Below are 57,671 nucleotides of genomic sequence, written 5' to 3' on the forward strand. Positions count from 1 at the left end.
TTAGCGGTCTGGACGGGACTCGAACCCGCGACCCCATGCGTGACAGGCATGTATTCTAACCAGCTGAACTACCAGACCTAAGAATTTTAATTGTTGTTAAAGATATTTAGCGGTCTGGACGGGACTCGAACCCGCGACCCCATGCGTGACAGGCATGTATTCTAACCAGCTGAACTACCAGACCTAAAATCTTTTAATCTTCTAAAGAACATACGTCTAACGTAGATTCGAACGGGCGACTCTTCCGATGAATCGGAATATTCTAACCAGCTGAACTACCAGACCTAAAATCTTTTTAATCTTCTAAAGAACATACGTCTAATGTAGACTCAAACGGGCGACTCTTCCGATGAATCGGAATATGCTAACCAGCTGAACTACCAGACTAAATTCTTTATTTTTACTATTTTTAAGAACGATGAAAAGACGATTCTTTTCTTTGTTTTTAGCGGTCTGGACGGGACTCGAACCCGCGACCCCATGCGTGACAGGCATGTATTCTAACCAGCTGAACTACCAGACCTAAACCCTTCTTGTGAGAAGGTGTGCAAATATAGCGCTTATTTATATAAATCCTAATTTTTTTTGAAAAAAACTTAGTTTGTAGCGCCCTCCTTCATCTTTTCCGCGTTTTCAGCAAACTGTAATGCATCTATAATCGGCTGTATATCACCGTCTAGAATTGTCGACAAATTGTAGGTAGTCAAGTTAATTCTATGCTCTGTAAATCTTCCTTGCGGATAGTTATAGGTACGGATTTTTGCGGAACGGTCACCTGAAGAAACCAAAGTCTTTCTTTTTGCAGCAATGTCGCCGTTCTTTTTATTCAGTTCTATCTCGTAAAGTTTCGTACGAAGCATCTCCATCGCCAATTCTCGGTTGGCCAATTGGGAACGTTCAACCTGACAGACAACAACGATTCCGGTAGGCTTGTGTGTCAATTGCACTTTTGTTTCTACTTTGTTCACGTTCTGACCACCGGCACCACCCGATCTGGAGGTATGCATTTCAATATCACCTGGGTTCAGCTCCACGTCCACTTCTTCAGCTTCCGGAAGGACGGCAACAGATGCAGCGGATGTATGTACCCGGCCTTGTGTCTCTGTATCCGGGACACGCTGTACGCGGTGTACTCCAGACTCGTATTTCAGTTGTCCATATACGTCTTCACCGATTACCTTTAAGATAACCTCTTTATACCCTCCGGATGTACCTTCCGTAACATCCATTACTTCGTTACGCCAGCCTTTGGTTTCAAAATAACGGGTGTACATGCGGTATAAATCTCCTGCAAATAGTGCTGCTTCATCACCACCGGTACCACCACGGATTTCAATAATCGCATTTTTGGAGTCCTCCGGATCTTTTGGAATTAGCATCAGACGAATTTCTTCCTCTTTCTCTTCACGCTGGACCAGTAGGATATCTTGTTCCTCCTTGGCCATTTCCCTTAGCTCCTGATCCTTCTCATTGACCAATATGTCCTTATTGGTGTCTATATTGCTGATTATGTTTTTGTAAATATGGTACTGTTCTACAATTTTTGATAGGTCTTTATATTCCTTGTTCAATTTTGCAAAACGCTTCATGTCATTAATGGTATCTGGATTGCTGAGTTCAGCTTCCACTTCTTGCCACCGTTCTTTAATCGCTTGTAGTTTTTCTAACATAGTTCTGTTTGATAAGTATTAACCACCAAGGGGCCAAATAGCTTAAAATAGCCCTTATATATCCTGTTTAAAGAGGATATCCCTCGGAGGGTTTTGCATCCAAAAGGTATTGCGTCCTTTTAGAGAGTGCAAAAATACTGAAAAATATGGTTTAAAAAGAAGGAATTATTAATGACTTGACACAACTTTCAGTCCTATTATAGAGGCGATTAAAGTGAAAATGAAGAATATTCTCCAAAACTCGGCAGGCTCTTTAAAGAAAATAATTCCCATTAATACCGTACCCACGGCCCCGATGCCCGTCCATACCGCATAAGCCGTGCCCAGAGGAAGGCTTTGTGTAGCTTTGATCAGCAATCCCATGCTTAAGAATAAACAGACTACAAATCCAGCATACCACAACATAGAAGCGCTGCCAGTAGCCTCTTTGGCCTTACCCAAGCAAGTCGTAAACCCTACTTCAAAGAGTCCGCCCAAGATTAAAAATATCCAGTTCATTTTTTTTGTGCAAAGGTGCTGGTTTCGCTACACATATTTTTTAATAATTGTTAAAAAAGTGAGCTCTTGAGTATACGGTTTTAGGCCATCGTTACTTGATCTCAGCTCTGATCCGCGAAAGCGTCACTTGGGTCACGCCCAAATAAGATGCAATATACCCCAGTTTGATGCGTTGCACAACGTTAGCCTCTTTGGTCAACAGATCACCGTAACGCTCTGCCGCCGTTTTAAAAAGCGTTTGCATCAAGCGCTGCTCGATTTTCAAAGTTTCTAATTCGGCAAGCTTTCTTCCCCAATTGGCAATAGGAAGCGATTGGTTGTAAAGTCGTTGTAGTTTTGAAACAGGAATCCGATATAAGACACAGTTTTCCAAGGTGTCTACAATTTCATAGCCAGGTGTGCCGTGTATATAGCTGTTCAGTGAAAGGATAGAATCTCCGGGAAAGCAAAAATCCAAAACCGCTTCTTTCTGTTCTTTTGGATAATAGATGCGGCAGATACCTTCGGTCAGGAAGTAAATATATTTGGCGGTTTTATCCTTGTCAATCAGGATATTGTTTTTCTCCAATTGGATCCGCTCCGTAATCCGGACCAATCGATCCAGTTCATCCGTGGGTAGCGCGTATATCTGTTGGATTGCTGCTACGAGTTCCATCGTTCCAGGTTAAGGCTGTGGCCGTCCCATACAGCGTAGGTATAATAATTGATCCATTCCCCCAAATTGATGATCTTAGAACCAGCTCCTATTTCAAGTTCATAAGGAAAGTGTCGATGACCAAAAACAAAATAGTCGTAGTGCTGTGTTTTTAGTGTCTCCTTTGCGTATTGGATAAGCCACTCTTTGTCTTCGCCCAAGAACTGCTCATCATTGCCATTGGAAATACGACTATGTTTGGACCATCTCTGCGCTATTCCTATACCCAGATTGGGATGTAGACGTGCAAAAAGCCATTGGCAGAACGAACTCCTAAATATTTTCTTCAGAATTTTGTATTTCCTGTCTCCAGGGCCCAGGCCATCCCCGTGGTGTACATAGCAGGCCTTGCCGTTTAGGTTCAGCACAAGTTCGTTGTCTACGATAGTAGCTCCGATTTCTTTTTTTAAATAGCCAAACATCCACATGTCGTGGTTGCCCTTAAAGAGCGTTATTTTAACGCCCAGATCAGCCAGCTCGGCCAGTTTGCCAAGAAATCGAATGTACCCTTTGGGAACGACAGTACGGTATTCGAACCAGAAATCAAATACATCTCCTACCAGATAAAGCTCGGAGGCATCCTGTTTGATATGGTCAAGCCATTTCACAATTTCTCTTTCCCGAAGCTCGGACTGTTCCCTAGGGTAAGAACCCAGGTGAAAATCGGAAGCGAAATATATTCTTTTAGCAATTTGCATGTTGGTGTAAAACTACCAAAATGCCCTGATTTTACAAACAGCTTTCCGGAGCAGCATGGCTGCTCCGGTCTGATCAGGTACTGTGAATTGCCTGTAAGACGATCTCCGAATAACCTATGAAAGTTTTAAAGCCAGAAATATTTCGTTAGTTTTGTTAGAAACAATGATCGATTATGACAAAAAATATTGGTTTTATGATGCTGTCCATGGCATTGGTAGCTTGTCAACAAAACAAAAAGATTGACCCCGTGAAAGATATTACACTACAACCGTATCCGGTCTCCGAAAAGGTCGACCAAAAGGATGATTTTTTTGGGATTACAGTAGAAGATCCTTATCGATGGCTTGAAGACGACATGTCCGATAAGACTAAGGCGTGGGTAGCGGCCGAGAATGAAGTAACACAGCATTACCTCAAACAGATCCCTTTTCGGGATGCCATCACACAGCGCTTGGAGAAATTATGGAATTATGAGAAATATTCAGCTCCATTTGTAGAAGGCGACTATACTTATTTTTATAAAAACGATGGTTTGCAAAATCAGTCCGTACTCTACCGTAAAAAAGGTGATGAGGGTACAGAGGAAGTCTTTTTGGATCCGAACAAGTTTTCTACAGATGGTACCACCTCGTTAGCTGATATCAACTTTAGTAAAGACGGATCGCTCGTGGCGTATCAGATATCCGAGGGGGGGTCGGATTGGCGCAAGGTCATTGTGTTACGTGCTGCAGACAAAAGTGTGGTAGGAGATACCTTGATCGATGTCAAGTTCAGTGGCCTCGCATGGCGCGGGAATGAAGGGTTCTACTACAGTTCCTATGACAAACCTAAATCGGGCTCTGCACTTTCAGCGATGACCGATCAGCATAAGCTTTATTTTCATAAACTGAATACCGCACAAGCCACGGATGAATTGGTATTTGGTGGCGAGAAGACACCACGACGCTATATCGGTGCAGGCTTGACCGAAGACGAGCGTTTTCTTGTAGTAACAGCGGCCAACACCACTTCAGGCAACGAGTTGTATGTCAAAGATCTCGCTGACACGACAGCGGATTTCGTTACCATTGTGGACAATTTCGAGAAAAATCATGCTGTCTTAGACAATGACGGCGATCGTTTGATTATTTATACGGAGCTGGGCGCACCCAATGGTAAGATCGTAGAAACAGTGCTTGCTGATCCGAAACCAGCGGGGTGGAAAGATCTGATCGCTGAGACTGAAAATGTGTTACGCCCTTCTATAGGAGGTGGTAAGATTTTTGCTTCTTATTTGAAAGATGCAACTTCATTGGTACAGCAGTATGATCGTGAGGGAAAATTGGAGCGTGAGATTACATTGCCTGGTGTAGGTACTGCCAGTGGATTCGCTGCCAAAAAAGCGGATAAATCCCTTTACTATAGCTTTACCTCTTATGTTAATCCCGGGACTATATACAGCTATGATATCGCTTCTGGAAAGTCTGCTGTCTATAAAAAATCGGCGATTCAATTTGATCCGTCCCAATACGAATCCAAGCAGGTGTTTTACACTTCTAAAGACGGAACTAAAGTACCTATGATCATCACGCACAAAAAAGGAGTCAAATTAGACGGTACCAACCCAACGTTGCTGTATGGCTATGGTGGGTTTAATATCAGCCTTACGCCATCATTCAGCACGGCGAATATTATTCTCTTGGAGCAAGGCGGCATATATGCTGTAGCAAACTTGAGAGGAGGAGGCGAATATGGGGGAAATTGGCATGTCGCCGGTACAAAAATGAAAAAGCAGAATGTTTTCGATGACTTTATCGCTGCCGGAGAATATCTTATCCATGAGAAGTATACCTCTTCTGAGAAGCTTGCTATTGCAGGAGGATCCAATGGAGGTCTATTGGTCGGAGCGTGTATGACCCAGCGACCTGAATTGTTTAAAGTGGCTTTTCCGGCCGTAGGGGTACTGGATATGTTGCGGTACCATAAGTTTACGGCTGGTGCAGGTTGGGCATTTGACTACGGGACGGCCGACGACAGCAAAGAGATGTTCGAGTATTTGTACAAATATTCTCCTTATCACGCGCTTAAAGCGAATACCGCTTATCCTGCAACTATGGTTATGACGGCAGATCACGACGACCGGGTGGTTCCGGCACACTCTTTCAAGTTTGCCGCACGTCTACAGGAGTATAATGTAGGAGACAATCCAGTATTGATCCGTATCGATACCAAGGCCGGACACGGTGCCGGTAAATCAACGGCTATGCAGATTGCTGAGCACGCGGACAAATGGGCATTTATGTTCCAAAATATGGGAATGAGCTATAGTGAAATTAAGTAATACCGATGGTTGATCATCTTATAAAACACATCAACAGTATCACCCCATTGTCGGCAGAGGAAGAAAGTATCGTTGTAGAACTGGTGCGTGAAAAGACATTGGCGCGGAAGCAATTTTTGCATCGTGCCGGTGAAATTGCCCAATATTCTGCTTTTGTGGTGGAGGGGTGTTTACGGTCTTATGCCGTTGATCGAAATGGCTTTGAACATATTTTGCAATTTGCTCCGGCGAATTGGTGGATATCAGATATGTATTCTTTTGTTAAAAGTCAGCCCAGCGAATTGAACATTGACGCCTTACTGGAAACGAAAGTTTTGTTGTTGAGCCGCTCTTGTCAAGTCAGTATTTTTGATCGTATTCCCAAACTGGAAAGATATTTTAGAATTCTAACGGAGAATGCATTGGCCGCGAGCAACCTTCGAACGATAAATTACCTGAGTCTTCCGGCCAAGGTCAGGTACGAGAAGTTTTGTACGATGTACCCTACGCTGATCAATACGATATCTCAAAAATCGGTGGCCTCTTATATAGGCATCACACCGGAGTTTCTCAGCAAGCTGAGAGGCGAATACTAGATTCGAAAATGGGCTGCCCTACTCCAAGGCAGCCCATTTTTTCAAGGGCACTCCCGATAATATGGGGATCGGTTCATATCTGTTGGGGATTCAATAACATTATGAAAGTTTTATTAATCTATATTAAGAATGGTGTGGCCTGTTACTGCGTATATTTGTAATACATAATAAAAGGAGGAAAAAATGGCACATACAGTTTTGTACAGATCCGATAGTCGGGGACATGCTGATCATGGTTGGTTAAAGAGTGCGCACACATTTAGCTTTGCAGGATATTATGATCCTGAACGCATTCATTTTGGTGCGCTCCGCGTGTTCAACGACGATTACGTAACTGGAGGCAACGGCTTCGGCCGACATCCGCATGATAACATGGAGATTATATCCATTCCATTGGAAGGCGAGCTGGCGCATCAGGATAGCATGGGCAACAGTGGTACGATACAGCCTGGCGAGATTCAGGTTATGAGCGCAGGAACGGGTATACAGCACAGCGAGTTTAATGCAAGCGAAACAGATCCCGTAAAATTTTTACAAATCTGGTTGTTTCCCAACCAACAGAATGTAGAACCTCGCTACGATCAGATCCGTTTAGATCCGGAAAATAGGAAAAATAGATTCCAACAGCTTGTCTCGCCTGATCCGAATGATGAAGGGGCTTGGATACATCAGGATGCGTGGTTTCATATGGTTGATTTAGATCAAGACAAAGAGGTCGAGTATGTATGGAAAGCAAAAGGCAATGGCGTCTTCTTATTTGTCCTGGAAGGAGCAATTGAAGTCGAAGGAAGTGTATTGTCCAGAAGAGATGCTATAGGTGTTACCGAGGCAGATCGTATGACAATACGTGCTACGAAGGGAAGTTCCTTATTGCTTATTGAAGTCCCTATGCTTTAAAGAGCCAAAAGATTTGATGTAGTGAAACAGAGGCTGTAAAAGCAGCCCCTGTTTTCGTAAAATGTCTTTTTTATAACATAGCATTAGTACAAATTTTATAAATTTAGCGCAACCGACAAACAATGCTTTTTCAATCTTGTTTCTGTTAGGAGAAGGAGGGATGACAGGAACCCACAGAAAGCATATGATGTTTATTTCTAAAAAAATAAAAAAATACTAATGAGAACAGGTCTATTGCTATTGTTTCTTGCCGTGTTGCACCTCAGCTTTACGAGAGCGGCTGCAGAAGGGCATAGCGTAGATTCATTACCGGCGTCGGCAATTGATTCCGTTGTATTTCCCCGGCCGTTATGGAAACCTATAGATTTGAAGATTCAAGATTTGTTGATCAGACCTCTTGATCCGAAGCGTCCCAAACACTTTTGGCGAGCCGGTACAGAGTGGTTCTTGACCCAGGCTTTTCCGGCAACCTTTAACCGTTTTATAACCAAAGATCCCTATTCCTATATCACGTTCAAGAATTTCATTCAGCATCAGCGACTAAGTGCTTGGGATTGGGATGATAATCAATTTACGACAAATCAGATCGACCATCCTTATCACGGTCAGCTGTACTTTAATGCCTTCCGAAGCAATGGATATAATTTTTACCAATCCAGTATAGCGACATTTGCAGGCTCTTATATCTGGGAGACGGCAGGGGAGACACAGCACCCTGCAATCAATGATCTGGTCAATACGACCTTTGGCGGAATTATTCTGGGGGAGATGACCCATCGGGTATCCCGTAACATCTTGGCCCGGAGTCGGCATGGGCATAATGTTGTGGGCAATGAGATCGTGGCACTATTGGTAAATCCGGTCAATAGTTTGAACCGTTTACTCGATGGCAAATGGGGTAAGCGTGTAGATGATTATTATCTGGTTGACTCTTCGGTGATCAGCGCAGAGATTGATGCCGGGTTTAGGCGTTTCGATGCTAAGGAAGGAGATTTTTTATCCAAGGGGAAAGATTCTTTTTATACCAGGTTACGCTTTAAGTACAGTAACGGTGAGCACAATTATAAGCGACCTTTTGATCAGTTTTCGGTCAATCTTGAAGTGGGGAGTGGTGACAGTACTTTTATCAATGCCGTCAATGTGCATGCGTTGTTGTACGGTGCCAAATTCTTCAAAACCAGGAAAGGAGATCATTTTGGAACCCTGAATGCTCATTATGATTTTTATAATAACGATGCTTTTTTCTATGGAGCACAGAGTTTAAACTATAACTGGCTGTCCGAGTTTACTTACAAAAAAAATAATAAGCTGAATCTAAGTTTGGGCGTAGGGGCTGTTCTTTTGGCAGCGGTGCCTGATCCCTATTTATTGTACGGTGCCAGTCGCAATTATAACTATGGATCAGGGGCCTCTTATCGTTTTAAAGGCGAGCTCAGTCTATTGAATCGATTGTTATTTACAACAGATTACAATGGTGGCGTTTTTTATACGATCAGCGGTACCCCATCTTATTACATCTTGCACGCAGGTACTGTCGAGGGCAGTTTGCGTGTTTTCAAACGATGGTCCATTAACCTACGATCAGGCTACTTCGCCCTTCAAGGCGAATTCAGAGACGAAAAGTATCCCGATTTTTATCGGGAATTCCCGTTTGGATCGGTCTCCATCGGCTATAATATCCGGTTTTAGGCCTGACGATATTGCATATGTTCCATCCTTTTCCCAAAAATGGAGATTTCGCGCTGCACGACAAATCCCATTTTCTCGTATAGCCGTTTGGCATTTGGATTGTCAAAATCGACAAGCAATCCCAAGACTTCTTGTTTTTTGTTGACAAACTCATCAATTACGTAGTTGATCAGTAGTTTGCCAATGCCTTTTCCTTGGGCCAAGGAACTTACCGCTATAGTATCCAGGTATATTTCCCCAGCCTGCGTTTCGTTGGCAACCTGGTAATCTATGGCGTAGCGGGTTTTGATATGCGCTAAAACCGGTTTGCGTAGCGCTTCGAGTTGTGCGCCCGGATACAGGCATATCTGTCCCAATATCCCTTCTTTATCTTCTGCTACGAAAATATACTGATAGGAGTACTGGTTGTCCTCCCGTTGTATAAGATCGCTAAGAAAACGTTTGCCTTCTTCGAAATCTTCTTTCCCAATAAACTGATATACGATTTCGGTCATCGCAAGTATCATCAGGCCTGCTATTTGCGAGGCATCTTCTTTATTTGCTTTACGGATCTGCATTTTTTTTGTTTTATTCTTCTATCTATAAAAAAAGGGCCAACATACCTGTTAGCCCTTCTCTTATGGTTAAGATTACTTATTTGTTATCTAATTTTTCAAACTTATCGTAATCTATTTTTTTCGATTTTGTCTTAACAGTAGTTTTCAAGTGATCAAAAACCTTAAGTGCTTTTACTTCTTCAAATAAGCGGTTTGCTTGCTCTCTATCCGATAGAAGCTGCATTGCAAACTGACCCAATTGCTCATCTGTAGGTTCTTCGTTGATGTTGTACATCTTGATTTGACCGTAGATACGCTCTTTTGCTAAGTCAACAACCTCGTCGTATTTAACTTCCAAGTTGTTTGCTGTAACGATTCTGTTCTCGATGATCGTCCATTTCAAGTTGCTCACGAAGTCTGCAAAACCTTCTTCGATTTCTTCCGCTGAAAGGTTAGGGTTAGTCGCCTGTAACCATCTTTTTAAGAAATCCTCTGGGAATTTAGCTTCTACTTTCTCCATACCAAAAGTGTACATATCGTTACGTAGCTTCTGCGCAGAGTTTTGCTTGAATAGGTTTTCTACTTCTTCTTTTACTTTTTCGTTGAATTGCTCTTCAGTAGTTACTTCACCTTCTGGGAACAATTTGTCGAAGAACTCCTGATTTAGATCAGCTTCTTCTAAACGGTTGATGTTCTGTACCGAAAGTTCGAATTTAGTTACATCAAGATTTTCAGCCTCTTCTTCGGTAATACCTAAGATACGAGCGATATCAGCAACTTTGAATGCTTTTTTAATATCGATTTTAACTGTATCGTCTTTTTTAAGACCTACTAAAGATTTTTTAATTTTAGCGTCTTCGATTACATCCGTACGTACAGATGTAGTTTTTTCGATACCGTCTTCTTTTTCTTGTTTTAATATCGCGTATAATACGTCACCTTCCTCCGAAACCTCTGGGTTAGTCATTTTACCGTAGCTGCGACGTAAGTTTTTAGTACGCTCGACTAATGTAGCATCATCAGCTTTGATATCATACTCAACAAACTCGGTCTCTGCTGTGAAAGGAATGTCAAAAATTGGAGCAAGACCAATCTCATAGTTGAAATTGAACGTGTCTTTGTAGTCCCAATTGTATTTGTTTTCATCTTCAGCATCTACTGGAAGAGGTTGTCCCAATACTTCAAGTTTCTCTTCTGTGATATAGGCTGAAATCTTTTCATTTACAACGCGGTTGATCTCATCAAATAAAATAGCTTTACCGTAAGTACGTCTAATATGACCTACAGGTACCATTCCAGGACGGAATCCTGGTAATTTCGCTTTCTTTGCTTGATCTTTAATCGCTTTGTCGACTGCAGGATTATAATCTTCTGGTGTTAAATCAACGCTGATTTTTGCGCTGATATCATCGATTTTCTGATGTGAAATGTTCATACTTTTCTTTAAGCGTTATTTTCGCATTATAAAAAAAATCCCCCCGATGTATTTTGGTCGGGAGGATATCAAGTGCGGAAGAAGGGACTCGAACCCCCACGCCTTGCGGCGCCAGATCCTAAGTCTGGTGCGGCTACCAATTACGCCACTTCCGCAGTTAGGATTTCTTTTGTGCTACAAAGATAGAACTCAAATCGATATTTGTCAAGCCTTTTTTAATAAAAAAAACATTTATAGTTCACTTTTGTCTATAAACACCTAATATTCAGTTTGATTATTTTTAACAAAAAATAGATGGTATAGTATAATATTAGTAAGGAAAGCCTCATTCCGCCTACGCGATGCTTTGTTCTTGTCTTTTTGACCCCAAAAAAAGACAAAAAAAATTTGTTGATATCAAATTTTGTATGTTACTTTGAATATCAAAGTACTTTTATGAGTCAACACGATTTAATTAAGGAGATAGGACAGATCAGGTCTCTCATGGAGCGTTCCTCGAAATTCATGTCTATAAGCGGTCTTTCTGGTATTCTTATCGGAAGCTATGCTTTAATAGGTGCTTTCTTTGGCTATGTTACGGTATATGGTGCGCGTACCGATTTTAGATACCGGGACAACTATATTACGGATTCGGGTATAATCGGTAAGTTGATTCTCATTGCGGCAGTAGTGTTGTTGGCATCTGTGCTTACGGCTTTTCTGATGGCCAGGCATAAGGCTAGAAAGAACAAGCAGACAATTTGGAATGCGACCAGCAAAGGATTGCTTATCGCAACGGCCATTCCTTTATTGACAGGAGGGGTGTTCTCGATGCTGTTAATATATAAAGGAGCATATGGTCTTATCGCTTCTTCCTTATTGATTTTTTATGGACTGGCATTGAGTGCAGCAAGTAGCTTTACTTTTAAGGAGGCCAGGTGGCTTGGTGTTATGGATATTTTATTGGGTTTACTCGCTTTGGCATTTCCAGGTTATGGCCTTTGGTTTTGGGCAACGGGATTTGGCCTATTGCATATTGTTTACGGAATTATAGTACATCAACGTTACGAGAAGTGAGTTTAGATCTATCCCTATACGATAAAGTGCTGGAAAATCGTGTCCGTTTGCAGATCATGAGTGTATTGGTCGCTAATGAACATTACGATTTTAATGCTTTAAAAGAACTCCTGCAGATTACAGATGGCAATCTCGCTTCTAATCTCAAGAGTCTGGAAAAGGAGGGATACCTTATTGTAGAGAAAAGTTTTGTGGATAGAAAACCCAATACCAAATATATCCGTACCGACAAAGGACAAAAAGCCTTTGAAAATCATTTGACAGCATTGGAAAATTTGATCAAGCAGCAGTATAAATAAATTTTTTTGCCTATCAACTTTGAAAAACAAAGTACTTTCTTTTAGAGGTGGTGTATAATACAGACTTAGCATACATTTTATAACATACGAATAACATTTAAATAGAATAACAATCATGGAAAATGAAATTAAAACTCCTCCGCAACTCCCTAATTCGAGTATGACCGTCTTTGAGCGAATCAGTAATTCCGTCATCTTGAAAATGTTTGTCATCTTCGTGCTGCTGCTGATTATGATGATTCCCATGTCTTTGGTCGATGATCTGGTCCGTGAGAGACGGGATCGTGAACAGCAGGTTTCTTCCGAAATTGCCGCTAAATGGGGGCGGGATCAGGTCATTGCCAGTCCGGTGTTGGCTGTTCCTTATGATTATGTAAATGAGGTAATTGAAAAGGATAGTAAGGGGAAAGAAGTTGTTGTACAACGTGTTGAACAGGATTGGATGTTTCTTCTGCCCAGTCACAGCCAAGTGCAGACCGATATTAAACCAGAGAATCTGAAAAGAGGCATTTATGAATCGGTTGTGTATAATTCAAATTTTACCATCAAAGGAAACTTCGCTGGTCTCGATATGAAATTGCTTCCTGTAGCGGCCGATAAAATGAGATGGTCAGAGGCACAATTGGTTTTTGGGATACAGGATGTAAAAGGGCTGTCGTCTGATCCTGAATTGGAATGGGCAGGTCAAAAAATGCCATTATCGATGGATCTAAGAAACTTTCAGTTGTTTAATAACAACATGGCTGCCAACCTGCCTTTGACCAAAGGAGAAGATACCAAGTTTGATTTTCAGATTCGCGTGAAGCTGAGAGGTTCCAAGTCAATCAACTTTTTGCCTTTGGCTAACCATACGTTGGTTCAGGCCAAGGGAAGTTGGGGAAATCCGAGTTTCAACGGAGCTTATCTGCCCGAAACCCGTGAAGTGACGGATAAAGAATTCAATGCATCATGGAATATCCCGAGCTTTGGAAGAAAACTGCCGCAGCAATGGTCTGGAGGAAATGACCGCGTGTACCGTTTTTCAGGTATGTCGCTTGCTGAGGCAAATTTTGATCATTATATAGAGACCACAGATGCTGCAGGTGTGGCCAGCGCGAATATAGAGGCAGCCACAGATATGGATATGGTACAGATCAACTTCCTTCCCGAGGTGAATAATTATCAAAAAACAACACGGGTAGCGAAGTATGGGATACTTGTTATTGTATTGACATTTGCATCACTGTTTTTTACCGAGATTATTAAAAAGCAACGCATTCACTTGATTCAGTATATTTTAATTGGCGCTGCGATGATCTTGTTTTACTCGTTGTTACTTGCCATCTCTGAACATTTAGGATTTAATATGGCCTATTTACTTGCCGCGCTTGCGACAATAGGTCTTATTGCCTCCTTCATTAGAATGATAACGAAGGATAATCGGACAGCCTTGTTGTTTACGGGGATCCTTGGTCTGTTTTATGGCTTTATTTTCGTGCTGATGCAATTGCGTGATTATTCCTTGATTGTTGGGACGGTCGGTGTATTTATTATTCTGGCTATACTTATGCGTATATCTACGAAGATTAACTGGTATCAGTTCGATAAGCAATGAAACTAGGTTCTGAAGGCATCAAGATGTATGTGACATACATCTTGATGCTATTTAAACGATTTTAGCGAAGGCTTGCTAGACGCAACCTGCATAAACAGAGTCTGACATTTCTCCCGTAAAAATGTTTAGTACTCCAAAATAGATGTGCAATTGTTCTATTTTATGGTAATGATTGGGCAGTTGCCATTCTAATTGGCCATCGTTCACCGTAGCTGCACCTTCATAAAGGCTAGCCTCGTTTTCGGTGTCATAGGCCAACAGTAGTAACTTGTAGTATCCATCGTATCGGTGCTGATGTCTCTCCCATGTTATCATTAATTTACATTGTTCACGGTGTAATGAAGTAACAATTGGCAGATCAAGATTTCCTCTAAAGATTAATGCCTTTTCTGGGTTGATATAAGGGATAGTATCTTCATCATAATCAATCGCATTTTTGAAGAAATAAGACTGTGCAGCTTGGAAAGCACCGATTCGACTCCCAGGAGGCGCTATGTTTTTGTAACCTAGCTTGATGATTTCTCCGATAGGGGATAAAAACTTAGATACCGCTTTCATACGGTTACGGTTGATAATTGTTAATTCAGTAGGTTTACGTTTGACATAGCGTGGAAGCGATCGGATTATTGCTTGACCATTTAGTTCATAGCCTACAACACTTCCTACTTTTCCAGAGAACGGGCCGTTGATACCACCTTTTAGTATTGCCATAATTTTTGTTTTTAGGAGTACCGCATACCGAGAAGGTTCGGAACATGTCCTGTACTAGTTTATAATTAATTATTACTAAATATACTGATTATTCTGATAATACAGAAATATGATAGAGATTATCTAGAGTATTACTAGTGATTTACCTCTATGAACCCTCTATAAAACCCCTATTTACCCCTTATAAAATCTCTATAATTTTATAAGGAATAACGAACTTGGTATCTATTTGGGGTTTAACTGAAAGGAAATACAGGTAAAACATATTGACCTAAGTTTATTTCTGAATAAATCATGTGTAATTACGCTTAAAAGGTTCATGTTTTTGTTAATATTTTTGCATTCGGGATTTGTTTCCGAAAAATTTATCGAAAATAAGCAGTGTGGCTGAATTCATTGATAATAAGCCTAAATTTGACTGTAACCCTAACAGTGCCTTAAATAAACAGGTAGACTGTATATGTAAACTCAGCGAAGTACAAATATGAAGAAAGCTAAAGTTTTTTCAATGTTTGCGTTTTTGTTCATCTCCGTAGGAACGAGTCAAGCGCAAAAAGTCAATTACGAATGGAAACAAGGCGAGGAAGGCGGATATTCGTATAAATATGTCTCCAACGATCCCACACATTCAAGGTTCTATACCTTAAAAAATGGTTTGACGGTTATTCTTAGTCCCAGTAAGAAAGAGCCGCGGATCCAAACTTATATCGCGACCAAAGCGGGAAGTAAAACAGATCCTAAAGATCATACAGGGTTAGCACATTATCTCGAGCACTTATTGTTTAAAGGTACAGATCGGTTTGGTTCTTTGGATTGGGCAAAGGAAAAGCCTTTGTTGGATAAGATTGATGGTCTCTATGAAGACTATAACTCCACAAAAGACGAGGCTAAGCGTAAGGCTATCTATAAAGAAATCGATGAAGTCTCTGGTGAAGCCGCTAAGTATGCGATTGCCAATGAATATGATAAACTCATGAGCAATATGGGGGCAGAGGGAACCAACGCTTTTACTTCGTTCGAGCAGACCGTTTATATTGAAGATATTCCCAACAACGTAGTCGACAAGTATCTTGCGGTACAGGCCGAACGTTTCAGAAGCCCAGTCTTTCGTTTGTTCCATACCGAACTAGAAGCTGTTTATGAAGAGAAAAACATCGGTTTGGATACGGACAACCGTAAGGCGATAGAGGCTATGTTCGAAGGGTTGTTCCCAACCAATAATTATGGACAACAAACGGTATTAGGCACCGTGGAACATCTTAAAAACCCTTCGTTGAAAGCTATTCGTGCATATTTTGACGCATATTATGTGCCCAATAACATGGGGGTCATCATGTCAGGAGATTTTGATCCTACAGCTATGATCAAGAAGGTGGATGCGGCGTTTGCTTATATGCAGCGCAAAGATGTACCTCCTTACAACTTTGCGCCCGAAAAACCGATTACAAGTCCCATCATTAAAGAGGTGAAGGGACCCAATTCAGAGTTTTTATTCTTAGGATTTAGATTTCCGGGAGCAGCTACCAAGGATGCTCAGATGCTTAATCTTTTAGGAAGCATATTGACCAACGGTTCTGCCGGATTGATCGATTTGGACTTGGTAAAATCACAGAAGTTATTAGGTGCAGGTGCTTTCCCTTATATCCTAAAAGACTATTCGATGTTGATCCTTCAGGGGAATCCGTCTCAGGGACAGTCTTTGGATCAGGTTAAAGAATTGCTATTGGCCGAATTGGCGAAACTGCGTAAAGGAGATTTCTCTGAGGGTTTGATTACTTCTATTGTCAATAATGAGCGCAAGTCCCAAATTGCACGAAATGATAGTTACCAAAGTAGAGCGGAAGAGTTAATGGGGGCCTTTACCTCCGAGTTGGATTGGGCTAATGAGTTGCGCAATACCGATTGGTTAGCTACGGTGACTAAAAAAGATATCGTTGATTTTGCCAACAAATATCTGAACGATCAAAACTATGTGGCTATTTACAAGCGTCAGGGAGTAGATGAGAATGTGGTGAAGGTCGTGAAACCGGAGATCACACCGGTAACTGTAAACCGGGAAGCGCAATCGGAGTTCTTGACGAAAGTTAATGCGATGCCTGAAGAGGAAATTAAACCGGTATGGTTGGATTACAGCAAAGATATTCAGAAGTCTTCCTCTCACGGCGTGGATGTTTTGGCCGTAGAAAATAAAGACAATGAATTGTTCAGTTTAGTATATCGCTTTCCTTTGGGATCATGGAATAATAGACTGTTGGGATTAGCCGCCGGATACTTGGAGTTTCTGGGAACTAAAGAGAAGAGTAGCGAGCAATTCAGTAAGGATTTTTATAAGTTAGCTTCTGATTTTTCTGTTTCTGCAGGTAATGAAGAAACGACTGTTTCTATAGCCGGACTGAATCGTAATTTTGAAGCTTCTGTAGCCTTGATACAAGATCTATTGAGAAATTGTGTGGTGGATCAATCTGCATTCGATGCTTATATCGGCCGGTTGAAAAAGTCGAGAGTGAATGCCAAGGAAAACAAAGATGCTATCATGAACGGTCTTAAAGCTTATGCAAAGTATGGTGCGAAAAATCCATTCAACTATACATTTACCGATGCAGAATTAGATCAGCTTAAGGCAGGGGATTTGGTGCAGGCATTGCATGACTTATCGAAGACCAAACATACCGTTCTTTATTTTGGCCCTAAGAAGGTGGCGCAGTTGACCGCTTCTTTGCCAGCGTTGAAGGTAGGTGCCGGAGCATTTGTGACTATTCCACAGGGTACATCGTTTAAAGAGTTGGCTACGACCGAAAATCAGGTGCTGTTTTCTAACTATAACATGAAGCAGGCCGATATCTTCTGGTTTAGAAATTCGGATACCTACAATGCGGCTTTAACCCCTACGGTGTCTTTATTCAATAGTTATTTCGGTGGCGGAATGGGAAGTATTGTTTTCCAGACGATCCGCGAGTCCAAAGCTTTAGCTTATTCGACGTATGCTTTTTACGGCGCTCCTTATAAGAAAGAAAATCATTATACGGTAGGTGCTTATGTAGGAACACAGTCCGACAAATTTATGGACGCTATAAAAGGTATGAATGAGCTTATCGACGTATTACCGGAATCTTCAAAATCTTTCGAGACGGCGAAGATCAGTTTAATGAAATCTATCGCTAGTGAACGGATAACTAATACAGCAATCTTGAATAGTTATCTGGCTGCTGAACGCTTGGGGAATCAGACGGATATCCGGAAGTCTGTTTATGAGAAGATACCGGCTCTTACCTTTGCTGATGTGAATGCGTTCCACAAGAAAGAATTTAGTAAAAAACCTTATATCTATTGTATCGTGGCTGACGAATCAGGTTTGAAAGCAGATGATCTGAAGAGCTTGGGTCAATTCAAGAAATTGACGTTGGCAGAAATATTTGGTTATTAAAATACATACAACTACCTAATCATATACCTCAATTCATGGATGTAAACGGGACGCTCAACTCAAGAGCGCCCCGTTTTTTTTATTGACACCAAAATTTTACAACATTTCATCGGAATGATATAAATGAAAACCTATCTTCGTTGCATAACTTTGTGGCTGTTGCTATGAGACAATTATTCGTCGTTTTAATATCGCTTCTGTATCTGCTGTTGTCTTCGGGCTTCACGCAGTTTTCGCATGAGTGTAAGGGAGCGGCGGTCAGGTTGGTTAGCTTAACCTCTTCGGCGGCAGTAGGAAATCAACCTTGTCCGATATGTCTTGGCAAAGAAAAGAACCTGAAGAAATCTAAAAAGGACTGTTGTAAGCATGCCAGTAAGACACTGAAAGTAGATGTATCTACATCGGGGAGTGGACATACTGACTTTGCCTTTAAGATATTTGCTCATGTATTTCCTGAACGGATGTTGGGCGCGCTGTTTGATAGGGGTGTCGAAGGAGATTTCCTGTTCAATGCACATTATTATTCTACCAAATTAGTCCCTTGGAGCAATCCACTTTATATTTTCTATTGCGTTTATAGAATTTAAACCCTCGTCTATCTTCATTTAAGTATCAATGCGGTTTCCCTTAGCGGAAGTCGTACTATTCCTTTTTTTTATTTTAAATGTATCGTATAGATGAATATCAAGTTCATAGCATCTATAGGTATGGTCATGGGATTCTCTGTAAGTAGTATTGCCCAGGTACTAGATCTTAAGAATGCGCTAAAACTGGCTGTTGATAATTATGATAAAATCAAAGCCAAGGAAGTCCTTGTTGAGGCTTCCGCACAATATACCGCTTATCAGCAAAAACAATATCTGCCAGATGTTACAGTGGCTGCTCAACAGAGTTATGGTACTATAAACGCACAAAATGGCCCTTTATATGCCTATGGTGGAATGGGCTCTGCAGCGACCTCTATGCCGCTGGCTGAACAAAATTGGAATGCCGCTTTTGGGTCGTTATATTTTGCTAATGTCAATTGGAACATATTTACTTTTGGCCGTCTAAAGAAGCAGGTTGACCTGGCTTTGTCCAAAGAACGCACTGCAGTGGCCGACGTTAATCAAGAGGTTTTTCAGCACCAGGTCAAAGTGGGGGCAACCTACCTCAATCTTTTGGCGAGTCAACGTATTAAATACATACAACAGAGAAATGCTGAACGGGCACAGGTTTTCTTTGAAATGACCAATACCCGTGCAAAGAGTGGATTGATTCCGGAAGTAGATGCTTCATTGGCGAAAGCAGAAGTGTCCAATGCCAAGTCGATGGAGATTAAATCCTTTGATAAGGAGTTGGAATTTTCCAAACAGTTGTCGGTATTGATAGGAGAGGATTTTCAGTTGTATAGGCTGGATAGTACCTACAGCACGGTAACACCCAAGTTAATGTTGGACAAGGGAATGAATTTTAATCTTGAAAATCATCCTTTCCTTGTTTGGCAACAGTCAAAAATAGCCGAAAGCAAAGAATCTGAACAGCTGTTTAGAGCCAATAGGAAACCAAACTTTTCGGGATTTGGCGTGATACAGGGACGTGGGTCCGGTTTTGACTGGAATTACGTACAGGATAATTCTGCTTATTCATCTTCTTATCACAAAGGAGTGGGGATCGATCGAGGCAATTTTTTATTGGGATTTTCGCTAACCTGGAATATAACCAATCTTTTTCGGTTTGATCATAAAGTCAGCGAACAGCGCTTGATGACACGCTCTTTACAGCATGATTATGACCGTATACAAAAAGACTTGGATGCACAGTCGATGCTCGCAAAAAAGCAAATCAACAATTCTTTTGAAAATTTTGAAGAGACGAAGATACAGCTTGCAGCTGCACAGTTAGCCTATAAGCAACACACGGCACTTTATGAGAATGGATTGACGACATTGGTGGATTTTACACAGGCACTGTACAGTCTGCATCGTGCGGAAATAGACTATGAGATCGCGCAGAATAACATGTGGCAAAGTTTATTGCTCTTGGCGGCAGCGTCCGGAGATCTTACGATATTCTTGGATGCCAGGATCAGATAAAAGTATATTAAAAGAAATAGATCCGCTGCTTAGCGGATCGTGAAGTAATTATTTGCATATGGATTTAATAAGATTTGCACTCCGGAAGCCTATAGCGGTTATCGTAATGGTACTGGGGTTACTATTCTTTGGGATTAAGGCAGCCCAAGAGGTTAAAGTAGATATTTTGCCGGAGATGGATCTACCAGTGGTATATGTGGCACATTCATTTAATGGATATACGCCGCAACAGATGGAAGGTTATTTTACGAAGATGTATGTCAACATGCTGTTGTTTACCAACGGTATTAAGAGTATCGAATCGAAGAATACACAGGGACTGACCCTGATGAAAGTTGTTTTTTATGAAGGAACGAATATGGGGGAGGCGCTGGCACAGATCAATGCTTTGTCAACGAGATCTCAGGTATTTCTGCCACCGGGAGCGCCACCCCCATTTATTATCCGATTTGACTCTTCGTCACAGCCCGTGGGACAGCTGGTCTTTCGTAGCCATACGAAAAATAACAATCAGCTTCAGGATATAGCTAATTTTAATGCAAGACCGTTTCTGATTGCTATTCCTGGACTGACAACAGCACCACCATTCGGTGGTAGTCCCCGTACGATAGAGATCAATATCGATCCGGTTAAATTGCGTGCTCATAACCTTTCGCCAGAACAGGTTGTCGAAGCGATCAGTAGAAATAATATTACCTCGCCTTCGGGCAATGTGTATATCGGTGATACCAATTATCTCACACCAACCAACAATACAGTCAAAACTGTAGAGGAATTGGGTGATGTGCCTTTATTTAAAGGTACGGTAGACAATGTGTATATCCGTGATATTGCAACAGTGAAGGATGGGGCAGATATTGCTACGGGATATGCGCTGATCGATGGAAAACGCTCCGTGTATATCAATATTGCAAAAGCTAGCAATGCTTCAACGCTTGACGTGGTGAATGCACTGAAGGAATCATTGCCTAAAATACAGCGTAATATGCCAGATGATGTCACAATCTCTTATGAGTTTGACCAATCTGTGTATATATCCAATGCCTTAAAGAGTTTGATTATCGAAGGGGTGCTTGGGGCGCTATTGACTGGCTTGATGGTTATGCTGTTTCTGAATGATCGACGTGGAGCGTTGATTGTTATTATGACAATTCCGATTTCCATTATATCAGGTGTTTTGTTTTTAAAGCTTTTCGGACAGACTATCAATATCATGTCGCTGTCTGGGCTGGCTCTGGCTATCGGGATTTTGGTCGACGAGAGTACGGTCACCATTGAAAATATACATCAGCATTTTGCTATGGGCAAAACCCGTGCACAGGCTATTTGGGGTGCTTGTAAAGAGATCGCTTTTCCGAAGTTGCTGATCATGCTTTGTATTCTTGCCGTATTTGCTCCTGCATTTATGATGACAGGTATTCCAGGATCTCTTTTTATGCCCCTGGCTTTAGCTATTGGCTTCTCAATGATAGTTTCTTTCTTGTTGTCACAGACTTTTGTGCCTATCATGGGAAATTGGATGATGAAGCATAGTCCTGCTACCTGCACGAATTCTTCATATAAAGAGGATTGGTTTGCACGTTTTAGAAAACAATTTGTGTCCTTGTTGACGCGGATGATGAAATTTAGGAAACCGATTGTGGTCGTCAGTATAGTTGGTGTTGGATTGGCGGTATTTGGAATGTACCATATCATAGGGAAAGATGTGTTGCCTACTGCAAATTCTAGGCAGTTCCAGGTCCGGATTAAGGCTGCTGAAGGAACGCGTATCGAAGTTACAGAGGCAAAGGTGAAAGGATTTTTAGATCATCTAGGAAATGTCGTAGGTAAGGATAACGTCGCTATTTCTTCCGTATTTATCGGTCAACACCCCTCTACTTTTGCGGTGAGTCCTATCTATCTTTATAATGCAGGTCCCCACGAGGCACTGATGCAGGTGGCTTTGAAAGAATTCAATGGTAATTCTGACGAGCTCAAGGATAAGCTACGGGCATATTACAAAGAGAAAATGCCGGACTTGCATATTTCTTTTGAACCTATCGAACTTACCGAGAAAATTTTGAGCCAAGGTGCTAATAATCCGATCGAGATACGGGTATCGGGAATGATGAAGAAGATGAACCGGATGTATGCCAATAAACTGTTGACGAAGTTAAAAGAAATCGAGTATATGCGTGATCAACAGGTGCCTCAATCGATGGATTATCCGGCTCTGCAGATCAATATTGATCGTACTCGTGCAGCACAATTGGGGCTGGATGCTCAGGATATTGCAAAATCGCTCGTGGCAGCAACTGCCTCTACAAGATATACAAACAAAAACTTTTGGGTCGGTGGTATGATGGGGATTGCTTATGACGTGCAGGTACAGACGCCGCAGCATATCCTGAACAGTAAGGAAGAGCTGGCAAATTTGCCTTTGTCTAAAAATGCGGAACGGCCTGTCTTGGGTGATGTAGCAACGATCATGCCTACAAAAGAACTGGGGGAGAGCTATAACCTGGGAACGATGGGCTATACCACAGTGACTGCTAATATCCATAAGACTGATCTAGAACGCGCTTCTAAAGATGTAACAGCTGCTATAGCTTCTCTAGGTGAACTACCTAAGGGGGTAAATATTGATGTTGCAGGTATGGCGCCGGTATTGGATGATACGTTGAAAAGCCTAGCTACAGGATTGTTGGTTGCCATCGTTGTGATCTTCTTAATGTTGTCTGCTACATTCCAATCATTCCGTGCTTCATTGGTCATCCTGACCACTGTTCCTTTTGTTATGGTGGGAGCTTTAATACTGTTGAATCTAACGGGGTCGACATTGAATCTACAGTCTTACATGGGATTGATTATGTCTGTCGGAGTATCTATTGCGAATGCTGTACTGTTGATCAGTAATGCAGAGAGTATACGTAAAAAGACCAATAATGCAGAAGAGGCAGGACTAGAAGCTGCCAAGTCGCGGATACGTCCCATTATCATGACGACATTGGCGATGGTTGCTGGTATGTTACCTATGGCTATTGGTTTTGGAGAGGGAGGTGATCAAGTGTCTCCTTTGGGAAGAGCTGTTATCGGAGGACTGATTTTTTCTACTTTCTCGGTCTTGATTATCCTTCCGTTGGTCTATGGATGGGTGCTGAAGAAGGCAAGTATTGTTAGTCCATCCTTGGATCCGGAAGATGAAGAAAGCGTTCATTTTAATCAGTCAACGAATTAAGGGTTTTAAAAAAAATAAGCATGAAATTATTAATATATACAGCTATTGCATTGGTGTTCATTTTCTCTGCCTGCAATAATGAAAAAAAGGAAGTTAAAGAAGAGAAAAAAGAAGAAGCTAAGGGAATGATGATGAACCCTTTTGAAACGGTCGTTATTGCGAAGAGCAATCCATTGGTAAAACTGCAATTAGCGGGTGAACTGATGCCAGATCAATATACGGAACTGTTTGCTAAAGTGAACAGTTACGTAAAAAGCATACGTGTGGATATTGGAGACAGAGTGTCTCAAGGTCAGATTTTAATGATTTTAGAAGCTCCAGAGATTCAGTCGCAGGTTGCTAGTGCAAAGGCCAAGTATGAAGCGCAACATGTGATTTATCTTTCTACGAAGTCGACCTATGACCGTATGTTGAATGCTGATAAAACGGAAGGGGCAATAGCAAAGGATGCTATCGATCAGATTACAGCACGCAAGCTGTCGGATGAAGCGCAACTGAATGCGGCTAAAGCTGCCTACGAAGAGATAAGAGATATTGATAACTATCTTGTAATCCGTTCCCCATTTTCGGGTACTATTACTGATCGGAATGTTGATTTGGGCGCCTATGTGGGGCCTATGGGGAAAACACCATTATTGGTGGTTCAGGATAATAGGAAGTTGCGTCTTAATCTTTCTATACCCGAGGCTAGTACACCTTACATCAAGAAAGGAGACACGATTCGATTCCATGTAAGGTCGCAACCTCAAACAACTCACGTGGCATTAGTCACGCGTAAGTCTGGAAGTTTGGACGCTAAGTTTCGAGCAGAAAAGATCGAAGCGGATTTTGCGAATGGTGGTAATGTCCTGAAACCATTTATGGTGGCTGAGACTGTGATCCCTTTACAGAATACGGTAGCTACATTCTTTGTGCCTAAAATGGCTGTTGTAGAAAGCGGTATGGGGGTGTATGTGATCCGAGTTGAAAATGGGAAAACAAAGAATGTGCCTGTCAGTAAAGGACGTATGATGCCGGATAAAGTAGAAGTGTTTGGGGAGCTCCATGAAGGAGATACTATTCTCAAGATGGCTACAGAAGAGATTTTGGAAGGGACATCAATCCCTGCTAAAGGGGAAATGAAGAAATCATAATAGTAAGAAGTTTTTAAACTGTTTTATATGTACAGATTATTTAAAACATGGGGTATCACAACAATAGTTGCGGTATCCCTGATAGCCTGCAACAATAGTGAAAAAAAAGTGCAGGATTCAGTGGTAACATCGGAGGAAGGAAATAAAATAAATACAAGTAAGAATCCCCTGAAAGGGAAGCAGGTGCCTCAGAATCTGGTGTGCATGGTGAATGATGCCTATATGGGGAAAGAACAAATTCTAGTCGAGCATGAGGGGAAAAAGTACTATGGATGCTGTAATATGTGTAAGGAAAAGATTCCAAAGGATGAGAAGTCCCGTATTGCGACGGATCCTTACTCTTTAGAGAAAGTGGATAAAGCGAATGCATTTATCGTTGTGGTCGGGGATAATGGAGAGGTTGCCTATTTTCAAAAGGAAGAAAATTATCACAAGTTTATCAGTGAAAGTTAGCATGTAAGTTTTTTAGTTGTTTATAGTTTTTTTATTTAGATGCCTTTTTAATCGCCTATGGCGAGATTAAGACCTTTGAAGTTTTACACCGTTCCGCGCTTTCAATCTCTAGGTAGTTTGTCAAAGCCTATCTTCCAGGTTTTAATTTTAAAGGCATCTTAATGACCTAAATTTTAAGAATGGTGTTGACGCCCGTTAACATTACTCTTCGGATATTTTCTTATCTTGCACTTTATACTCCTATCACCGAAGATAGGGTCAATTGTTTTTGATAGTTGACGAATGATAATGAAGTAATTGTATGTATATGAATAAGTTGTCTGTATTGGCTGCAGCTCTGCTGATTAGCGTGACTACTGTCGCGCAGAGAAAGCCGGAAGTTAAAATTGATAAATCGTTAATCACAACAAAAGTGCAAGAATCGCTTGGAAAGAAAAACATGACGGCCATGGATCTTTGGGAACTGGGCCGTGTGTCAGCAGAAGGATTGAGCCCTGATGGAAAGACCTTATTATATGGCGTGTCGTATTATTCGTTGAATGATAATAAATCGGAGAAGGATCTGTTTGCACTGTCTTTGGCAGACAAATCGGTGAAGCAGTTTACTGCGGAAGCAGGAGGCGAATCTGTTTTGAAGATAGAGGCCAATGGTGATGTCATCTATAGTTTTAAAGGACAGTTGTGGCGCAAGAATCTACATGGCGGCGCTGCGGTTCAGTTGACCGATGTAGAGGGCGGATTGGAGAATGTTAAGTTTTCTCCCGATGGTAAACATATCCTTTTTAGCAAAGCGGTATTGTTGAAAAATTACCACAGTGTGGATAAATACAAGGATCTTCCTAAATCGAATATCTATATCTATGATGATTTGGACTATAGACATTGGGACAGCTTTAATGATGGACGTTTTAACCATCCGTTTATAGCGAGCTATACGGACGGAAAGATTGGCGAAGCGCTGGATATTTTGAAGGATGAGCCTTATTATAGTCCTACGGCGCCTTTTGGTGGAGCAGAGGATTTTACCTGGAGTCCCGATGGGAAGTCGGTTCTCTATGTATGTAAAAAGAAGTTCGGAAAGGATTATGCGACAAGTACCAATACGGATATTTATGAATATGAGGTAGCCACAGGCAAAACGAAGAACCTTTCGGAGGGGATGCTGGGCTATGATACGAATCCTGTTTTCAGCCCTGATGGAAAACGCCTATCGTGGATGAGTATGAAAACTGACGGGTATGAGGCAGATAAGAATGATATTATTCTTGTCGATCCATCTACCTCGCAAAAGGTAAACCTGACGGCTCATTGGGATGGGACGGTAAATTCATTCGCTTGGAGTAAAGACAATAAGAAGATTTATTTTGTCGCTCCGACACGAGGTACGGTTCAGCTTTTTGCGATTCATGTTCCGGTAAATCTTAACGTACGTTCACTGCCTGTTATCGAACAGATCAGTGATGGGCAATTTGATATCACGGGTATTGTGGGTGAGTTGAAGGATGGCTTGGTGGTGACTTCTACAAAGATGACACAGGCGACAGAGATCTATCACTATGCTTTTAAATCGAAAAAGCTTGCCCCGTTAACCACTGTCAATGATGCTCATTATGCGCGATTAAATGAAACAAAAGTCGAAGGTCGGTTTACCAAGGCTTCGGATGGTGAAGACTTATTCTCATGGGTAATCTATCCACCTGACTTTGATCCGACGAAGAAATATCCAACTTTATTATTTTGTCAGGGGGGGCCACAATCGGCCACTACGCAGGGGTATTCGTTTCGTTGGAGTTTTCAGTTGATGGCGTCGCAAGGTTATATCGTTATCCTGCCGAATAGACGAGGTATGCCGGGATGGGGCGTGAAGTGGAACGAGGATATCTCCAAGGATTGGGGGGGACAAGCTATCCGTGATTACCTGTCTGCAATCGACGATTTTTCTAAAGAAAGCTATGTCGATAAGTCCCGTATTGGGGCTATAGGCGCTAGTTACGGTGGCTACTCGGTATTTATGCTGGCCGGCGTTCATGAGGGGCGTTTCAAGTCATTAATCTCCCACTGTGGTCTGTTTGATATGACCTCTTGGTATGGTACGACTGAGGAATTGTTTTTTGCGAATCATGACCTAGGGGGAGCGTACTGGGACAAGAAAAATGAAAAGACTTATACGGATTTTAACCCTATCAAGCATGTAGACAAATGGAATACGCCTATCTTGATATTCCAAGGAGGCAAGGATTATCGAGTGCCTATTGGACAAGGACTAGAGGCTTTCCAGGCGGCACAACTTAAAGGTGTGAAAAGTCGATTGGTGTATATGCCGGACGAAAATCACTGGGTGCTATCGGGGCATAATGCGCAGGTATGGCAACGGGAGTTTTTTGATTGGCTAAAAGAAACACTCTAATAAAAAAAACGGGATCCAATTTTGGATCCCGTTTTTTTTATATTGTACTGAACCATTTTTGGAATAAATGACCTACAACTGGAAGTTCTTTTTGGCTGCCATTGAAGGCCGAGATAAGTCCCATGATCCAAAGAATCAATAATGCTATACCTACTACCATTCCTATAATCGCGCCAGCCACAGGGATGTACCTAAATACTCCAGAAACTAGTCCTATAACCAGTAATCCTAGGTTTTGACGAATATGAAACTTCGCGAAGCTGTTGTTTTTGTCTTTGTTCATGACGAAAGCTGCGATTAGTCCGATTAATGTAATGTAGGAGATGATCGCTATGCTTTTTCCTTCTTCCACGGTGTTTTTTACTGGTGTGTTGTCCATTGTTATTAAGTTGTATTTGTTTTGAACAAAGGTAATGACAAAACCCGTGCCTTTTCGTCCCCGAAAACCGTGATATTTTTTTATTTCGTATCCTTCTTTCCAAAGATTGAAATTTTCAGGTATTTTCCAGGATTTGTTTTCAAATCATGAACGAGTTCATTGAGGTTTGCCGAAGCTTTATTCAGATTGTCATAGAGCTGATCATCATTCAGCAACAAACCAATGGAACCTTCACCTTTATTTATTTTTCCGGTAATAGCTTGTACGTCTTTCATGGCTTTATGGGCATTGTCAACAGTAGCTTTTATCTCGGTTTTGGAGAGGTCGTCTGAAAGATTGTCTAGGTTCCCTAAAATAGAGTTGATTTTCTCGTTGTTATTTTTAAAGTTATCGGTAATGGATTCTAGATTTTGCATGATCTTGGCTAAGCGTATACGCTCAGATCCCATAAGTCCTTCTACATCATTGGTAATCTTTTCCATATTGGTTAAGGATACCGATATACTACGTAGGCTCTTTTTGAAATCACGTTGGAATTCGTCATCCAAGGCTGTGTTTACAGCGCTCAATACCGAGTCTAGTTTGACAACGAGGTTTTCGATTTTTTTCTGTAAAGGCTCTACTTTTTCCATGAGGTTGGCCTGTACATCAGATTGCAAAGGATCGCCACTCCTAGCCATGGTGCTACTATTGCCAATATCAAAAACAATAACTTTACTGCCCAATATACTTTCGCTAACGATGCGTGCGATGGTATTGGAGGGAATATCATATTCGCTCTTAATTTTGAATTCAGTTCTTATTTTTCCATTGTCCATGAGTGACATTTTGGATACACGACCGATTTGATAGCCATTCACCATGACGGGCTTGGATGTTGCAAGACCATCCACGTTGTCGTAATCGGTATAAAACATGTTGTCTGAACTGAAAACGTCGTTTCCCCGTAAAAAGCTGTAACCGATAAATAATAAGGCAATTGCGATTGCCGTTAATGCACCTACTTTAGTTTCGTTTGATATTTTCAAAATACAATCATTTAAGGGTTTAGCTTATGCCTCAATATAAACAGTTTAAACATACAGAAATTCATTTTTATATCCAATTCGATGATTGTGATACAAAAGGAGCTTCATGTTTTATTAAACAATAAATAGAGCACAAATGTTTACTTTTCTGTGGATAATTTGTACTTTTTTATAGCCTGAAAGAGATTTTCTACTATTTCGGCCTGTCCTTCCTCAGAGAGCATGTAGCTCTCTTCTTCGGAATTGTTTATAAAACCGATTTCGGTCAATACGGCGGGCATGGAAGCACGAGCAAGAACGGCTAATCCCTGTTCTTTTACGCCACGGTCTACACGCTTTGAGGCGGTATACTCATGCTGTATGTAGGAAGCCAATCGTATACTGCGGTCGCGGTATTGTCTGCGCATTAATTTGAAGACGATATAACTGGAAGGGTCCTTCGGGTCGAAGCTCCCTAAGTCGCTGTTGTCGTCATCATGTAGCAACATATCCGCATTCTCCCGGATAGCTACATCTTGTTCGGACATACGGTGGAATCCCAGTACAAAGGTTTCAGTTCCAGAAGCTTTTGAAGTCCGTTGGCTCGTGGAGTTTGCATGTATAGAGAGGAAGATGTCTGCATTGTTTTTATTGGCTATTTCGGAGCGGGTTCGGAAAGGGATATCGACGTCTGTCGTACGTGTCATAATGACATTGATAGCCAGTTTGTTTTCCAACTCTATCTTTAATTTTTTTGAGATGTCCAGTACGAGGTTTTTTTCTAGCGATCTACGTCCTGCTGCTCCTGTGGCCGGTCCTCCATGACCCGGATCAATTACTATGGTAAAGGTCTTTTTGTTTTTTGTGGATGGAGGATCGTTAGTGGTCGCAGCGAATGAAACAGAGGTTGCTAATATAGTAGAAGTAAGTAAGGTGAAGCTTAGTTTTTTAACAATATTTAAAAATTTCATCGGCATTTTTTTTACATTTTTGTCCTAGCTGATTTATAACGAACTGACAAAGATAGTTGTTTAATTGTATATGATAAAAATAAGAACCTTTTATTAATGATTTTGACTACTTTTGCCAGTAATAGTTTATTTTTACGACTAAAATAATATCTCGTATTTCGACTTTGGAAACGCCTACTCGTCTTTTACTCCTATTGGTGTTCTTATTCTTAGGAACACATACAGTGTTCGCTCAAGTGGAAAGCACGAAATCTACAGCTATCAACACGCAAGATACGGTATTAAATGCCAATGATACAACAACAAATCACCTTAAGATAGCAAGCGGAAAAGATACAGTAGTTATGAAGGGGGAAAGTGGGCTGGAGACTGTCGTTACTATCGTGGCCAATGACTCTTCATGGAATGAGGTCAGCAAAAATATTATCCACTTGTATAAAGGAGCAAAAGTAAAGTACCAAGAGTTTGAACTTGCGGCCGACTATATCCGTCTGGATCGTAATACCAATATACTTTTCGCCAGTGGGATGATGGATCATAATGGTAAGTACGTGGGACGCCCAGTAGTCTTGTTTCCCAATGATACGCCAAAGGCGGTGGATTCGTTGCGCTATAATTACAAGTCGCAAGAGGGCAAGACTTTCGGAATTATGACGGAGGTCGATGGTGGTTTTATTCAGGCTCGGGTATTACGTAAAAATCTCTATGATGAGATGTCTATTTTTAAAGGCTTGTATAGTACCTGTGATCTTCCTGAGCCGCATACACACTTCGGTATACATATTACAAAAGGGTTGGTCACTGATAAACAGATTATAGCAGGGCCTTCGTATTTAGTGGTACAAAATATTCCTCTCAAGTTTATAGCCTTGCCTTTCGGTTTTTTTCCTAAACAGGATAAAAAATCTTCGGGTTTTTTATTTCCTTCTTTTGGAGACGATGTTGCTCGAGGTTTTGGTCTGCGCGATTTGGGTTGGTATCTTACGTTCAATGATTATTGGGATTCGGAACTTCGAGGAAGTTTTTACTCTAAAGGTTCATGGGACGCATCTGTGCGCACTAACTATATGGTGAACTACAAGTATAGTGGAGGCTTTAATATTCGTTACGCATCGACAAAGGTGGGGACAGAAGGAGCTAGTAACTATGGTAGTAATAAGGATTTTAACGTTACATGGAACCATACACAGCGTCAAGAGGCGAATCCGGGAACTTCTTTTTCGGCTTCGGTCAATTTTGGTACGGCTTCTTATTTTCAGAATACAGGCGCCAATAGTACCTATGATTATGATCAGTTGACTCGTAATAACATGTCATCGTCGATAAGTTACGGGAAGGTCTTTGCCGATGGAAAGGTCAACTTTACGTCCAGTTTGAGCCATAGACAGGATATGGCTTCGGGTAAAGTGGATTTGGAGTTACCTACTTTTGCGCTGAACGTGTCCACATTTAACCCGTTTGACTCCAAAGATCGTGTTGGTGAGCAGAAATGGTACCAACGGATTACGGTTGGTTATAGCTTGCAGGGAAGAAACTCGATTTCGACAGGAGATTCAATTCTTTTCAAAAAGGAAGCGCTGAAGCAATTTACAAACGGATTTCAACATAATATACCTGTAAGCTTGAGTTTGAACGCATTCAAATATTTCCAGTTTAATACATCAATGAACTATACGGAGCGTTGGTATTTACAGACTATTCGCAAAGGAGTGGATAATGAGCTTAACGGTTATGTCGATGTGCGGGATACGGTATCAGGGTTTAGAAGGGCTTACGATTATTCTTTTTCTAGTGGACTATCTACTAAAATATACGGTATGATGTCTCCCAAAATAGGGAAGATAGAGGCAGTACGTCACGTGGTCACACCTTCTGTCAACTTTAACTATAGACCCGATTTTTCGGATCCGAGATTTGGCTTCTACAAATCTTTTATCGATCAGAATGGTCGCCTGTCTGAGTACTCGATTTTTGATGGTGCTATTTTTGGAGGGCCATCTTCAGGACGTTCGATGGGTATTGGTTTTTCCGTAGATAATAATATTGAGGCTAAAGTCAGAACAGAGAATGATAGTACTGGCAAAGGCACTAAAAAAATTCCTATCCTGCAGGGCTTGACTTTTAGTGGGAACTATAACTTTGCTGCGGACTCGCTCAAGCTTTCAACGATCAGTTTTTCAGGTAGGACCTCGCTATTTAAGGAAAAGATCAATTTGAATTTCAACGGAACATTTGATCCCTATGAGTTGGATTATAGAGGTCAGCGGATCGACCGCTTCACTATAGAAAGTGGTAAGCTGGCACGATTAACGAATTTTGGACTTTCCTTTGACTATAGTTTTAATCCTGATGCTGCGAAAAGTAGGAGTGGAAATATTGACTCCATGCGTAACAGTATGCCCAATATGACAAAAGAACAATCGGAAGCTCTGTCCCGTATCAGTAGAGATCCTAATGCCTTTGTTGATTTTAACATCCCTTGGAATTTGGCGGGATCATTTAGTTTTCAGTATAATAAGGAATTTGATAGGGATCTACGGCGGGAAGTCGCTAAATATTCCGCTACAGTCCAAGTACATGGTGATGTAAACGTAACTCCGAAATGGAAGATACAGTTCAACTCGGGCTATGATTTCAAGCAGAAGGAGGTCTCTATGACACGTTTCTCCATCTATCGGGATCTGCACTGTTGGGATATGTCTGTGGGTTGGGTTCCATTTGGTCGTTATCAGAGTTATAATATTACGATCAGAGCTAAGGCTTCTGTATTACAGGATTTAAAATTGACAAAGCGGAATAGCCATTATACCTATTAAAATAAAGTTATAGCAGTGATACAGGTTATGTAAGCTATAAAAGGAGCCTAGGCCATGTGTATACTTCATATAACTTCATTACTTTATTATAATTATGGTAACTATGAAAGCTGAAATTATAACTATGGTAACTATGAAAGCTGAAATAATAACGATAGGTGATGAAATACTGCTTGGACAGGTAATCGATACAAACTCGGCCTGGCTAGGACAGCTTTTGGATTCCTTAAATATCGCTGTTCATCAGATTGTCTCTATATCAGACAACAAAGACGCGATATTACATGCCCTGACGGAAGCTGCTAAACGCTCGGATCTGATCCTTGTAACTGGCGGACTTGGCCCAACGAAGGACGATGTAACCAAAGAAGCTATTGCTTCTTTCTTTCAGACGACCTTGGTTAGGGATGAGGAGGTGTTGCGTCATGTTAAGTCGATTTTTGAAAAGTTTGGCAATGGCCGCGCAATGCCTGATATGAACTATGGGCAAGCGGATGTATTGGCCTGCTGTGATGTATTGTTCAATGATGTTGGTACTGCGCCGGGAATGTGGATCGAGCGAGATGGAAAATGTTTTGCTTTTTTGCCAGGTGTGCCTTTTGAAATGAAGTTTCTCATGGAAAAAAGAGTGGTGCCTAGATTGGCTGACTATCGTGCCAAGGTGTCCATATATCATGCTCATGTGGTGACTATGGGAATAGGCGAATCGTATTTAGCTGATCTTATTGGCGATATTGAGTCTGAATTGCCTGCGCATATTCATTTGGCCTATTTGCCGAAGTTGGGTACTGTACGTCTCCGCTTGACTGCTATGGGGCATGATGAGGCGGATGTCAAGAAAGAGACGGATGGTTTTGCGAGACAGATAGCGGTGCGTGTCGAGGACTATCTGGTGGCAGAAAAAGATGTCACGATCGAAGAGGCTGTTGTCGAACGATTTACCAAAGACAATATTCGGTTGGCAGTTGCGGAAAGTTGTACTGGAGGGCTCTTGGCGGGCTCGATTACTGCGGTGCCGGGCGCCAGTGCTATGTTCGATTGTGGTATCGTTGCTTATCATAACCGTATCAAGCAACAGGTGTTGGGAGTGGATGAAGAAGTTCTTGCCAGTTTTGGTGCGGTAAGCGAACAGACTGTTATCCAGATGGCAGAAGGTGTCAAGTCGTTAGGAGGGGCTGACTATGGTATTGCTACAAGTGGGATCGCTGGGCCGTCAGGAGGAACACCGGATAAGCCTGTGGGGACGGTTTGGATTGCGGTGAGTGGCCCTCACGAAACCGTGACTCAATTGTTCCATTTCAGAAATGACAGGCAGGTGAATATTGAACGTAGTATGGCACAGGCTTTGAATATGTTGTGGAAATTGTATAAGAAGGATAACTCTAAATGATGGAATATAATTTTACGTTGCTGTTTGTTCTAAATATTATATTTTGTTTTTAGGGATTTCATTCGTAATTCTTTAACTTAGTGCGATAAAACACAAAATAATTATGGGAATATTCAAATTGGTACTTCCAAAGATGGGAGAGAGTGTTTCTGAGGCGACTTTGACTAAATGGGTGAAGGCTGTTGGAGATCGGATTGATGAGGATGATACCGTGGTCGAAGTAGCTACCGACAAGGTTGACTCAGAAGTCCCCTCACCTGTTGAAGGTGTGCTAAAAGAAATTCTATTTGAGGAGGGACAGGTTGCCCAAGTCGGCGATGTGATTGCTTTATTGGAGGTTGAGGGTGCTGGTGATCCCGAAGAATCCTTTGCTGTAACGGCGCCCGTCGAAGATAAGGCTGTCGAAGATAGTAAAGATACCGTATCTATCCCGGGGTTAGATGTTCTGGAAGACTCGGCCGTAGCTACGCCAATGGTGGATGGAAACACTGATGAACGTTTTTATTCGCCATTAGTGAAAAGTATTGCCCAACAGGAAGGAATTGCACTTCAAGAGTTGGCGAGTATCCAAGGTTCGGGTTCTGACGGTAGAGTGACCAAACAAGATGTTCTAAATTATATACAGCGCAAATCAGACTCTCGGCCAAGCGGTACTGGTTCGGTCGCAGCCGCAGAGAAAAGTATCGATAAACCTGCGCCTGCTGCCCCTGTGCAGGTGGTGAAGGCATCCCATGGAGATGAAGTGATCGAGATGGACAGGATGAGACGTTTGATTGCGGATCATATGGTCAATAGTATCCGTACGTCGCCACATGTGTTTTCGGTGGTCGAAGCGGATGTCACTAATTTGGTGAATTGGAGAAATAAGGTGAAGGATAGCTTTAAGAAAAGGGAGGGCGAGAATATTACTTTTACCCCTTTGATCATTGAAGCGATTACCAAGGCTTTGAAGGACTTCCCTATGATTAATGTATCTGTTGATGGACATAACATTATTAAAAGGAAGCATATTAATATAGGTATGGCGGCGGCTCTGCCTTCTGGAAATTTGATTGTTCCGGTCATTAAAGATGCGGATCAGCTCAGTTTGGTCGGTTTGAGCAAATCTGTCAATGATTTAGCTCAGCGTGCGCGCGGTAATCAGCTGAAGCCGGATGATACGCAAGGTGGAACATTTACATTTACCAATATTGGTGCTTTTGGCAATATTTTCGGTATGCCTATTATCAATCAACCACAGGCAGCGATATTGGCTGTCGGTACGATTACTAAGAAACCGGCTGTACTGGAAACACCGGACGGAGATGTAATTGCTATCCGTCATATGATGTATCTTACCATGTCGTATGACCATCGCGTTATTGATGGTGCGCTAGGGGGTACATTTCTAAAGAGAGTTGGCGACTATCTCGAGAATTGGGATAAAGATCGAGAGATATAACTTATACAAGAGAAAAGCCTATGCGGAGCATAGGCTTTTCTCTTGTATAGCCCTTTAATAATTGGTATATTTCGATTGAAAAATAAATAGTCGTCCTATGGAGACAATAAAGCCATTTGTTGATTTTGCCTTAAGTTGGTATTGGGTTCCTTTACTGATTCTCTATGCGGGTGTGATCAGTGCTATCCTGATTGAAAACCGCAATCCTACGAAGACGATCGCCTGGATTTTGGTGATTATATTTATTCCTTTTCTTGGGTTGCTCTTATACTATTTTTTTGGACAGAAGTTTGTGAAAGTCCAGAAAATGAAAAAGATAAATAAGCAACAGGCACAGCGTTTGGAAAAGCAATGGGAGTTGTTGGACCCTGTTATGGAATCTTTTATCCGGGATATTCATGAGGAAATCGGTGACCTCTCTAAGGTATTCCGGTTGATGAAGCGAGAAAGGCTGTCGTCGCCAACTTTGGATAACGATGTACGGCTATTGGTAAATGGTGAAGAAAAATTTGCTGCGCTGAAAGCGGATTTGCAAAATGCCAAACATTCTATCCATATGGAGTATTATATTTTTCAGCCTGATCATGTGGGATTGGAAATTCTGAATATATTGGAAGAAAAGGCTGCGGAAGGTGTCGTCGTGCGATTGATCGTAGATAGTTTTGGTTCGCCTGATCTGGTAAAATATATGCGCCGTTCAAAGGGTTCACGAATCGATTTTCATCCCTTCTTGCCTGTGACGTTCACTTCTTTGGCGAACTCCAATTATCGAAACCACCGTAAAATCGTAGTGATTGATGGTAGGATTGGATATGTCGGGGGAATCAATATTTCGGATCGTTATAGCAATACTTCGGCTAGTCGAAAAGCGGTTTATTGGCGGGATATCTCCTTGCGTATGGAGGGGTTGGCCATCAATATGCTGCAGATAAATTTTTGGAGTTCCTGGAATCAGACTGACGGTGAGCCTTTTCTGCTGGAAGATGGCTATCTGCATATGATAAGAATGAATAAGGAGGCGAGCGGTGATGCTGGAGTAGGGTTTGTTTCCAGTGATCCTGCTTCGGTAGGACCTTATAATATGGAGGCTATGTTGATCGCTATCGGGGAGGCTAATCAACATATACGGTTATGCACGCCATACTATATCCCGAGTGAGGAGTTGGAGCGGGCTTTGATTGTGGCAGCAGCTTCTGGAGTGAAAGTGGAATTGATGATTCCAGCTACGTCAGATTCTTATTTTGTACAACATGCCTCCTTTTCTTTCTTAAAGCCTCTATTGGAGCGTGGTGTAGATGTATTGCTTTATAAGAAGGGGTTTTTACATGCCAAAACTATGACTGTGGATGGTAAGTTGACCTTTATCGGAACGGTGAATTTGGATATCAGGAGCTTTTATATTAATTATGAGATCGCAGCTGTAGTTTCGGATACCTCGCTGTGTACACAGGCAGAAAACTTATTTGACTCCGATAAGCTGGATTGTGAGGTGCTGACGCTTACGGATTGGATGAACCGGTCACGCTGGAAGCGAGGAGTGGACTCGGTATGCCGGCTGATGGCGCCTTTATTGTAGGTAAACCTGAAAATGTGTTAAATTGGCTTGTTAATTTGAGGTTTTGTAACAGATAAAAGTAAAAATATTTATCTTTAGCTAAATACTCTTTGATGGGACCGAGAACCGGTTCAAGATAAACTATTACATGAAAAAGATATATTCTATTTATTCCGTATTCTTATTGCTTTTATTCGTTCAGACCTTACCGGCGCAGGAAGTGCCTCGAATACCTATCAACACGGTGGTGGATCGTGTACAGAAGTATTTTGGCGTGTATCCGTTGGAGAAAGTGCATGTGCATTTCGATAAACCTTACTATGCCGTAGGGGATACGCTCTGGTTTAAGACTTATCTTTATCACAATCCAGTAGCCTATGATCCGAGTAAGATTGCGTATGTCGATATCATCAATGGTCGGGATTCATTGATCCAGACATTACGTATTCCGCTAAAGAATAATTCGGGATCTGGTCACTTTGTATTGGATCCACAGGTCGTCAAACAGGATAACTATCGGTTTAGGGCATATACGAAATGGATGATGAATTTTGATGTCGGTTATTTCTTTAATAAAGTTGTCACTGTCGGAGATGCTATTAATAAGAAGCTTGCCTCAGAGATCAGTTACCAACCCGAAGGGAATAAAACGAAAGCTACGATTCAATTTAGGGATTCAAAAGGCACTTTACTGAGCAAAAAGAAGGTGACTTGGGAAGCTATAGATGGTTGGGACCCTTTTGATAAAGGAAAATCAGAAACGGATGATATGGGGAGGGTAACGCTTTCTTTTTCTTCTAAAGACAAAGAAATGCTGAAGAAAGGTCGTCTGATTGTGAAAGTTGATGGTGAATCTTCATTGGTCGGTGACTTTCCCTTGAAGAATGCATTGGCAGAAACTTTGGATGTGCAGTTCTTTCCGGAAGGAGGAGATTTGTTAGCCGGAGTAGCCAAGAATGTTGCTTTTAAAGCGGTTGGTACAGAAGGTAAGGGAGTGCGTGTAAAAGGTAAAATCATCGACAGTAAAAAGAAGACCGTGGTTGAATTTGCTGATCTGGGGCTAGGCATGGGATACTTCAACCTATTGCCGCTGGCCGATGAACACTACAAAGCTGTTGTTTCAGTCGATGGCGGGGGAGAAAAGACTTTTGACCTTCCTGCTGTGCAGTCCGAAGGTATAAATGTGGTAGTGACCAACGTAGAGGAAGAGGCTATACAGGTCGGATTGGTTACTGGCGACAGCTATTTTCCAAAAGTCGAAAATCAGCCTTTTTATATTTTTGGACAAATGAATGGACAGCTTATCTATGGTGCACAGGCTAAGATGAAAAATGCGAGTCTGGCGTTGTCGGTTCCTACTAAAGATCTGCCAAACGGTATTATTCAATTTACGCTGATGAGTCCTGAAGGAAAAGCTTTGAGCGAGCGTTTGGTATTTTATGGATTTGCTGAAGATCTTGGTCTTCAGGTAAAAACGGATAAGGCGAATTATGCGAAGAAAGAAAAAGTAAAATTGGATATAAGCAATGTTACTTCGGAGAAGTTGATCAGTTCGTTGTCCATCTCGGTAATAGATGAGACGAAGGTCCCTTATGATGACCATCAGGAAAATGGCATATTGAGCAGTCTTCTATTGACATCGGATCTGAAAGGGTATATCGAAAAACCTGGTTATTATTTTGATAAGGAAGTCACCAATAGAAAACAAGCGTTGGATGCTTTGCTGATGACCCAGGGATTCCGCCGCTTTAGTTATGATGAGTTGGTGGCCGAGAAATATCCACAGGTCAACTTTATGCCAGAACAGGGGATAACGATTGGGGGCACGTTGCGGCTGAATACAGGTAGGCCCTATCCGAATGGAGGACTGTTGTTGTCTATACCTGCTCGTGCATTGCGAAAAGATGCCTATACGGATAAAGATGGGCGCTTTGTTTTCCAGGACTTGAACTTTCCCGATTCGGTCAAGGTGACAATAAATGCACGAAGCAACGACAATTATAGAAATCTTGTTATTAACTTGGATCAATCTTTTTATCCGGATGTTGATAATGACAATCCCTATAAAGCGAACGATATCTTGAATATAGATAAGCAAATGGTGGATTATCTAGCGAACAGTAAGAATGAATTTAGAACATCAAATCTGATCGATGAAGTTACGGTTACAGCTTCACGAAAGGAAGTGCGTACCAGCAAAGAGTTTTCGGCACTATCAGGGCTTTCTATGGCAGATCACCGCATTGAAGGAGATCGCCTGAGTGGCTGTAATGTGTTGACTATGTGTTTGAATACTTTATTGACGGGGGTGACTTATGACAGCCAGACTCTGAAGTACTATTTGACACGTAGCTATAACCAAGGCAGTCGGGTGCCGGTACAGTTTTTCTTGAACGGGATGCCTATTGATGAGAATACACTTAATTCCATTGTTCCAATGGAGATTGAAGCTATTGAGATCTTTAATAGAGATGACTTGGGAACGGTGAGTCGATTGTATCAAAACGATGGGGTGGTGTCGATTATTACAAAGAAGGAAAAGCCAAAGGGACCTCGTATGACATTGGCGCAGATAGAGGCGCTGTTACCGAAGTCTAATGTGGTAGATTTATATCCGCTGGGCTATATCAAGGAACGTAAGTTCTATGTGCCTAAATACGATACGGATCAGAGTAAGTCGACGAATGATTATAGAACAACGGTATATTGGAATCCGGATATTGTGATGGATGAAAAAGGGGTGGTTAGCCTAGATTATTTTAACGCTGACGGCAATGGTAAGTATAAGGTCGTCGTAGAAGGAATAGATAATGTGGGACGTATCGGTCGAACGGTATATTATTATAATGTGAAATAAATACAAAAAGAGGTGTCTGCAAAGACACCTCTTTTTGTATTTATTGTTTTTCGATATGAGCCGTAATGCGTTTGTACTTTTAACCTTTCGACCGAAATTTGGCGAGAATCCGCTGATCAAAAAGGTTGAGAAAGACTCCTGTTAAGATTATGGCAATAGCGATAATACTCATGGTATTGAAGCCTTCATTAAATAGAAAATAACCAAATCCCAGTGCATAGATAACCCCTAGATAATTAAGACTGGCTACCTTTGCAAGGTTAGCTGTTTGGTAAGATAGGGTCATATAATATTGTGCCAACTGGGTGAATATACCGATGAGCAGCAGATAGAACCAATCTGTACCGACTGGATGAACCCAGTGGTACAGGGAGTATATGGCGGCGAAGGGTATGGTCAGTAGTGGAAAGTAAAAGATGATAACGAGTGGATGTTCGTCGTTTTTAGCCTTGGCAATCATATTGTAGGCGAGTCCGGCAAAGAAGGCCGCACCTAGCCCGATAATAAGGTCCAGGGTACTTATCCTGAAGTCAAAGCCTTTGAGGAGTATCACGCCAGTGATAGAGATGGCAAAATAGAAAAACTGTATTGGTCTCACTTTTTGTTTGACAATGAATATTCCTAAAATTGCGGTGAAGAAGGGGGAAAGATAGTTGATGGTGACTGCGGATGCTAGTGGAATATGCTGTAAGGTGTAGAAGGAACCTATTAAGCCTAAACAACCAGCAATACCACGTAAGGTCAGTGTAGTTATATTTTTTCCTAATGGTGGGATATCCTTCTTTCGGAGCAGATAGTATGTTACTATCAAGCTGAATACTGATCGGAATAGAACAACTTCCAGCGTAGGAAGATGAGAAACATATTTGACACAGACATTCATAATAGCGAAGAAAAACCCTGCTAAGAGCATGTACTGTATACTTTTATCTTGCACTGTCAAATTATATAGATTCTTTGTTTTTTTTGTCGGTTGGGTGTTTTTGCTTATCGGGATCTATTTCCAGTTCTGTCTGTTGCACGAGCACCGCAAAGGATGCGGGTGTTATTCCCTTGCCGTATCGTATGGCATATTCTTTGGTGAATTCAGCGCCAAAGTATAATATGGCTGCAGAATAGTAAACCCATGCAAGCAGAATAATGATGGAGCCTGCCGCACCGTAGGCCGTAGCTGTGGCATTGACCGATAGATAGAGGGAAATGCCATATTTGCCTATCATGAACAAGAGGGTGGTGAAGATGGCTCCGCCGAGTATATCACGAAAACGGACTTTGGCGTCGGGTAGGAAAGCAAATATAAAACCAAATAGGATTGCAATGACGATAAAGGTGATGCCAGAATTGATCCAACCTAATAGTTGGATATTCCAATCTCCAAACAGATCTCCGATGTGACGTGCTAGAATGCCGATAATGCTGCTGATTAATAGGGATGCCATCAGCAGAAAACTAAGACCTAATATCATTGAAAATGATATTAGACGATTTATAATTAATTTTAACCAGCCTTTTTTGGGCTTAACCTTGATTTTCCATATGGTATTGATGGAATTTTGAATATCGACGAAAATTGTAGTTGCGGTGACAATCAGTGTAGAGATACCTACGACAAGTCCTATGCTGGACTTGTTCTCAAAGGAGATTTTCTGCACGGCGCTTTCCAACAGTTTGGAGATGTCGGGACCTAATAGATCCGTTAACTCTGCCATTACTGTATTCTGCGCACCGTCAGGGCCTTCAAGGTGATTGCCGTAAAGAAAGCCTAAAGCCCATACGAGTATAATGAGTAGCGGACCTATAGAGAAGACGGTGTAATAAGCCAGTGAAGCGCTAAGCTTCATACAATTGTCGTCTATAAAGCCATTTCCGGCGTTGATCAACAATTTGCCAAACCCTTTTATTTTTTTGAATATTACACTGTCTTTCTGTATGTCCTCCTGGTTACTCTGCATAGATGCCCTTGATCGTTGTTTCAAATTTTTGTAATATGACTTTTCTCTTTAAAGATAGTTTGGGCGTGAGTTCGCCACTGTCAATTGTCCATTCTGTGGGGAGTAATACAAATTTTTTGATCTGCTCCCAATGACCAAAGTTAGCATTTGCTTTGTTAATTTCCTGTTGATACTTTTCTAAAATCTGTGGTGTCTCTATTATTTTCTCTTTGGACTCGTAGGGTATCCCTTTGAACTTACAGTATTTTTCGAGTTCATCGAAAGCAGGGACGATGAGTGCTGATGGAAAACGTTGATTTTCGCCAATTACCATGACTTGGGCAATCAATGTAGATTCCATCATTTTGTTTTCAAGTACCTGAGGTGCGACATATTTACCTCCGGCAGTTTTAAACATTTCTTTTTTACGATCAGTAATGCGTAAGAAACCATCAGGCGTAAGTTCGCCAATATCTCCAGTATGGAAGTAGTGTTGTTCGTCAATAGATTCTTTGGTAGCTTCTTCGTTCTTGTAGTAACCAGCGGAGATTGAAGGACCTTTTACCAGGATTTCACCATCTTCGGCAATTTTGACATCAAGGTTTTTTAGAACTCGACCTACAGATCCAAATTTTACGTCTTTAGGATCCCAAGAGTTGACTGCGATGACAGGTGACGTTTCTGTTAATCCATATCCTTCCAATACGTTAATCCCCGCAGCCCAAAATACACGAGCCAGTCTTTCCTGTAACGCTGCACCGCCTGAGATAATAAAACGTATATTTCCACCGAGCGCTTCTTGCCATTTGGAGAAGATTAGTTTTCGGGCGATGGCTAATTTGAAGTTGTAAAATGCGGAGTTGGAAAGAGGCTCTTTGTATTCATGGCCAAGGTTGACTGCCCAGAAGAACAATGCTTTTTTAATACCTGTAAGTGTTTTTCCTTTTTCAACGACTTTGTCGTAAACTTTTTCCAATACACGTGGAACAGTGGTGAAAACCTGCGGTTTGACTTCGTTGATGTCGACTACAATGTTGTCGAGGTTTTCTGCGTAATAGATATGCACGCCTTTGGACATATAGAGATATACGACCATACGCTCGAATATATGACACAAAGGAAGAAAACTCAATGCTTTGGTAATGTCATCTGTCAATAAGTGTGTACATGCTTCTACATTGCTAATGATGTTGTGGTGGGTGAGACATACGCCTTTGGGCTTGCCTGTGGTTCCTGAAGTGTAGATTAGAGTCAGTAGGTCGTCGGGACGTACTGCTTCATTGTAGGGCACTAGGTCGATCGTCTGTTCCTTGCCTTCTTCGACGAGCTCATTATAGTTTTTAAATCCTGTAAGCTGGTCAAAGGTATAAATGTCTATAGTTAATTGGTTTTGCTGTAGAACATTGTTTACCTTATCGGTAAGCTCTTGATTACTTACAAATATCAGTTTTACATCTGCATCGTTGATGATATAAGAGAGGTCTTGTGCGGAAAGTGTAGGATACAAGGGCACCAAAGCTATCCCGATTTGATTACAGGCAAAATCTATAATATTCCATTCGGGCCTGTTGCCTGACATGAGTGCAATACGGTCGCCTTTTTGGAGACCTTTAGAGAGGATTGCCTTACTCAGACTGTCCACCAGTTCTATTATTTCACTTTTCTTGTATTTTTTCCAACCGTGTGTATCTCTTTTAGCGAGTAGAAGCTCACGACCTGCTGTAGGAAGGTCTTTTTTTATATAATCGAATAATCTAGTTACACTGCTCATGTCTTGTCATTTTTGATGTTTACAAATGGATATGCGTCCTAAAAATGAGGCTTCTATAAATATAGTGAATCGTCCCGAACAATTGAAATCAAAATTTGGTAAAAACATAAGAGGGATATACCTATTCTGTTTTTTTAGCGTTATAAGATATAAAACTTAGACGACACTGTATCGGTAGCCGATGGGCTGAAGAGTGAACCCCACTTTGCTGTTCAGGATTTTTTTTACAATGGAAATATTTTAATTTTGGAATTTATTGGGATATAATATTAAGTATGAATCACATTTTACGTAGTTTTTTATTTGTAGCAATTTTGCTTTTTGTGGGTAAGGATGGTTTCGCTCAATTAGACAGTCAACACGCGGTCGGAGCAAGGTTTGGCTCAGCAACGGGTATAAATTATCGGTATACACTATCTCCGGATCGTGCTGTAGAGGCCATTATGAGTATACAGAGCAATTCGAGATCCAATCGCTTTAGATTGGTTGGTTTGTATCAGTATCATAAACCGATCAATGACGATTTTTCGTGGTACTATGGTTTTGGAGGAAGTGTGGGTAGTTATAAATATAAGGCTTTTACTACTGCAGAAGGGGAAAGAGTACCGGCAGATTCTGAGGTGTCTCTAAGTATCGACGGTGTTATTGGAGCGGAATACCGTATTCCTACAACGCCACTGTCCCTATCTCTGGATCTGAAGCCGTACTTTGATTTTCTCCAGGAATCCAGTATTCGTTTGATCGATCCGTTTGGCTTTTCTATCCGTTACAAATTTTAGAGATTGATATTGAAAGGCAGAAAGATTTTACACCGTCATCTCGACCCTATGGGGGGCTCCTCGTCGATCGAGATGACGGTAACAGTTTAATTTTTAGATAGCCATATATCACCCAAGGCACTTACTTTGGGGTCTTCATTTGAAATAGCTTCAATACTAAATGCTTTTTTATCGGACAAGCGTGCAGTGATGTCCAGACTGTTTATTATGCCGTCTCGAGCTATGAGTACATGTAGGATGTCGCCGTCTTTTGCTCGCGTTAGGATGTAATCAAGAGCTTTTCCTAGTGGGTCTATGCGGTGCCCGTTTATAGCGATTAACTCATCTTCAACGTTTAGGCCCCCTACCCAAGCTCCAGAGTTACGGTCTACCTGTTTAATAATACTTTTTCCATCGCTAAAGACGACTTTTACACCTAATGTCGTGTGATTCTGATTGGCATTCTGGTCGATTAGCTGGTAGCCGACACGATTAAAATAGGTGTTGTAATCCAGCTCTTCCAACCGATGTGCGGCCTGAAATATTTCTCGAAGGCTGACACCCGTTACTTTTTCTGCTAATTGTAGGAGTTCTTCTTCTTCGAATCCTCTGTTTTCAATCAGGTAAAACTGTTTATAGGCAGCTTTAAGTACATCGTCCAAGCGATATTGACCCTGTGTGTCTGCAATGATTTTGATATCCATGGCGACGGCAAGCATTGCTCCTTTATTATAATAGGAAATGCTGGTATTGTGTGAGTTTTCGTCAGGTCTGTATTGTTTGATCCAAGTGTCAAAACTGGACATCGCTGCACTCTGCAGCTCGTATCCGGGTCTATTGTAGACCGTGTTGAAGTCTATTGCTAGCTGTTGTAGATACTCGCGTTCGTTGTAAAAACCGCATCTACGGATAATGAGGTTGTCGTAATAAGAGGTGAAACCTTCCATGATCCACAAACCGGTCGTGTAATTTTCCTGCTCGTAGTCAAAAGGACCCAAGGCTTTGGGACGTAGGCGTTTTACATTCCAAAGGTGGAAATATTCATGTGCAACCAGGCTCAGGTATCCTTTGTAGGTGCTGGGCTGGCTATAGGTATATCTTGATGCGGCGAGTATGGTCGAATTGAGGTGTTCTAATCCTCCATGTGCACTCTGATAATTGTGCGTGACGAAGGTGTAGTGCTGGTTGGGGTTGGATCCCCAAATTCGGTTTTCTTCCGCTACTATTTTTGTAACGTCTGCAGTGAGTTGTTCACGGTCGTAATCTGCGAATCCAACCATTGCAAACTCGTGTGGTACGCCTTCTACTTCGAAGGTCCAACTGTCTTGGTTGCCTATTTCTAGGGGACTGTCGTAGAGAATGTCGAAATTAGCTGCACTGTAACTGTTCAAGTTATCTTCAGGTTCCAATCCTGTTGATATCTTACTCCAATGAGAAGGGAGATTTACAGTTACCAGACAGGGGAGATGTAGATGGTCATGAACATACATGAAAACTCCTACAGGACTAAGAAATGCATGTGAATAATCGATATGACTGGTGCGGACGGAATTTTCGAATGCGTAAACTGCATATGTAATGATAATGTCGCTTTTTTTATGTTCTACTCTCCAGGTATTTTTACTTGTTTTATATGCTTTCAGTTCTTTGCCGTCCGTTGATGAAGCAGAAAAACGCTCTACATTCTTCGGGTATTCGCGAATCAGATAAGAACCAGGCGCCCATACGGGCATTTTCAAATCTAAATAGTCTAAGGAAGCAAATGATTTAATATGCATCTGTACTTCTACATAATGTGCCTGTGGTTCGCTGAAGGAAAGTGTAAAGTGAATAGAGGGGGTCATATGGTAAAATAAGTTGTTCTGTTGTATGGTGGGCTTGTTTTATTGCCTGATTCAAAGGTAGGGGTAATGATATGGAGTTCAAAATTATATCTGATATATAAAAACTTACGAAAGCAGGGGATTTTTTCATTTAGGTATTGGTGAATGCAAAGCATTTTATCTAAGTTTGACTTAGATAAATATTGTTGTTTGTTAAAGTGTTAAAGAATGATTTTAGTTGCTGATAGTGGCTCTTCCAGTTCAGATTGGATGTTAAATGTACCTGATAGTGCTCCTTTGTTCTTTAAGACAAAAGGATTAAATCCTTTTTTTGTCAATGAGAAGGAAATTGAAAAGGTATTGAAGGATGTACCTGAGATTATCCCTTATATTGATGAAATAAAAGAGGTTTACTTTTTTGGGGCAGGGTGTATCACGCCGGACCGAAGAGAGATTGTCTCGAATGCTTTAACGGTATTATTTCCAAAAGCATTCGTGTCCGTCGAATCGGATTTATTAGGGGCAGCTTTTGCTACTTGTGGCTTGACAAGGGGACTTGTGGCGACATTGGGAACGGGATCTGATATCAGTTATTATGATGGAGAAAATCTGTTGACTAGTCATCATGGAAATGGTTACGTGCTAGGTGACGAAGGGTCTGGTGCTTGGTTTGGTAAGGTTTTGATAACAAGTTTTTTGTATGGGTCTATGCCGCGTGATTTGTCTAGACTTTTTGAGGAAAAATATCATGTCACGAAAGATATTGTCATCAAAAATGTATATCAGCGGGACAGACCGAACTCTTATCTTGCTTCCTTTATGCCGTTTATGTCAGAAAATAGAGCTCACCCTTATGTGGATAAACTATTGACAGATGGTTTTGATGAGTTTGTACGTACGAATATCATGACCTATCCCAGTTTTTGGGAGTACAAATGTAATTTCGTTGGTAGTATTGCTTATGTATTTGATATGCATCTCCAGGCCGTATGTAATCTACATGGGGTAGAAGTTGGAAAGATATTGCGTTCGCCAATAGAACAGATATTTCATTTTATTATACAGCGAGAAGCGAGTAGTGTTGGTTTTTAGATTATAAAAAAAAGTTAGTTATGTTTACAGTTGCATTGATTATGGTACTTCATATGATTGTACCATCACAGACCATTTATGATTTTTCTTTTACTTCTATCGATGGAAAGAAAGTGGAATTATCAGAGTTTAAAGGTAAAAAAATTCTGATTGTGAATACTGCTTCTAAATGTGGTTTTACAAAACAATATAAAGATTTGCAGGAGCTTCATAAATTGTATGGTGATAATTTGGCTATCATTGGTTTTCCTGCGAATAATTTTGGTAATCAAGAGCCAGGAGCTAATACGGATATAAAAGAGTTTTGTCAGGAAAACTACGGCGTGAGTTTTCTTATGGCAGAAAAGGTGGACGTAAAAGGAGATAATATCCATCCGTTATTTAAATTTTTGATAGAACAGCCTAATCCTGATTTTACAGGAGCTATCAAATGGAACTTTGAAAAGTTTCTTATTGATGAAAATGGAAAGCTGATCCATAGGTATCGGTCACAGGTCAATCCTATGGATATGGTATTGACAGGACAGTTATAAAAAAAACACTCTTGATGGGCAAGAGTGTTTTTAACTAACCAATTTTTAACCTAAATTTTGATGAAACTCATCTTTATGAAGTACACTACAAATGTACGGTGCTACTTGTGTATTTAGGGTTACTTAAAATTAAGTTTGTGTTAAATATCTTGGATATCGCTATAGCAATATCGACACAGTGGTTCATAGCTTTCTTTTTCGCCTAATAATAGAACGTTCTCATCTGCAGTGATTCGGTGGGAATAAGTGGCTGGTGCTCCGCATCGGACACATACGGCATGTACTTTTGTGATATGCTCGGCTATGGCTAGAAGAGCAGGGATTGGACCGAAGGGCTTGCCTTGAAAATCCATATCTAGCCCGGCTGCGATTACTCGAACCCCGCGATTTGCTAATTTTGTACATACATTTGGAAGTTCGTCGTCAAAAAACTGAGCTTCGTCAATTCCTACCACTTTGATATCACTGCCCAATAGTAGTATAGCTGAAGAATGATTGACTGGAGTGGACGGTATACTGTTGCTGTCGTGTGATACCACTTCTTTTTCTGCGTATCGTATATCTATAGAGGGTTTGAATATTTCGACTGGGAGTTTTGCAAATTGTGCCCGTCTCATTCTTCGTATCAGTTCTTCGGTCTTGCCGGAAAACATCGATCCACAAATGACTTCGATACTGCCTGTCTGCCTATCTCTTCTATTGAAATACTGTTCGGAAAATAACATAATAACTTTTTATAAAAACGTGCGTCTGGAACTGTTAATATATTACAAATCCGTACTTACAACAGCACGAATATCGAAATTATATCTTATTTTTGATGTATATACAAGGTAAGAACCTAGTGTCATTTAAAAAAAAACGATATTTATGGCTAAGTCAAAAGATCAATTGCTTGCGAAGATAGATAACCTTCTTTCTGATATTAATTCCAAATATGAATCACTAAAGTCTAATGAATATTTCGATGCTGTCGAGCTTACTCTATTAGAGGGAGATATCGATTATTTGTCAAATCATATTAAAGCACTTGGGTATTTTGCGGACATTGAATATGAGCAAGAGATTGTATATGAAACATTGCCGCCACTTGTGTCCCCAGAGGATCAAGAGGTGCAGCCTGCTGTACAGAGAGAAGTGCCTGAAAAAGTCATCGTATCGGAAAAATCTTCTTCTGAAGAAAGAGATAATTTAAGTTTTACCTCGGTTATTTCGGAAGAAGAGATGGTAATTGCGCCTAAAAACGAATACCTGCAAGAAGAGGCGCCATTGCCGCAGAAGGAGGAAACTGTAGTACGCGAAGTAATCGAGGAGGAAAAAGTATTGGTTGTTGAGCAGGTAGAGGTTAAAGTAGAGACCATAAAGCAAGAAGAACATACTTCACGACCAATGACTATCAATGAATTAATTCAGCAACAACGGCAAGCTGGTGTAAATATGACCCAACAGTTCCAAACGTCAAATGGACAGGAGCGTGTGGTGGATTTGAAATCTGCAGTGAGTCTAAATGATAAATTGTTGTTCATAAAAGATTTGTTCAATGGTTACAGTCTGGCTTACAGTGAAGCTTTGGAATTGTTGAACCGATTAAATGATTTTGCCGAAGCAGATGCTTTTTTGCAGTCGAATTATGCCTTGAAAAATGGCTGGTCAGAAAAACCTCAGACTGTGGATAAGTTTTATATTCTATTGAGGAAAAAGTTTTCTAATTAAAATGTAGCATAATAAAGAAGGCATCTTTTTCGAGATGCCTTCTTTATTATAGCTCAAGGTGTACTAATTGAGATCAAACTTGATCCAATCGGAACCATTCCGGCCAAAAATAAAGTATTTGGGCTGGATGATTTCTGCTAATATCTCTACATCTTGTAGGTAAGTGTTTTCGTTTTCGTCGAATTGGGCTGTTTGGACAATATATACATGGTTGTTTGTTATCGCTTTGCTGCCAGCATGTCGGTTGAGAAAATCTGGCATCGTTCCATACAGGCTTTCATCTCGTTGGAGTATAATGAAGATAGCGATGTCGTCTTGTAAACTGTTGGTTAAATTGCCTCCGGCTACTTTTACTTTTTCCTGAAGTATGGGTGAATAGCTGCTTTGGAAATCATTGTTTTGATCTACGATACAGACGGAGGGAATGGCATCTGCTGTCAGAAACTTTAGTTTATGGATAATGGTGTCGATTTCTTCCTCCCAATATTCTGCCAATGCATCGTCTTGTCGTCTTAACGTAGCTATTATCTCCTTGTATTTTGTCATGGTACAAATTTAAGAAGGGTGAAGATATAAACCTAATTCTGTTCGTTATTTTGAGCTGCAATCTTGATTTCGTATTTTGGTCGTAGAAATGCGTAAGTACTGTTTCTGTGGAGTACTGGTGTTTATACAGAATTACTAGGTATATAAAATAAACAAAATACTATGTTTGATAAGTTGTTCCAAGCGCAACAAAAGGCGCAGGAGATTAAGTCCAGGTTGGATAATATTTCGGTATCGGCAGAGGCTGAAGGAGGAAAGGTCCGTGTTGTCGCAACGGCCAATAAAGAGATAAAGGAGATTGTTATCAGTGATCAACTCTTTGAAGAAGGGGACAAAGAGCAGATTGAAGATCTTTTGTTGGTCGCTCTTAATAAAGCTTTGGCTCAGGCAGAGAATGTCAGTCAGACCGAGATGCAGGCAGCAACACAGGATATGTTTGGTGGATTGGGCGGTTTAGGTAACCTTTTTAATAAATAATAATCGGTTTTTTCAGTATGAACAGTAATACAATAAGTGCTCGTTTTTTAGGGCAGTCCTGTGTGGAGTTTGATTTTAATGGTACAAGGGTGCTTTTGGATCCTTTTATTTCTTTCAACCCTTTGGCGAAAGATGTGGATATGCAATCATTGAGACCTTCGTACATTTTTCTTAGTCACGGACATCTTGATCACATTGCGGATATGGCTGAAATTCAGAAAAACAGCGGAGCAACAGTGGCTGCCATTGTGGAAACGGCGGCATGGGTAAGAGAACAAGGTGTTCCGGAGGAAAAGGTGCTGGAATTTAATTTTGGAGGGACTTTAAATCTTCCTTTTGGAAAAGTGAAAATGGTATATGCACTACATACGAATTCGAGACCGGACGGGCAGTATGGTGGTGTGCCTTGTGGATTTGTCTTCTTTGTGGGCGATAAGAAAATTTATTTTGCAGGGGATACAGCGCTTACCCTAGAAATGAAACTCTTGGAAGATCTGCAGTTGGATTGGGCATTTTTACCTATAGGCGGACATTATACCATGGATATGTACGATGCGGTCAAAGCTTCGAAATTGATCAACTGCAAGCAGATCATAGGTATTCATTATGATACGTTTCCGCCAATTTCTATTGATAAGGATGAGGCTAGACAGGTTTTCTCTGAAGAAGGCTTAACTTTGCACTTGCCCGCTATAGGAGATACAGTTGCGCTATAAAATAAAAGAGGATCATCTGTGTGATCCTCTTTTATTTTATAGAATAGATTCTGTCTAGTTACCTAGTGATCTGTCAATATGAAATTTTACTAAGTCGTCAATAGGGGAACGTAGGATCTTACCTATTTTCATTCCGTATTGCAAGGCTTTCTCTTCCAATACATTTCTGAAATTATAACCCACGGAACCGATACAGTTGAACGTATAGTTTTGATAGTCTGGATATTTGCTCACCAAGTTTGCGAAAAATGCTTCAAAGGAGTCGTCAACTATTTGGCGTGTATATTCTATATTGACATTGTTGTCATAGACGAATTTGCTGAAACTAGCACAAAAACGATTTGCTAATGGTTTTGTGTAGACACTGTCCATGATTTCGTCAGGAGTTAATTTATAGGTTTCAAAGAAGACTTTGGAGACATCTTCTGGCATCAGGCCACGGACAAAGTCTGTCAATAGTTTTTTGCCGATGTATGATCCCGATCCCTCGTCTCCTAGAATATATGCAGCAGAGTTAATGTTGTGGGTAATTTCGTTGCCATCGTAGATACAGCTGTTGGTTCCAGTGCCCAATATAGCTGCAAAACCAGATTCTTTACCTAATAGGGCTCTTGCGGCAGCAAGTAGGTCATGCCCGATTTCAATTTTTGCATTTGGAAATAATACGCGGAAAGCCTCTTCGACAATCTTAGCTTTTTCTTCGTTATGTACACCTGCGCCGTAGTAATTAACTTCTGTTATCTTATCTAAAGGAAGGTCTTGGGGCAATCCCTTTTTTAGTGAGTTTACAATGTAGTCACTTCCTACGAAATAGGGGTTATAGCCCTCTGTATTGAAATAGATTTTTTTTTGATTATCATCTAATAGGCACCAATTGGTTTTGGTTGAACCTCCATCTGCAATAATGATCATTCTAGTTTGTTTTAGTCCAGTAATTCAAATGTTTATATGCACCTCGAAGATACATTTTTATTAACAAATATCCATGATAAACTATTGTAATATTTTGAGAATAAATGCTTAAAAGCCGAAAAAACGCCCTTGTTTTTAGTTTAAGGGCGTTTTTTTTATTTAAAACTTAGTGTAAAAAGTACAATTAGTTTTTGTCTAATGACTCGTTGAACCGTCAACTTGGTCAATGTCTATATTTTGTTTCTTGAGGAATCGTTTGGCAAGGATTGCAAAAATAATGATATACATGAATCCGAGCAATGGGATAATATAGGAATTGTGTATGCCAATGATATCTGCCAGTTTGCCCTGTATAGGAGGGATAATACCGCCTCCAAGGATCATCATGACCAAGAATGCGGAACCTTGCTCGGTGTATTTGCCTATGCCGACAATGGATAGGGAGAAAATTGATCCCCACATAATAGAACATGCTAAACCGCCTGTCAGGAAGGCATAGATCGCTATCGTACCTGAGGATATCAGTCCAATCAACATAGATAGTACGCCTAAAGTTCCAAAAATGACTAATGTGCGTACCGGTTTTTCTTTACTGATAAAGAACGCGATAACTTGGACTGCGATACAGATGGCGAAGAAAAATAAGTGAGACATATCAAAGCCGGCAATGGAGTTTACGGCTAAGATAATTCCAAATGCGACAAATGGAATCGTAGCGACAAGAATTTGTTTTGTAGCTTTGGCGAAGTTAAATGCAGCAACAGCTCCTGCCCAACGACCAATCATCATACCGCCCCAATACATGGATATGTAGGGTGTTATTTCTGAAGATTGTAGGCTGCCAAACTCCTCTAATGTGAGTAGTTCTCCCAAATTACTGCCAATAGCAACTTCTACGCCTACATAGATGAAAAGAGCCAGCATTCCCAATACGAGTTGAGGATATTTCATCGCTCCCCAGCCTTCTGCAGTTTTGGTCGCTCGGTTGTAAGAGAACAGTAACGAGGCTACAACGACTATAAAAGCACCGAATAGCAGTGCCATCCGTTTTAGCTCTAAAGGGTGGCCTATTTCTCTGACTTGATCTTTTAATTGTTGGATTAACCCGCTATCGGAAGTTGATTTGATCTGTTCCTGTAGGCCTACAATCTGCAAGGCTATATCGCTCTTGTAGCTTAAGAAGACAGGGATAAACATACAGGCTAAAAGCACAGTCATGGTGATTAGGGTATTCTTCGCTTTATTGGCCGATTCCATCGGTTCATTGTTGATGCCAGCTGGTACTTTCTTTGAAAAATGAAATAGAGCTGCTGCTAGAATAAATAATAAGCCTACTCCTATATAAAGGTATATGACTTTGTTTAAAGGTAGGTTTGATATTTCGGTATCTGAGACCGTTTCAAATGTACCAAAGAGTGCGTAACCGATAACTAATGGGCCGATGGTGGTTCCGAAGGAATTGACAGCGCCTCCTAAGTTGACTCTAGAGGCTCCTGTTTTTGGATCTCCCAATAATACAGCAAAGGGATTGGCTGCTGTTTGTTGTAGGGAAAAGCCGAGTGCTACAATAAATAGACCAATCAGCATCCCAAAATATAGGTTCACTTCGACTGCTACTATCATCGCAGCAGCACCTAATGCTGAAAAGAGTAATCCATAAACAATACTTTTTTTGTAGCCCCATTTTCCCACTATATCTCTTCCTGACAAGGTGCCAAAGATAAATAAGAGCAATGCACCCACATAATATGCGCTATAAAAAGCAAAATCGATCAATTGTGACTGAAACTGATCCAAGTGGAAATAGTTTTTACAGAAAGGTATGAAGATACTGTTTCCTGCAGCGATAAAGCCCCAAAAGAAAAACACCACAATCAAGGTGTAAAGGGCGGAATAATTTGTTTCTTTATTATTATTCATATATGTTAAAATTTTGTTTTTAGTTGCAACTTGCAATACCCAACTTATAACTAGACCTTTTTTCAGGGCACGCTACTCCGTGGTCATTCATCCCCATGCGGTCTGTGCTATATGGATATTTCGTGTATGTGTTAGTTTGTCTTAATAGTGGAAGTTTTTGGTTTAAGTGTACTTACAGGAGTTAAACATACGAAAAAAATAAATATGTTCCATTGGGAATGATATCTATATGGACAATAAGTACTTGTATTCGAATAGATTTTTTATTTTTTCTTTGAAATATCAAATCTTATGGTTTTCTTTGTGCATTCTCAAGTTTATCCTGACTCAGAATAAGAAAGTGACATTTTTTCCGTTTTAATTATATTAACTTAAATAGGGGAGCTTTTTTAAGTCATAAGGTTAAATTTCAAATATTAAAAATCCAAAAAATACAATCATAATTCAGCATTAATGAATATTAACGAATTGAATTCAAAACTCGTGTCAGAATTACGCGAGATAGCGAAGGTGTTAGGCATTGTAGAGGTTGAAAAACTTCGTAAACAAGAATTAATTGATAGGATTGCTGAAATCGCTCAGCAACCAACGGCAGAAGTGTCTGCGGCAAGTTCAGAAGCGGAAGAAGATGAAAAGCCTCGCCGTCGTACCAGAACAGTAAAAACGGAGGCTTCTCCGGTTGTGCGTAGAGATAAACCAAGTGATCAATCTGCGCCAAATTTATTCAATTCAGATTCTGTTGTTAAAGAACCTGTTGCTGCTGCACCAGAACAGGAAGCTCCTGTTGAAAGCAAAAAAGCCGAAAGTTCGTCTTCTGCCAATACAGATTTTGATAATGTAATTGTGAATGAAGGGGTGTTGGAGATTATGCCAGATGGCTATGGTTTCTTGCGTTCTTCGGATTATAATTATCTAACTTCTCCCGATGATATTTATGTGTCACAGTCCCAGATTAAATTATTTGGTCTTAAAACTGGAGATAATGTTAGAGGGTGTATTCGTCCTCCTAAAGAGGGAGAGAAGTATTTTCCTTTAGTTAGGATTGAATCTATTAATGGACAAAATCCGGCAGAAATCAGAGATCGTGTTCCTTTTGATTTCTTAACGCCTTTGTTTCCTGATGAAAAATTAAATCTGGATCTAGGGACGAATAATTACTCGACTCGTATCATGGATTTGTTTACTCCTATTGGTAAGGGGCAGCGTGGATTGATTGTGGCGCAACCTAAGACGGGTAAAACCAATTTGTTGAAAGAGGTCGCTAATGCTATTGCGAAAAATCACCCTGAAGTGTACCTTATCATTCTATTGATTGATGAGCGTCCTGAGGAGGTAACTGATATGGCTAGATCTGTACGTGCCGAAGTGGTTTCGTCTACATTTGATGAGCCTGCTGATAGACATGTGAAGATTGCTAATATTGTATTAGAGAAAGCCAAGCGTATGGTAGAATGTGGCCATGATGTGGTTATTTTGTTAGATTCTATTACACGTCTTGCGCGTGCATACAATACGGTAGCTCCTGCATCCGGTAAGATTTTATCAGGAGGTGTGGATGCAAATGCATTACATAAGCCGAAGCGTTTCTTCGGAGCAGCGCGTAATATTGAAAATGGTGGATCATTGACTATTTTAGCAACTGCATTGACCGATACTGGTTCTAAGATGGATGATGTCATCTTTGAAGAATTTAAAGGTACGGGTAATATGGAGCTACAATTGGATCGTAAACTTGCTAACAAGCGTCTGTTCCCAGCTATTGATCTTACGGCTTCGAGTACGCGTCGCGATGACTTGTTAATGGACAAGGATTCGTTACAACGTCTATGGGTGTTGAGAAATCACCTTTCTGATATGAATTCTACGGAAGCTATGGAGTTCTTGTTGCAACAGCTAAGAGGAACGCGCTCGAATGAGGAGTTCTTGATTAGTATGAATGGGTAATCCATATGTAAATAATAAGCTCTTTTATGGGTATTCCATATTAAATTGATACTTTTAAGCCATCTAATATTAGATGGCTTTTTTTGTGACTTATTTTAAATACATCAATGAAAAAATATATACCAAATACAATAACATGTCTGAATCTTTTTAGCGGCTGCATTGGTGTTTTATGGGTTCTGAAGGGTGAGTATACGCTGGCGCTGTATTGTGTGCTTGCTTCTGGTATTTTTGATTTCTTTGACGGTATGGTAGCGCGGTTGCTGCATGTAAAATCGTTGATCGGCAAAGAACTGGATTCTTTGGCGGATATGGTCAGTTTCGGCTTTTTGCCCGGTGCAGTGATGTACACCTTGTTGCTGCAGGCAACGGACCATGTTTATATTCCCTATCTTGGTTTTATCATTACGGTGTTTTCTGCCTTGCGACTGGCTAAGTTTAATCTGGACGAACGTCAAACATCTGACTTTATAGGTGTCAATACGCCGATGAATACCTTCTTGATTGTTTCGTTACCTTTTATGGTTTCATCCTTCCCTTTAGTATTGGGAAATGTTTACTTCTTATTGGCATTGACATTAGGATGCAGCTTGTTGCTTGTTTCCGAGCTCCGTCTTTTCTCGATGAAGTTAAGTTCTGTTGGCTGGAGGGAAAATAAATTCAAATATATATTTCTACTCGTATCTTTAGCTCTTGTCCTAGCTTTCAAGGTTACTGCTGTGCCTATCGTTTTTGTGTTGTACATATTGTTCTCTGTACTTCATTTTAGACAGCAGGTGGCTGATGTATAGTAAATCAGCAATAGCTGTATTCCTGGATCGTAGAGTCGATTTTGTCTACCCAGAACTTTGTAATAGCTGCTAATTCATATTTTTCTTCGTTAGCAAGCTGTATCATGATGTGGCTTAGTGTTTGATACATTTCTAGGTACTCTGGAAACTGCCCGTATATGTCTTTAAAATCGCTGAGTACTTCTGTGATGTGGCAGTACATTTCATACTCTATAAATTTGAGCTGGTGGCAAAGGTTTGCGTCTATCCAATCTTGCTCGGATTTAAATCCGCTTTTGATATGGGTGTCACAAGCAGAATTGAAGTCTTTTCTCGTACGGAGCAGCTCTTTCCTTACCTGTTCTTTTTTTAGAAGAAGATCATCGAAGATTATTGTTAGCCCTTCTTGCAACTCCGTCTCCTTTGGGATAAGTGCCATAAGTGTGTTCGTAGTTTGTGTGCGTGATTAGGTAACAATTTGATTTGCTGTTTGTTTTCTATTTTTTTAAATCTTAGTAACTGTAGTTGAAACCGAATGTGGGGAACAGTGTTTTGCTGGCTTTGCTGTCATTTATATAGGTTCCCTTGATCGATGCTGTAAATAGTGGTAGGTTGTATTTAAAGAGATGAAAGTCGACGTCAATACCTAGACTGTTTGATTTGGGCATGAAGCTGGCTTGATGGATGTTTTGATAGTTGGCAGAAAGGCGTGCCCGTACGCGTTTTATGTAGGCAAATTGACCTATAGAAAGGTCGGGATAGCTGATAGGTAGCCTGTAGTCAAATAGCAGGGTGTTTTTTACCTTTTCATAAGGGATATAAGAAAAACCCTCTATAGTCGGTATATCCTGAGTATAGATGTATCTACCCGTTGTAGACTGCATGCCATATCTTACTTGTAGGCTATGATTCAGCGCAAAGCCTGGGAAGTAGAAGTTAGTGCGTAAAGCCCAGGCTTGTCCCGTTA

General features: G+C 40.9%; 47 protein-coding genes and 4 tRNA genes (1 of these 51 running past the window's edge). 27 read left to right on the top strand and 24 right to left on the bottom strand.

The window, feature by feature from the left end; genetic code table 11:
- Nucleotides 1–4: 4 nt before the first annotated feature.
- The 7 genes from M472_RS31280 to M472_RS31310 all read right to left on the bottom strand — a co-directional run bounded on the left by M472_RS31280 (nt 5) and on the right by M472_RS31310 (nt 3,560).
- Nucleotides 5–78 (bottom strand) — tRNA-Asp (locus tag M472_RS31280).
- 32 nt (nt 79–110) lie between these two features.
- A tRNA-Asp gene (locus M472_RS31285) sits at nt 111–184 on the bottom strand.
- A gap of 265 nt (nt 185–449) precedes the next feature.
- Nucleotides 450–523 (bottom strand) — tRNA-Asp (locus M472_RS31290).
- 73 nt (nt 524–596) lie between these two features.
- Complete coding sequence (gene prfA / locus M472_RS31295; RefSeq protein ID WP_021069838.1) at nt 597–1,670, bottom strand: peptide chain release factor 1; 1,074 nt, start codon at nt 1,668–1,670, stop codon at nt 597–599.
- A gap of 168 nt (nt 1,671–1,838) precedes the next feature.
- Complete coding sequence (locus tag M472_RS31300; RefSeq protein ID WP_021069839.1) at nt 1,839–2,168, bottom strand: DMT family transporter; 330 nt, start codon at nt 2,166–2,168, stop codon at nt 1,839–1,841.
- Nucleotides 2,169–2,259: 91 nt separating this feature from the next.
- Nucleotides 2,260–2,823 carry a Crp/Fnr family transcriptional regulator gene (locus M472_RS31305; RefSeq protein ID WP_021069840.1) on the bottom strand — a complete coding sequence of 188 codons (564 nt, stop codon included), beginning with the start codon at nt 2,821–2,823 and terminating at the stop codon, nt 2,260–2,262.
- Nucleotides 2,811–3,560: a UDP-2,3-diacylglucosamine diphosphatase gene (locus M472_RS31310; RefSeq protein ID WP_021069841.1), complete on the bottom strand. Its 750-nt coding sequence runs from the start codon at nt 3,558–3,560 to the stop codon at nt 2,811–2,813. Before M472_RS31310 ends, M472_RS31305 begins: the two co-directional genes overlap by 13 nt.
- A gap of 173 nt (nt 3,561–3,733) precedes the next feature.
- Between M472_RS31310 and M472_RS31315 the strand changes: the two genes are divergently transcribed.
- The 4 genes from M472_RS31315 (at nt 3,734) to M472_RS31330 (ending at nt 9,042) form a co-directional block, all read left to right on the top strand.
- Nucleotides 3,734–5,881, top strand: a complete 2,148-nt coding sequence (locus M472_RS31315; RefSeq protein WP_021069842.1) for a prolyl oligopeptidase family serine peptidase — start codon at nt 3,734–3,736, stop codon at nt 5,879–5,881.
- Between the two features lie 5 nt (nt 5,882–5,886).
- Nucleotides 5,887–6,456: a Crp/Fnr family transcriptional regulator gene (locus M472_RS31320; protein WP_021069843.1), complete on the top strand. Its 570-nt coding sequence runs from the start codon at nt 5,887–5,889 to the stop codon at nt 6,454–6,456.
- A gap of 183 nt (nt 6,457–6,639) precedes the next feature.
- The gene (locus M472_RS31325; protein WP_021069844.1) at nt 6,640–7,353 is read left to right on the top strand and encodes a pirin family protein; all 714 of its coding nucleotides are present in this window, start codon (nt 6,640–6,642) and stop codon (nt 7,351–7,353) included.
- Between the two features lie 219 nt (nt 7,354–7,572).
- Nucleotides 7,573–9,042 (top strand): DUF3943 domain-containing protein, encoded by a 1,470-nt coding sequence (locus tag M472_RS31330; protein WP_021069845.1) that lies wholly within the window; start codon nt 7,573–7,575, stop codon nt 9,040–9,042.
- On the opposite strand, the gene M472_RS31335 is transcribed toward M472_RS31330, so the two are convergent.
- The 3 genes from M472_RS31335 to M472_RS31345 form a co-directional block, all read right to left on the bottom strand.
- Nucleotides 9,039–9,599: a GNAT family N-acetyltransferase gene (locus tag M472_RS31335; RefSeq protein ID WP_021069846.1), complete on the bottom strand. Its 561-nt coding sequence runs from the start codon at nt 9,597–9,599 to the stop codon at nt 9,039–9,041. The genes M472_RS31330 and M472_RS31335 overlap by 4 nt on opposite strands.
- 76 nt (nt 9,600–9,675) lie before the next feature.
- Entirely contained in the window at nt 9,676–11,013 is a 1,338-nt protein-coding gene (locus M472_RS31340) for a trigger factor (RefSeq protein ID WP_021069847.1), read from the bottom strand.
- 73 nt (nt 11,014–11,086) lie between these two features.
- Nucleotides 11,087–11,168 (bottom strand) — tRNA-Leu (locus M472_RS31345).
- Nucleotides 11,169–11,448: 280 nt separating this feature from the next.
- On the opposite strand from M472_RS31345, the gene M472_RS31350 reads away from it, so the two are divergent.
- The 3 genes from M472_RS31350 (at nt 11,449) to creD (ending at nt 13,962) form a co-directional block, all read left to right on the top strand.
- Nucleotides 11,449–12,069 carry a hypothetical protein gene (locus M472_RS31350; RefSeq protein ID WP_022829308.1) on the top strand — a complete coding sequence of 207 codons (621 nt, stop codon included), beginning with the start codon at nt 11,449–11,451 and terminating at the stop codon, nt 12,067–12,069.
- Nucleotides 12,066–12,368 carry a winged helix-turn-helix domain-containing protein gene (locus M472_RS31355; protein ID WP_021069849.1) on the top strand — a complete coding sequence of 101 codons (303 nt, stop codon included), beginning with the start codon at nt 12,066–12,068 and terminating at the stop codon, nt 12,366–12,368. Before M472_RS31350 ends, M472_RS31355 begins: the two co-directional genes overlap by 4 nt.
- 115 nt (nt 12,369–12,483) lie before the next feature.
- Nucleotides 12,484–13,962, top strand: coding sequence for a cell envelope integrity protein CreD (gene creD, locus M472_RS31360; protein ID WP_021069850.1), 1,479 nt, complete (start codon nt 12,484–12,486; stop codon nt 13,960–13,962).
- Between the two features lie 75 nt (nt 13,963–14,037).
- Here creD and M472_RS31365 read toward each other — a convergent pair whose 3' ends face one another.
- Complete coding sequence (locus tag M472_RS31365) at nt 14,038–14,673, bottom strand: DUF6266 family protein (protein WP_021069851.1); 636 nt, start codon at nt 14,671–14,673, stop codon at nt 14,038–14,040.
- A gap of 484 nt (nt 14,674–15,157) precedes the next feature.
- Between M472_RS31365 and M472_RS31370 the strand changes: the two genes are divergently transcribed.
- The 7 genes from M472_RS31370 (at nt 15,158) to M472_RS31400 (ending at nt 27,382) form a co-directional block, all read left to right on the top strand.
- On the top strand, nt 15,158–18,097 hold the full coding sequence (locus M472_RS31370) for a M16 family metallopeptidase (RefSeq protein WP_031301566.1): 2,940 nt from the start codon (nt 15,158–15,160) through the stop codon (nt 18,095–18,097).
- 164 nt (nt 18,098–18,261) lie between these two features.
- Complete coding sequence (locus M472_RS31375) at nt 18,262–18,684, top strand: hypothetical protein (RefSeq protein ID WP_021069853.1); 423 nt, start codon at nt 18,262–18,264, stop codon at nt 18,682–18,684.
- Nucleotides 18,685–18,774: 90 nt separating this feature from the next.
- On the top strand, nt 18,775–20,172 hold the full coding sequence (locus tag M472_RS31380; protein ID WP_021069854.1) for a TolC family protein: 1,398 nt from the start codon (nt 18,775–18,777) through the stop codon (nt 20,170–20,172).
- Nucleotides 20,173–20,230: 58 nt separating this feature from the next.
- Nucleotides 20,231–23,389: an efflux RND transporter permease subunit gene (locus M472_RS31385; protein WP_021069855.1), complete on the top strand. Its 3,159-nt coding sequence runs from the start codon at nt 20,231–20,233 to the stop codon at nt 23,387–23,389.
- A 20-nt stretch (nt 23,390–23,409) separates the two neighbouring features.
- On the top strand, nt 23,410–24,522 hold the full coding sequence (locus tag M472_RS31390) for an efflux RND transporter periplasmic adaptor subunit (protein WP_021069856.1): 1,113 nt from the start codon (nt 23,410–23,412) through the stop codon (nt 24,520–24,522).
- 27 nt (nt 24,523–24,549) lie between these two features.
- The gene (locus tag M472_RS31395) at nt 24,550–24,975 is read left to right on the top strand and encodes a TRASH domain-containing protein (RefSeq protein ID WP_021069857.1); all 426 of its coding nucleotides are present in this window, start codon (nt 24,550–24,552) and stop codon (nt 24,973–24,975) included.
- A 307-nt stretch (nt 24,976–25,282) separates the two neighbouring features.
- Complete coding sequence (locus M472_RS31400; protein ID WP_037458404.1) at nt 25,283–27,382, top strand: S9 family peptidase; 2,100 nt, start codon at nt 25,283–25,285, stop codon at nt 27,380–27,382.
- 37 nt (nt 27,383–27,419) lie between these two features.
- Here M472_RS31400 and M472_RS31405 read toward each other — a convergent pair whose 3' ends face one another.
- The 3 genes from M472_RS31405 to M472_RS31415 all read right to left on the bottom strand — a co-directional run bounded on the left by M472_RS31405 (nt 27,420) and on the right by M472_RS31415 (nt 29,739).
- Entirely contained in the window at nt 27,420–27,761 is a 342-nt protein-coding gene (locus tag M472_RS31405; protein WP_021069859.1) for a DUF4870 domain-containing protein, read from the bottom strand.
- Between the two features lie 80 nt (nt 27,762–27,841).
- The gene (locus tag M472_RS31410) at nt 27,842–28,789 is read right to left on the bottom strand and encodes an MlaD family protein (protein ID WP_022829309.1); all 948 of its coding nucleotides are present in this window, start codon (nt 28,787–28,789) and stop codon (nt 27,842–27,844) included.
- A gap of 140 nt (nt 28,790–28,929) precedes the next feature.
- Entirely contained in the window at nt 28,930–29,739 is an 810-nt protein-coding gene (locus M472_RS31415; protein ID WP_021069861.1) for an N-acetylmuramoyl-L-alanine amidase family protein, read from the bottom strand.
- A 164-nt stretch (nt 29,740–29,903) separates the two neighbouring features.
- Here M472_RS31415 and M472_RS31420 point away from each other — a divergent pair, with 164 nt between their 5' ends.
- From M472_RS31420 to M472_RS31440, 5 genes are all read left to right on the top strand, one after another.
- Nucleotides 29,904–32,555 (top strand): putative LPS assembly protein LptD, encoded by a 2,652-nt coding sequence (locus M472_RS31420; protein WP_235049492.1) that lies wholly within the window; start codon nt 29,904–29,906, stop codon nt 32,553–32,555.
- A gap of 133 nt (nt 32,556–32,688) precedes the next feature.
- Nucleotides 32,689–33,945: a competence/damage-inducible protein A gene (locus M472_RS31425; protein ID WP_031301571.1), complete on the top strand. Its 1,257-nt coding sequence runs from the start codon at nt 32,689–32,691 to the stop codon at nt 33,943–33,945.
- A gap of 103 nt (nt 33,946–34,048) precedes the next feature.
- Nucleotides 34,049–35,386, top strand: coding sequence for a dihydrolipoamide acetyltransferase family protein (locus tag M472_RS31430; protein ID WP_021069864.1), 1,338 nt, complete (start codon nt 34,049–34,051; stop codon nt 35,384–35,386).
- Nucleotides 35,387–35,483: 97 nt separating this feature from the next.
- Nucleotides 35,484–36,962 carry a cardiolipin synthase gene (gene cls / locus M472_RS31435; RefSeq protein WP_021069865.1) on the top strand — a complete coding sequence of 493 codons (1,479 nt, stop codon included), beginning with the start codon at nt 35,484–35,486 and terminating at the stop codon, nt 36,960–36,962.
- Between the two features lie 127 nt (nt 36,963–37,089).
- Nucleotides 37,090–39,798, top strand: a complete 2,709-nt coding sequence (locus M472_RS31440; RefSeq protein ID WP_021069866.1) for a hypothetical protein — start codon at nt 37,090–37,092, stop codon at nt 39,796–39,798.
- Nucleotides 39,799–39,877: 79 nt separating this feature from the next.
- On the opposite strand, the gene M472_RS31445 is transcribed toward M472_RS31440, so the two are convergent.
- The 3 genes from M472_RS31445 to M472_RS31455 are packed head-to-tail and all read right to left on the bottom strand — an operon-like array spanning nt 39,878 to nt 43,500.
- Nucleotides 39,878–40,735, bottom strand: a complete 858-nt coding sequence (locus M472_RS31445) for a DMT family transporter (RefSeq protein WP_235049497.1) — start codon at nt 40,733–40,735, stop codon at nt 39,878–39,880.
- A gap of 7 nt (nt 40,736–40,742) precedes the next feature.
- Nucleotides 40,743–41,750 carry a YihY/virulence factor BrkB family protein gene (locus M472_RS31450; RefSeq protein WP_021069868.1) on the bottom strand — a complete coding sequence of 336 codons (1,008 nt, stop codon included), beginning with the start codon at nt 41,748–41,750 and terminating at the stop codon, nt 40,743–40,745.
- A complete protein-coding gene (locus M472_RS31455; protein WP_021069869.1) occupies nt 41,740–43,500 on the bottom strand; it encodes an AMP-dependent synthetase/ligase in 1,761 nt (586 codons plus the stop codon). The genes M472_RS31450 and M472_RS31455 overlap by 11 nt, the downstream gene beginning before the upstream one ends.
- Nucleotides 43,501–43,775: 275 nt before the next feature.
- Here M472_RS31455 and M472_RS31460 point away from each other — a divergent pair, with 275 nt between their 5' ends.
- The gene (locus tag M472_RS31460; RefSeq protein WP_021069870.1) at nt 43,776–44,279 is read left to right on the top strand and encodes a hypothetical protein; all 504 of its coding nucleotides are present in this window, start codon (nt 43,776–43,778) and stop codon (nt 44,277–44,279) included.
- 86 nt (nt 44,280–44,365) lie between these two features.
- On the opposite strand, the gene M472_RS31465 is transcribed toward M472_RS31460, so the two are convergent.
- Nucleotides 44,366–46,102 (bottom strand): M61 family metallopeptidase, encoded by a 1,737-nt coding sequence (locus tag M472_RS31465; protein ID WP_021069871.1) that lies wholly within the window; start codon nt 46,100–46,102, stop codon nt 44,366–44,368.
- A gap of 207 nt (nt 46,103–46,309) precedes the next feature.
- Between M472_RS31465 and M472_RS31470 the strand changes: the two genes are divergently transcribed.
- Complete coding sequence (locus M472_RS31470; protein ID WP_021069872.1) at nt 46,310–47,173, top strand: N-acetylglucosamine kinase; 864 nt, start codon at nt 46,310–46,312, stop codon at nt 47,171–47,173.
- A 20-nt stretch (nt 47,174–47,193) separates the two neighbouring features.
- On the top strand, nt 47,194–47,706 hold the full coding sequence (locus tag M472_RS31475) for a glutathione peroxidase (protein ID WP_021069873.1): 513 nt from the start codon (nt 47,194–47,196) through the stop codon (nt 47,704–47,706).
- 140 nt (nt 47,707–47,846) lie between these two features.
- Here the strand turns inward: M472_RS31475 and M472_RS31480 are convergent, their stop codons facing one another.
- On the bottom strand, nt 47,847–48,431 hold the full coding sequence (locus M472_RS31480) for a thymidine kinase (RefSeq protein ID WP_021069874.1): 585 nt from the start codon (nt 48,429–48,431) through the stop codon (nt 47,847–47,849).
- A gap of 145 nt (nt 48,432–48,576) precedes the next feature.
- Here M472_RS31480 and M472_RS31485 point away from each other — a divergent pair, with 145 nt between their 5' ends.
- Nucleotides 48,577–49,419: a hypothetical protein gene (locus tag M472_RS31485; RefSeq protein WP_021069875.1), complete on the top strand. Its 843-nt coding sequence runs from the start codon at nt 48,577–48,579 to the stop codon at nt 49,417–49,419.
- Between the two features lie 63 nt (nt 49,420–49,482).
- Here the strand turns inward: M472_RS31485 and M472_RS31490 are convergent, their stop codons facing one another.
- Nucleotides 49,483–49,965: a hypothetical protein gene (locus M472_RS31490; RefSeq protein WP_021069876.1), complete on the bottom strand. Its 483-nt coding sequence runs from the start codon at nt 49,963–49,965 to the stop codon at nt 49,483–49,485.
- Nucleotides 49,966–50,127: 162 nt separating this feature from the next.
- On the opposite strand from M472_RS31490, the gene M472_RS31495 reads away from it, so the two are divergent.
- Nucleotides 50,128–50,442 (top strand): YbaB/EbfC family nucleoid-associated protein, encoded by a 315-nt coding sequence (locus tag M472_RS31495; RefSeq protein ID WP_021069877.1) that lies wholly within the window; start codon nt 50,128–50,130, stop codon nt 50,440–50,442.
- Between the two features lie 17 nt (nt 50,443–50,459).
- Nucleotides 50,460–51,158, top strand: coding sequence for a metal-dependent hydrolase (locus M472_RS31500; RefSeq protein WP_021069878.1), 699 nt, complete (start codon nt 50,460–50,462; stop codon nt 51,156–51,158).
- 54 nt (nt 51,159–51,212) lie between these two features.
- Here the strand turns inward: M472_RS31500 and M472_RS31505 are convergent, their stop codons facing one another.
- Complete coding sequence (locus M472_RS31505; protein WP_021069879.1) at nt 51,213–52,070, bottom strand: N-acetylglucosamine kinase; 858 nt, start codon at nt 52,068–52,070, stop codon at nt 51,213–51,215.
- A 195-nt stretch (nt 52,071–52,265) separates the two neighbouring features.
- Nucleotides 52,266–53,990 carry an MFS transporter gene (locus tag M472_RS31510; protein WP_021069880.1) on the bottom strand — a complete coding sequence of 575 codons (1,725 nt, stop codon included), beginning with the start codon at nt 53,988–53,990 and terminating at the stop codon, nt 52,266–52,268.
- Between the two features lie 453 nt (nt 53,991–54,443).
- Between M472_RS31510 and rho the strand changes: the two genes are divergently transcribed.
- Both rho and M472_RS31520 read left to right on the top strand, forming a co-directional pair.
- Nucleotides 54,444–55,934 carry a transcription termination factor Rho gene (rho, locus tag M472_RS31515; RefSeq protein WP_021069881.1) on the top strand — a complete coding sequence of 497 codons (1,491 nt, stop codon included), beginning with the start codon at nt 54,444–54,446 and terminating at the stop codon, nt 55,932–55,934.
- Between the two features lie 107 nt (nt 55,935–56,041).
- Nucleotides 56,042–56,725 carry a CDP-alcohol phosphatidyltransferase family protein gene (locus M472_RS31520; RefSeq protein WP_021069882.1) on the top strand — a complete coding sequence of 228 codons (684 nt, stop codon included), beginning with the start codon at nt 56,042–56,044 and terminating at the stop codon, nt 56,723–56,725.
- Nucleotides 56,726–56,729: 4 nt separating this feature from the next.
- Here the strand turns inward: M472_RS31520 and M472_RS31525 are convergent, their stop codons facing one another.
- Entirely contained in the window at nt 56,730–57,143 is a 414-nt protein-coding gene (locus M472_RS31525) for a hypothetical protein (protein WP_021069883.1), read from the bottom strand.
- Nucleotides 57,144–57,216: 73 nt separating this feature from the next.
- Nucleotides 57,217–57,671, bottom strand: the final stretch of a protein-coding gene (locus M472_RS31530) for a hypothetical protein (protein WP_021069884.1). The gene runs 2,338 nt beyond the window's last position; the window shows 455 of its 2,793 coding nt (coding positions 2,339–2,793); its start codon lies beyond the right edge, outside the window; it ends in the stop codon at nt 57,217–57,219.

This window comes from Sphingobacterium paucimobilis HER1398 (assembly GCF_000416985.1).
Taxonomy (GTDB): Bacteria; Bacteroidota; Bacteroidia; order Sphingobacteriales; family Sphingobacteriaceae; genus Sphingobacterium; species Sphingobacterium paucimobilis.

Coding starts and splice junctions, on each gene's coding strand:
- prfA (WP_021069838.1), bottom strand. CDS start 1,670: ATGTTAGAAAAACTACAAGCGATTAAAGAACGGTGGCAAGAAGTGGAA.
- M472_RS31300 (WP_021069839.1), bottom strand. CDS start 2,168: ATGAACTGGATATTTTTAATCTTGGGCGGACTCTTTGAAGTAGGGTTT.
- M472_RS31305 (WP_021069840.1), bottom strand. CDS start 2,823: ATGGAACTCGTAGCAGCAATCCAACAGATATACGCGCTACCCACGGAT.
- M472_RS31310 (WP_021069841.1), bottom strand. CDS start 3,560: ATGCAAATTGCTAAAAGAATATATTTCGCTTCCGATTTTCACCTGGGT.
- M472_RS31315 (WP_021069842.1), top strand. CDS start 3,734: ATGACAAAAAATATTGGTTTTATGATGCTGTCCATGGCATTGGTAGCT.
- M472_RS31320 (WP_021069843.1), top strand. CDS start 5,887: ATGGTTGATCATCTTATAAAACACATCAACAGTATCACCCCATTGTCG.
- M472_RS31325 (WP_021069844.1), top strand. CDS start 6,640: ATGGCACATACAGTTTTGTACAGATCCGATAGTCGGGGACATGCTGAT.
- M472_RS31330 (WP_021069845.1), top strand. CDS start 7,573: ATGAGAACAGGTCTATTGCTATTGTTTCTTGCCGTGTTGCACCTCAGC.
- M472_RS31335 (WP_021069846.1), bottom strand. CDS start 9,599: ATGCAGATCCGTAAAGCAAATAAAGAAGATGCCTCGCAAATAGCAGGC.
- M472_RS31340 (WP_021069847.1), bottom strand. CDS start 11,013: ATGAACATTTCACATCAGAAAATCGATGATATCAGCGCAAAAATCAGC.
- M472_RS31350 (WP_022829308.1), top strand. CDS start 11,449: ATGAGTCAACACGATTTAATTAAGGAGATAGGACAGATCAGGTCTCTC.
- creD (WP_021069850.1), top strand. CDS start 12,484: ATGGAAAATGAAATTAAAACTCCTCCGCAACTCCCTAATTCGAGTATG.
- M472_RS31365 (WP_021069851.1), bottom strand. CDS start 14,673: ATGGCAATACTAAAAGGTGGTATCAACGGCCCGTTCTCTGGAAAAGTA.
- M472_RS31370 (WP_031301566.1), top strand. CDS start 15,158: ATGAAGAAAGCTAAAGTTTTTTCAATGTTTGCGTTTTTGTTCATCTCC.
- M472_RS31375 (WP_021069853.1), top strand. CDS start 18,262: ATGAGACAATTATTCGTCGTTTTAATATCGCTTCTGTATCTGCTGTTG.
- M472_RS31380 (WP_021069854.1), top strand. CDS start 18,775: ATGAATATCAAGTTCATAGCATCTATAGGTATGGTCATGGGATTCTCT.
- M472_RS31385 (WP_021069855.1), top strand. CDS start 20,231: ATGGATTTAATAAGATTTGCACTCCGGAAGCCTATAGCGGTTATCGTA.
- M472_RS31390 (WP_021069856.1), top strand. CDS start 23,410: ATGAAATTATTAATATATACAGCTATTGCATTGGTGTTCATTTTCTCT.
- M472_RS31395 (WP_021069857.1), top strand. CDS start 24,550: ATGTACAGATTATTTAAAACATGGGGTATCACAACAATAGTTGCGGTA.
- M472_RS31400 (WP_037458404.1), top strand. CDS start 25,283: ATGAATAAGTTGTCTGTATTGGCTGCAGCTCTGCTGATTAGCGTGACT.
- M472_RS31405 (WP_021069859.1), bottom strand. CDS start 27,761: ATGGACAACACACCAGTAAAAAACACCGTGGAAGAAGGAAAAAGCATA.
- M472_RS31415 (WP_021069861.1), bottom strand. CDS start 29,739: ATGAAATTTTTAAATATTGTTAAAAAACTAAGCTTCACCTTACTTACT.
- M472_RS31425 (WP_031301571.1), top strand. CDS start 32,689: ATGAAAGCTGAAATAATAACGATAGGTGATGAAATACTGCTTGGACAG.
- M472_RS31430 (WP_021069864.1), top strand. CDS start 34,049: ATGGGAATATTCAAATTGGTACTTCCAAAGATGGGAGAGAGTGTTTCT.
- cls (WP_021069865.1), top strand. CDS start 35,484: ATGGAGACAATAAAGCCATTTGTTGATTTTGCCTTAAGTTGGTATTGG.
- M472_RS31440 (WP_021069866.1), top strand. CDS start 37,090: ATGAAAAAGATATATTCTATTTATTCCGTATTCTTATTGCTTTTATTC.
- M472_RS31450 (WP_021069868.1), bottom strand. CDS start 41,750: ATGCAGAGTAACCAGGAGGACATACAGAAAGACAGTGTAATATTCAAA.
- M472_RS31455 (WP_021069869.1), bottom strand. CDS start 43,500: ATGAGCAGTGTAACTAGATTATTCGATTATATAAAAAAAGACCTTCCT.
- M472_RS31460 (WP_021069870.1), top strand. CDS start 43,776: ATGAATCACATTTTACGTAGTTTTTTATTTGTAGCAATTTTGCTTTTT.
- M472_RS31465 (WP_021069871.1), bottom strand. CDS start 46,102: ATGACCCCCTCTATTCACTTTACACTTTCCTTCAGCGAACCACAGGCA.
- M472_RS31470 (WP_021069872.1), top strand. CDS start 46,310: ATGATTTTAGTTGCTGATAGTGGCTCTTCCAGTTCAGATTGGATGTTA.
- M472_RS31475 (WP_021069873.1), top strand. CDS start 47,194: ATGTTTACAGTTGCATTGATTATGGTACTTCATATGATTGTACCATCA.
- M472_RS31480 (WP_021069874.1), bottom strand. CDS start 48,431: ATGTTATTTTCCGAACAGTATTTCAATAGAAGAGATAGGCAGACAGGC.
- M472_RS31485 (WP_021069875.1), top strand. CDS start 48,577: ATGGCTAAGTCAAAAGATCAATTGCTTGCGAAGATAGATAACCTTCTT.
- M472_RS31490 (WP_021069876.1), bottom strand. CDS start 49,965: ATGACAAAATACAAGGAGATAATAGCTACGTTAAGACGACAAGACGAT.
- M472_RS31495 (WP_021069877.1), top strand. CDS start 50,128: ATGTTTGATAAGTTGTTCCAAGCGCAACAAAAGGCGCAGGAGATTAAG.
- M472_RS31500 (WP_021069878.1), top strand. CDS start 50,460: ATGAACAGTAATACAATAAGTGCTCGTTTTTTAGGGCAGTCCTGTGTG.
- M472_RS31505 (WP_021069879.1), bottom strand. CDS start 52,070: ATGATCATTATTGCAGATGGAGGTTCAACCAAAACCAATTGGTGCCTA.
- M472_RS31510 (WP_021069880.1), bottom strand. CDS start 53,990: ATGAATAATAATAAAGAAACAAATTATTCCGCCCTTTACACCTTGATT.
- rho (WP_021069881.1), top strand. CDS start 54,444: ATGAATATTAACGAATTGAATTCAAAACTCGTGTCAGAATTACGCGAG.
- M472_RS31520 (WP_021069882.1), top strand. CDS start 56,042: ATGAAAAAATATATACCAAATACAATAACATGTCTGAATCTTTTTAGC.
- M472_RS31525 (WP_021069883.1), bottom strand. CDS start 57,143: ATGGCACTTATCCCAAAGGAGACGGAGTTGCAAGAAGGGCTAACAATA.